This is a genomic window from Enterobacter cloacae complex sp. SYL003 (assembly GCF_049236925.1).
GTDB lineage: Bacteria > Pseudomonadota > Gammaproteobacteria > Enterobacterales > Enterobacteriaceae > Enterobacter > Enterobacter intestinihominis.
The window spans coordinates 1-57671 of record NZ_JBMKJK010000019.1; the positions used below are offsets into that span (position 1 = coordinate 1).

General features: G+C 55.9%; 46 protein-coding genes (1 of these 46 running past the window's edge). 25 read left to right on the top strand and 21 right to left on the bottom strand.

What is annotated here, in order from left to right; all coding sequences use genetic code 11:
- Positions 1-131: 131 nt before the first annotated feature.
- The 4 genes from hemG to pepQ are packed head-to-tail and all read right to left on the bottom strand — an operon-like array spanning position 132 to position 4126.
- Positions 132-677, bottom strand: a complete 546-nt coding sequence (gene hemG, locus ACOT1A_RS20045) for a menaquinone-dependent protoporphyrinogen IX dehydrogenase (RefSeq protein ID WP_022649736.1) — start codon at positions 675-677, stop codon at positions 132-134.
- A 10-nt stretch (positions 678-687) separates the two neighbouring features.
- A complete protein-coding gene (gene trkH, locus ACOT1A_RS20050; RefSeq protein WP_022649737.1) occupies positions 688-2139 on the bottom strand; it encodes a Trk system potassium transporter TrkH in 1452 nt (483 codons plus the stop codon).
- A gap of 41 nt (positions 2140-2180) precedes the next feature.
- A complete protein-coding gene (locus ACOT1A_RS20055; RefSeq protein WP_015572737.1) occupies positions 2181-2795 on the bottom strand; it encodes an IMPACT family protein in 615 nt (204 codons plus the stop codon).
- Positions 2795-4126, bottom strand: a complete 1332-nt coding sequence (pepQ, locus tag ACOT1A_RS20060; protein ID WP_017382602.1) for a Xaa-Pro dipeptidase — start codon at positions 4124-4126, stop codon at positions 2795-2797. The genes ACOT1A_RS20055 and pepQ overlap by 1 nt, the downstream gene beginning before the upstream one ends.
- Before the next feature lie 190 nt (positions 4127-4316).
- Between pepQ and fadB the strand changes: the two genes are divergently transcribed.
- Both fadB and fadA read left to right on the top strand, forming a co-directional pair.
- A complete protein-coding gene (fadB, locus tag ACOT1A_RS20065; RefSeq protein WP_276170286.1) occupies positions 4317-6506 on the top strand; it encodes a fatty acid oxidation complex subunit alpha FadB in 2190 nt (729 codons plus the stop codon).
- 9 nt (positions 6507-6515) lie between these two features.
- The gene (gene fadA, locus ACOT1A_RS20070; protein ID WP_000416981.1) at positions 6516-7679 is read left to right on the top strand and encodes an acetyl-CoA C-acyltransferase FadA; all 1164 of its coding nucleotides are present in this window, start codon (positions 6516-6518) and stop codon (positions 7677-7679) included.
- 189 nt (positions 7680-7868) lie between these two features.
- Here fadA and glyS read toward each other — a convergent pair whose 3' ends face one another.
- The 3 genes from glyS to ACOT1A_RS20085 all read right to left on the bottom strand — a co-directional run bounded on the left by glyS (position 7869) and on the right by ACOT1A_RS20085 (position 11325).
- Positions 7869-9938 carry a glycine--tRNA ligase subunit beta gene (gene glyS / locus ACOT1A_RS20075; protein WP_276170287.1) on the bottom strand — a complete coding sequence of 690 codons (2070 nt, stop codon included), beginning with the start codon at positions 9936-9938 and terminating at the stop codon, positions 7869-7871.
- 9 nt (positions 9939-9947) lie between these two features.
- Positions 9948-10859, bottom strand: coding sequence for a glycine--tRNA ligase subunit alpha (gene glyQ, locus ACOT1A_RS20080; protein ID WP_003860141.1), 912 nt, complete (start codon positions 10857-10859; stop codon positions 9948-9950).
- 160 nt (positions 10860-11019) lie between these two features.
- Positions 11020-11325: a YsaB family lipoprotein gene (locus ACOT1A_RS20085; RefSeq protein WP_022649742.1), complete on the bottom strand. Its 306-nt coding sequence runs from the start codon at positions 11323-11325 to the stop codon at positions 11020-11022.
- A 184-nt stretch (positions 11326-11509) separates the two neighbouring features.
- Between ACOT1A_RS20085 and ACOT1A_RS20090 the strand changes: the two genes are divergently transcribed.
- Entirely contained in the window at positions 11510-12505 is a 996-nt protein-coding gene (locus tag ACOT1A_RS20090; protein ID WP_276170288.1) for an acyltransferase, read from the top strand.
- A gap of 52 nt (positions 12506-12557) precedes the next feature.
- On the opposite strand, the gene xylB is transcribed toward ACOT1A_RS20090, so the two are convergent.
- Both xylB and xylA read right to left on the bottom strand, forming a co-directional pair.
- Positions 12558-14012: a xylulokinase gene (xylB, locus tag ACOT1A_RS20095; RefSeq protein WP_276170289.1), complete on the bottom strand. Its 1455-nt coding sequence runs from the start codon at positions 14010-14012 to the stop codon at positions 12558-12560.
- Between the two features lie 59 nt (positions 14013-14071).
- Positions 14072-15394, bottom strand: a complete 1323-nt coding sequence (gene xylA, locus ACOT1A_RS20100) for a xylose isomerase (RefSeq protein ID WP_026080557.1) — start codon at positions 15392-15394, stop codon at positions 14072-14074.
- Positions 15395-15765: 371 nt separating this feature from the next.
- Between xylA and xylF the strand changes: the two genes are divergently transcribed.
- From xylF to xylR, 4 genes are all read left to right on the top strand, one after another.
- Positions 15766-16758, top strand: coding sequence for a D-xylose ABC transporter substrate-binding protein (gene xylF, locus ACOT1A_RS20105; RefSeq protein WP_022649746.1), 993 nt, complete (start codon positions 15766-15768; stop codon positions 16756-16758).
- Between the two features lie 72 nt (positions 16759-16830).
- Positions 16831-18372, top strand: a complete 1542-nt coding sequence (locus tag ACOT1A_RS20110) for a xylose ABC transporter ATP-binding protein (RefSeq protein ID WP_015572746.1) — start codon at positions 16831-16833, stop codon at positions 18370-18372.
- Positions 18350-19531 (top strand): xylose ABC transporter permease XylH, encoded by a 1182-nt coding sequence (gene xylH / locus ACOT1A_RS20115; RefSeq protein ID WP_046620369.1) that lies wholly within the window; start codon positions 18350-18352, stop codon positions 19529-19531. Before ACOT1A_RS20110 ends, xylH begins: the two co-directional genes overlap by 23 nt.
- 34 nt (positions 19532-19565) lie before the next feature.
- Positions 19566-20744 carry a D-xylose utilization transcriptional activator XylR gene (gene xylR, locus ACOT1A_RS20120; protein ID WP_038416899.1) on the top strand — a complete coding sequence of 393 codons (1179 nt, stop codon included), beginning with the start codon at positions 19566-19568 and terminating at the stop codon, positions 20742-20744.
- Positions 20745-20779: 35 nt separating this feature from the next.
- On the opposite strand, the gene ACOT1A_RS20125 is transcribed toward xylR, so the two are convergent.
- Positions 20780-21604, bottom strand: coding sequence for a protein bax (locus ACOT1A_RS20125; RefSeq protein ID WP_022649749.1), 825 nt, complete (start codon positions 21602-21604; stop codon positions 20780-20782).
- A 313-nt stretch (positions 21605-21917) separates the two neighbouring features.
- On the opposite strand from ACOT1A_RS20125, the gene ACOT1A_RS20130 reads away from it, so the two are divergent.
- The gene (locus ACOT1A_RS20130) at positions 21918-23948 is read left to right on the top strand and encodes an alpha-amylase (protein WP_063152811.1); all 2031 of its coding nucleotides are present in this window, start codon (positions 21918-21920) and stop codon (positions 23946-23948) included.
- 237 nt (positions 23949-24185) lie between these two features.
- Positions 24186-25439 (top strand): valine--pyruvate transaminase, encoded by a 1254-nt coding sequence (gene avtA / locus ACOT1A_RS20135; protein WP_022649751.1) that lies wholly within the window; start codon positions 24186-24188, stop codon positions 25437-25439.
- 7 nt (positions 25440-25446) lie between these two features.
- On the opposite strand, the gene ACOT1A_RS20140 is transcribed toward avtA, so the two are convergent.
- Both ACOT1A_RS20140 and yiaJ read right to left on the bottom strand, forming a co-directional pair.
- Complete coding sequence (locus ACOT1A_RS20140) at positions 25447-25902, bottom strand: 4Fe-4S dicluster domain-containing protein (protein ID WP_193543124.1); 456 nt, start codon at positions 25900-25902, stop codon at positions 25447-25449.
- Positions 25903-25905: 3 nt separating this feature from the next.
- Positions 25906-26724 carry an IclR family transcriptional regulator YiaJ gene (gene yiaJ / locus ACOT1A_RS20145; RefSeq protein ID WP_015572751.1) on the bottom strand — a complete coding sequence of 273 codons (819 nt, stop codon included), beginning with the start codon at positions 26722-26724 and terminating at the stop codon, positions 25906-25908.
- Between the two features lie 224 nt (positions 26725-26948).
- Here yiaJ and yiaK point away from each other — a divergent pair, with 224 nt between their 5' ends.
- The 8 genes from yiaK to araD all read left to right on the top strand — a co-directional run bounded on the left by yiaK (position 26949) and on the right by araD (position 34527).
- Positions 26949-27947, top strand: a complete 999-nt coding sequence (gene yiaK, locus ACOT1A_RS20150; protein ID WP_048966138.1) for a 3-dehydro-L-gulonate 2-dehydrogenase — start codon at positions 26949-26951, stop codon at positions 27945-27947.
- A 10-nt stretch (positions 27948-27957) separates the two neighbouring features.
- Complete coding sequence (locus ACOT1A_RS20155) at positions 27958-28425, top strand: YhcH/YjgK/YiaL family protein (protein ID WP_045308999.1); 468 nt, start codon at positions 27958-27960, stop codon at positions 28423-28425.
- A 26-nt stretch (positions 28426-28451) separates the two neighbouring features.
- Positions 28452-29378: a DUF4862 family protein gene (locus ACOT1A_RS20160; RefSeq protein ID WP_276170290.1), complete on the top strand. Its 927-nt coding sequence runs from the start codon at positions 28452-28454 to the stop codon at positions 29376-29378.
- A gap of 45 nt (positions 29379-29423) precedes the next feature.
- Positions 29424-30743, top strand: coding sequence for an MFS transporter (locus ACOT1A_RS20165; RefSeq protein WP_038416906.1), 1320 nt, complete (start codon positions 29424-29426; stop codon positions 30741-30743).
- 76 nt (positions 30744-30819) lie between these two features.
- A complete protein-coding gene (locus tag ACOT1A_RS20170; protein ID WP_275061945.1) occupies positions 30820-32325 on the top strand; it encodes an FGGY-family carbohydrate kinase in 1506 nt (501 codons plus the stop codon).
- Positions 32322-32975, top strand: a complete 654-nt coding sequence (ulaD, locus tag ACOT1A_RS20175; RefSeq protein ID WP_276170291.1) for a 3-keto-L-gulonate-6-phosphate decarboxylase UlaD — start codon at positions 32322-32324, stop codon at positions 32973-32975. The genes ACOT1A_RS20170 and ulaD overlap by 4 nt, the downstream gene beginning before the upstream one ends.
- A 2-nt stretch (positions 32976-32977) precedes the next feature.
- Positions 32978-33838: an L-ribulose-5-phosphate 3-epimerase gene (locus ACOT1A_RS20180; protein ID WP_276170292.1), complete on the top strand. Its 861-nt coding sequence runs from the start codon at positions 32978-32980 to the stop codon at positions 33836-33838.
- Positions 33832-34527: an L-ribulose-5-phosphate 4-epimerase gene (araD, locus tag ACOT1A_RS20185; RefSeq protein ID WP_276170294.1), complete on the top strand. Its 696-nt coding sequence runs from the start codon at positions 33832-33834 to the stop codon at positions 34525-34527. The genes ACOT1A_RS20180 and araD overlap by 7 nt, the downstream gene beginning before the upstream one ends.
- Here the strand turns inward: araD and ACOT1A_RS20190 are convergent, their stop codons facing one another.
- The gene (locus ACOT1A_RS20190) at positions 34528-35346 is read right to left on the bottom strand and encodes an AraC family transcriptional regulator (RefSeq protein WP_193131664.1); all 819 of its coding nucleotides are present in this window, start codon (positions 35344-35346) and stop codon (positions 34528-34530) included.
- 225 nt (positions 35347-35571) lie between these two features.
- Here ACOT1A_RS20190 and ACOT1A_RS20195 point away from each other — a divergent pair, with 225 nt between their 5' ends.
- Together ACOT1A_RS20195 and ACOT1A_RS20200 are read left to right on the top strand one after the other, a co-directional pair.
- Positions 35572-36972: an MFS transporter gene (locus tag ACOT1A_RS20195; protein ID WP_022649754.1), complete on the top strand. Its 1401-nt coding sequence runs from the start codon at positions 35572-35574 to the stop codon at positions 36970-36972.
- Positions 36973-36982: 10 nt separating this feature from the next.
- Positions 36983-38932 carry a glycoside hydrolase family 127 protein gene (locus tag ACOT1A_RS20200; protein ID WP_276170295.1) on the top strand — a complete coding sequence of 650 codons (1950 nt, stop codon included), beginning with the start codon at positions 36983-36985 and terminating at the stop codon, positions 38930-38932.
- Positions 38933-39064: 132 nt separating this feature from the next.
- Here the strand turns inward: ACOT1A_RS20200 and aldB are convergent, their stop codons facing one another.
- Positions 39065-40603 carry an aldehyde dehydrogenase AldB gene (gene aldB / locus ACOT1A_RS20205; RefSeq protein WP_023307168.1) on the bottom strand — a complete coding sequence of 513 codons (1539 nt, stop codon included), beginning with the start codon at positions 40601-40603 and terminating at the stop codon, positions 39065-39067.
- A 166-nt stretch (positions 40604-40769) separates the two neighbouring features.
- On the opposite strand from aldB, the gene ACOT1A_RS20210 reads away from it, so the two are divergent.
- Positions 40770-41654 (top strand): ROK family protein, encoded by an 885-nt coding sequence (locus tag ACOT1A_RS20210; protein ID WP_023298868.1) that lies wholly within the window; start codon positions 40770-40772, stop codon positions 41652-41654.
- A gap of 3 nt (positions 41655-41657) precedes the next feature.
- On the opposite strand, the gene selB is transcribed toward ACOT1A_RS20210, so the two are convergent.
- From selB to ACOT1A_RS20225, 3 genes are all read right to left on the bottom strand, one after another.
- Positions 41658-43496 carry a selenocysteine-specific translation elongation factor gene (gene selB, locus ACOT1A_RS20215; RefSeq protein ID WP_276170296.1) on the bottom strand — a complete coding sequence of 613 codons (1839 nt, stop codon included), beginning with the start codon at positions 43494-43496 and terminating at the stop codon, positions 41658-41660.
- Positions 43493-44878: an L-seryl-tRNA(Sec) selenium transferase gene (gene selA, locus ACOT1A_RS20220; protein ID WP_276170297.1), complete on the bottom strand. Its 1386-nt coding sequence runs from the start codon at positions 44876-44878 to the stop codon at positions 43493-43495. The genes selB and selA overlap by 4 nt, the downstream gene beginning before the upstream one ends.
- Positions 44879-44981: 103 nt before the next feature.
- Entirely contained in the window at positions 44982-45590 is a 609-nt protein-coding gene (locus ACOT1A_RS20225) for a glutathione S-transferase (protein WP_015572763.1), read from the bottom strand.
- A gap of 436 nt (positions 45591-46026) precedes the next feature.
- On the opposite strand from ACOT1A_RS20225, the gene ACOT1A_RS20230 reads away from it, so the two are divergent.
- The 4 genes from ACOT1A_RS20230 (at position 46027) to ACOT1A_RS20245 (ending at position 50192) form a co-directional block, all read left to right on the top strand.
- Positions 46027-47934, top strand: a complete 1908-nt coding sequence (locus ACOT1A_RS20230; protein ID WP_022649761.1) for a PTS mannitol transporter subunit IICBA — start codon at positions 46027-46029, stop codon at positions 47932-47934.
- A gap of 86 nt (positions 47935-48020) precedes the next feature.
- Complete coding sequence (gene mtlD, locus ACOT1A_RS20235) at positions 48021-49184, top strand: mannitol-1-phosphate 5-dehydrogenase (RefSeq protein ID WP_368958422.1); 1164 nt, start codon at positions 48021-48023, stop codon at positions 49182-49184.
- The gene (gene mtlR / locus ACOT1A_RS20240; protein WP_023298873.1) at positions 49181-49771 is read left to right on the top strand and encodes a mannitol operon repressor MtlR; all 591 of its coding nucleotides are present in this window, start codon (positions 49181-49183) and stop codon (positions 49769-49771) included. The genes mtlD and mtlR overlap by 4 nt, the downstream gene beginning before the upstream one ends.
- Positions 49772-49829: 58 nt before the next feature.
- Positions 49830-50192, top strand: coding sequence for a YibL family ribosome-associated protein (locus tag ACOT1A_RS20245; protein ID WP_022649764.1), 363 nt, complete (start codon positions 49830-49832; stop codon positions 50190-50192).
- Positions 50193-50225: 33 nt separating this feature from the next.
- Here the strand turns inward: ACOT1A_RS20245 and ACOT1A_RS20250 are convergent, their stop codons facing one another.
- The 4 genes from ACOT1A_RS20250 to ACOT1A_RS20265 are packed head-to-tail and all read right to left on the bottom strand — an operon-like array spanning position 50226 to position 55101.
- Positions 50226-51320: a fimbrial protein gene (locus ACOT1A_RS20250; RefSeq protein ID WP_276170298.1), complete on the bottom strand. Its 1095-nt coding sequence runs from the start codon at positions 51318-51320 to the stop codon at positions 50226-50228.
- A 9-nt stretch (positions 51321-51329) separates the two neighbouring features.
- Positions 51330-53810 carry a fimbria/pilus outer membrane usher protein gene (locus tag ACOT1A_RS20255; protein ID WP_053087815.1) on the bottom strand — a complete coding sequence of 827 codons (2481 nt, stop codon included), beginning with the start codon at positions 53808-53810 and terminating at the stop codon, positions 51330-51332.
- A gap of 4 nt (positions 53811-53814) precedes the next feature.
- Positions 53815-54489, bottom strand: a complete 675-nt coding sequence (locus tag ACOT1A_RS20260; protein ID WP_022649767.1) for a fimbrial biogenesis chaperone — start codon at positions 54487-54489, stop codon at positions 53815-53817.
- Between the two features lie 30 nt (positions 54490-54519).
- Complete coding sequence (locus ACOT1A_RS20265; RefSeq protein WP_032621994.1) at positions 54520-55101, bottom strand: fimbrial protein; 582 nt, start codon at positions 55099-55101, stop codon at positions 54520-54522.
- A gap of 1098 nt (positions 55102-56199) precedes the next feature.
- Here ACOT1A_RS20265 and lldP point away from each other — a divergent pair.
- On the top strand, positions 56200-57671 hold the 5' portion of the coding sequence (gene lldP, locus ACOT1A_RS20270) for an L-lactate permease (RefSeq protein ID WP_276170299.1). Its footprint extends 184 nt past the window's final position; the window shows 1472 of its 1656 coding nt (coding positions 1-1472); the start codon lies at positions 56200-56202; the stop codon falls past the right edge of the window.

A 57671-nucleotide genomic window follows, 5' to 3' on the forward strand; every position in this document is an offset into this window, starting at 1 on the left:
TTTCTCTGCTGACCCGGCGGCTTGCGTGCCGTTGTTCCGTGTCAGTGGAGGCGCATTATAGGGAGTTCTTCTGAAGTGACAAGCACTAAATACAAAAAACTTTTCGTTCGCTCACTTTTCAAACTCAACGCTTATTTAACCCGCGAATCGTCCGTTAAACGTGCAATTTCACGGGCAAAACTGGCCACTTGATCCCAGTCGGTATAAACCACTTCTTTACGCGTATCCGTTTCCCCGCCCGTCATCTTCATGATCAGGCGGATCATAAAGCGGTCATACCAGCGGTAACGCGGGTAACGCAGCGCGCCCGCAAAGACAGAACAGATATCGGGCTGCCATGGCGAGCTCAGCAAAAACTTACGCGTATAGCTGTTAGTCTGCGGTGTACGCTTCTCTGCTTTACGGGCAACCAGGTTGACCGAGTAAAACGCGCCGGGCAGCTTAGCGAGCTCCGCCGTATGCTTTTTCACAAAGCGATCCAGCGCCGGATGGAAATGACCGTAACGAATTGATGCGCCAATGACCACACGGTCGTAATCCTGCCAGGCAATCTGTTCAGTGCGATTCAGGTTCACCACATCAGAATAAATGCCCAGCTCTTTGAGTTCAGAAGCCAGATATGAAGCAATCTCACGCGTTTGCCCATCACGCGTTGAGAATAGAATTAACGTTTTCACCAATGTCTCCTTACTCACGCCAGAATGTTGGGGTAAACAGCACCAGCAGCGTAAAGACCTCAAGACGACCAAACAGCATATTGGCGATTAAGATCCACTTTGCCACCGGGTTCATACTGGCGAAATTATCCGCCACGACACCCAGCCCCGGCCCCAGGTTGTTTAACGTTGCCACCACAGAGGCGAAGGCAGAGAAATCATCCACGCCCGTGGCGATAATCGCCAGCATACTGACAATAAAGACCAGCGCATAAGCGGAGAAGAATCCCCACACCGCTTCGAGGATACGCTCCGGCAGTGCACGATTGCCCAGCTTGATGCTGTAAACCGCATTCGGGTGGACGAGACGTTTAAGTTCACGGTTCCCCTGCTTGAACAGCAGCAGAATACGGATCACCTTCAGGCCGCCGCCCGTCGACCCGGCACAGCCGCCGATAAACGCAGAGCACAACAGCAGCACCGGCAGGAACAGCGGCCAACGCGCAATACTGTCCGTGGTGAAACCGGCGGTTGTCGCCATCGATACCACCTGGAAGAAGGCCTGGTTCAGGGTCGTGACCGCCGAGTTATAGACATCGTGGAACCACAGTACCAGGGTACAGATGATCACCAGGGTCAACTGGACGCCAATAAACATCCGGAATTCCGGGTCGCGCCAGTACACCTTCAGGCTCCGGCCGCTAAGCAACGAGAAGTGTAGACCGTAGTTACAGCCTGAGATCAGCAAAAAGATGGCAATGATGGTATTGATCGTCGGGCTGTCGAAGTACCCAACGCTGGCATCGTGGGTGGAGAACCCGCCGATAGCGATAGTGGCAAAGCTGTGCCCGATGGCATCAAACGCAGGCATCCCGGCAAACCACAGCGCCAGCGCGCAGGCCACCGTCAGCAGGACATAAATAAGCCAAAGGGTTTTCGCCGTCTCCGCAATACGCGGGCGCATCTTGTTATCTTTCAACGGGCCAGGCATTTCAGCCCGGTAAAGCTGCATCCCCCCGACGCCCAGAATCGGCAGGATAGCCACCGCCAGCACGATGATCCCCATACCGCCGAACCACTGGAGCATCTGCCGGTAAAAGAGAATTGCATGCGGGAGTGAATCCAGCCCCACAAGCGTGGTGGCCCCGGTGGTCGTTAATCCGGAGAACGATTCAAAAAACGCATCCGTGACGGTGAGATTCGGTTGTTCAGAGAAGATAAACGGCAGCGCACCCACGCTTCCCAGTACCGTCCAGAACAGGACCACGATCAGAAAACCCTCCCGGGATTTCAGTTCACCTTTCTCACGGCGGTTTGGCCACCACAGCAGGGAGCCAATCGTCAGCGCGACAAAAAAGGTTTGCGTAAATGCACGCCCCGCGCCGTCCCGGTAGATGAGCGCCACCAGTCCGGGAATGATCATTGTCCCGGAGAAAAGTATGACCAGCAATCCAACGATTCGGGTAATGGCACGAAAATGCATCTCTGCCGCTTCCTTAGGTATTCAAAATTGTGAGGTGGGGATTATTCTTCAATCGGCAGTAATTGCAATGAACCGCGACTAAAATCAGCGAGTTTTGCTGAAAAAGCAGCCAGTTCCGCCTGAGGAAGCGCCACGCGTAATTGCACCATTGCCTGATAATCACTGTGTGCGATGACGCCGTTAAACTGTTTAAGCAGTGCTTCGATACCCGATAGCTGGGCGTAATCGCATAACAAAGTATATTCCGTAAGTGGCGTTTTGCGGGTTGTTATCAGCAGATTAAGCGCCTGCTGGACACCCCCTCCGTAGGCTTTAACCAGCCCTCCGGTGCCTAACAAAATGCCCCCGTAGTAGCGGACCACGACGGCGGTGATTTCACCCACGCCGCTGCCCATCAACTGGGATAGCATCGGTTTTCCGGCCGTACCCGCCGGTTCACCGTCGTCAGAAAACCCGAGCTGCTGTGAGTCGTCTGGCGGCCCTGCGACCCACGCCACACAGTGATGGCGGGCATCGGGGTGCTGCGCGCGGACGGACTCGACGAACGCCTTCGCCGCCTCCACGCCGTCAGTATGCGCCAACAGCGTGATAAAGCGGCTTTTCTTGATTTCCTCAACAAAGGTGACCGGCTCGGCCGGTATCAGCCAGCTTTCCATCAGGCCAGCTTCAGATCTCGCGTCATGTTCTCGATGCTGTTCTCGTGAATAACCACGTTATCTTCGATACGAATGCCGCCATACGGCTTCAGCGCTTCAATTTTCTCCCAGTTGAAGTGCTTGCTGAACTGCCCTTCGCGCCACGGCGCCAGCAGGGATTCAATAAAGTAGATACCCGGCTCGATGGTCAATACCATACGCGGCGCCAGAACGCGGGTGCAGCGCAGATAAGGATATTTAGACGGTGCCGCCAGGTGCGTACCGGTATCATCCTGCATAAAGCCCGCGACGTCATGAACCTGTAAACCCAGCGGGTGGCCGATACCGTGCGGCATAAATGGCCCGGTCAAATCGTTCTCAACCATCGCCTCTTCGCTCATGTCTTTGACAATCTGATGCTTACGCAGCAGTTTAGCGATGCGCTGATGGAACTGGATGTGATAATCCACATAGCTGGTTCCGGCCTTCATGGTGCCAATCAGCGCCAGCTGTTCATCGTTCACGTCTTTGATCAATTGCGCAAAATCAGTATCCGCATTCGCCGCCCAGGTACGGGTCAGGTCTGCCGCATAGCCATTGTACTCAGCCCCCGCGTCCAACAGGAAGCTGCGCATCTCAGCCGGAACCTGATGATCCAGTTTGGTGTAGTGCAGAACCGAGGCATGTTCATTCAGCGCCACGATGTTGCTGTACGGCACGTCGGTATCGCGGTGGCCGGTCGCCGTCAGGTAGGCCTGATTGATATCGAACTCGCTCATACCGGACTGGAACGCTTCGTGCGCCGCACGGTGGCCATTCACCGCCGTTTTTTGCGCTTCACGCATGCAGTAAAGTTCGTAGTCGGTCTTGTAGGCGCGATAGTAGTGCAGATAATCCAGCACGCCTTTCGGGTTGAGTTTATCTGCCGGAATATCCAGACCCAGCGCACGCTCAGGAACCGGACCAATGTAGCCGATGTTCCCACGCGCCGCTGGCAACTGGCTGCCAATGCCGTCTGCTTTTGGCAGCGCAATCACGTCAATTTCTTCGGTCCAGAATGAGGTCGGCAGCGGCTCCACGTTGTGCCAGTAATCGACCGGCAGGTAGAACCACAGTTTCGGCTTGTTCACGCCATCCACCAGCAGCCAGCAATTTGGAACCTGCGTGACAGGCACCCAGGCTTTAAACTGCGGGTTAACCTTGAAGGGATAAGCGTGGTCATCAAGAAAAGTATTCATCAGCTCGCCGGAGTGGATCAGCAGGGCATCCAGCTTGAAGCGGGCCAGTACATCGCGGGTACGTTCCTGTAGGGTAACGATATGATTTTTATAAAGCGAAGCCAGTGAGTCCATCATTCTTCCTTTCGTTTTTTTGACCTCAAGTCATCGCATCTTAGCACACCTCACTCCGGCTGCGTGATTTCCACCGACCGTGATCAGTGCAGCAATTTCTTAATGACTAATTTGCATTTTATTAACATAAATTCCACACTCCGTTTCATCTGGTATGACCAGATCCAATTGCTGGATTCAGGAGACCGACATGCTCTACAAAGGCGACACCCTGTACGTAGACTGGCTGGAAGATGGCATTGCCGAACTGGTGTTCGATGCCCCCGGCTCAGTGAACAAGCTTGATACCGCGACGGTGGCCAGTCTTGGCCAGGCGCTGGATGTACTTGAAAAGCAATCAGATTTGAAAGGGCTGCTGCTGCGCTCCAACAAAGCGGCCTTTATCGTTGGCGCGGATATCACCGAATTCCTGTCGCTGTTCCTGATGCCCGAAGAACAGCTGAGCCAGTGGCTGCACTTTGCGAACAGCGTCTTTAATCGTCTGGAAGATCTGCCTGTCCCGACCCTTTCTGCCGTTAACGGTTACGCGCTGGGCGGCGGCTGCGAATGCGTGTTAGCCACTGATTACCGTCTGGCGACCCCAGACCTGCGCATCGGCCTGCCGGAAACCAAACTGGGCATTATGCCGGGCTTTGGTGGCTCGGTGCGTATGCCGCGCATGTTGGGTGCCGACAGCGCGCTGGAAATCATTGCCGCAGGTAAAGATGTCGGCGCGGAACAGGCGCAGAAAATCGGTCTGGTGGACGGCGTGGTTAAGCCTGAAAAACTGATTGAAGGCGCTGTCGCCATACTGCGTCAGGCGATTAACGGCGATCTCGACTGGAAAGCCAAACGTCAGCCAAAGCTGGAGCCGTTGAAGCTCAGCAAAATTGAAGCCACCATGAGCTTCACCATCGCCAAGGGCATGGTGATGCAGACGGCGGGTAAACACTACCCGGCGCCGATCACGGCGGTGAAAACCATTGAAGCGGCAGCCCGTCTGGGCCGTGATGAAGCCCTGAAGCTGGAAAACCAGAGCTTTGTCCCGCTGGCGCACACCAACGAAGCCCGCGCGCTGGTTGGTATCTTCCTTAACGATCAGTTCGTGAAGGGCAAAGCCAAACAACTCACCAAAAACGTTGAAACGCCAAAACACGCGGCGGTACTTGGCGCGGGCATTATGGGTGGCGGCATCGCCTACCAGTCTGCCTGGAAAGGCGTGCCGGTAGTGATGAAAGACATCAACGAGAAATCCCTGACGCTGGGCATGACCGAAGCGGCCAAGCTGCTGAATAAACAGCTTGAGCGCGGCAAAATTGACGGTCTGAAGCTTGCAGGCGTGATCTCCACCATCCAGCCAGTACTGGAATACAGCGGTTTCGACCGTGTGGACGTGGTGGTTGAAGCGGTCGTCGAGAACCCGAAAGTGAAAAAAGCGGTGCTGGCCGAAACCGAAGACAAGGTGCGTCCTGAGACCGTACTGGCCTCCAACACCTCCACTATTCCTATCAGCGAGCTGGCAAGCGTGCTGAAGCGTCCGGAAAACTTCTGCGGAATGCACTTCTTTAACCCGGTGCATCGCATGCCGCTGGTCGAAGTGATCCGCGGGGAAAAAACCTCCGACGAAACCATCGCCAAAGTGGTGGCGTGGGCGAGCAAGATGGGCAAAACGCCAATCGTCGTTAACGACTGCCCGGGCTTCTTCGTTAACCGCGTGCTGTTCCCGTACTTCGCCGGTTTCAGCCAGCTGCTGCGCGACGGCGCAGACTTCCGCAAAATCGACAAAGTGATGGAAAAACAGTTCGGCTGGCCGATGGGCCCGGCGTATCTGCTGGACGTTGTCGGCATCGACACTGCCCATCACGCGCAGGCGGTGATGGCGGCGGGCTTCCCGCAGCGCATGCAGAAAGATTATCGCGACGCCATTGACGCCCTGTTCGACGCCAACCGCTTTGGGCAGAAAAACGGTCTGGGCTTCTGGCGCTATAAAGAAGACAGCAAAGGCAAACCGAAGAAAGAAGAAGATCCGGCGGTGTATGGCCTGCTGGCCGACGTCAGTCAGCCAAAACGCGACTTCACTGACGATGAGATCATCACCCGGATGATGATCCCGATGATCAACGAAGTAGTGCGTTGCCTCGAAGAAGGCATTATCGCCAGCCCGGCAGAAGCGGATATGGCGCTGGTGTACGGCCTCGGCTTCCCTCCGTTCCACGGCGGCGCGTTCCGTTGGCTGGATACGCTCGGCAGCGCTCGCTATCTCGATATGGCTCAGCAATATCAGCACCTCGGTCCGCTTTATGAGGTGCCGGAAGGTCTGCGTAACAAAGCGCGCCATAACGAACCCTACTATCCAGCAGTTGAGCCAGCCCGTCCGGTTGGCACGCTGAAAACGGCTTAAGGAGTCACAATGGAAAAGGTTGTCATTGTTGATGCAATTCGCACCCCGATGGGCCGTTCAAAAGGCGGTGCATTCCGTAACGTGCGTGCGGAAGATCTCTCGGCGCACCTGATGCGTAGCCTGCTGGCGCGTAACCCGGCGCTGGACCCTGCTGCGCTGGACGATATTTACTGGGGCTGCGTCCAGCAGACGCTGGAGCAGGGTTTCAACATCGCCCGTAACGCGTCTCTGCTGGCGGAGATCCCGCATTCGGTTCCGGCGGTCACCGTCAACCGTCTTTGCGGTTCGTCGATGCAGGCGCTGCACGACGCGGCACGGATGATCATGACCGGCGATGCGCAGGCCTGTCTGGTGGGCGGCGTGGAGCACATGGGCCACGTGCCGATGAGCCACGGGGTCGATTTCCATCCGGGCATGAGCCGCAACGTGGCGAAAGCCGCCGGTATGATGGGCCTGACCGCCGAGATGCTCTCCCGTCTGCACGGCATCAGCCGTGAAATGCAGGATGCCTTTGCCGCGCGCTCACATGCCCGCGCCTGGGCCGCCACGCAGTCTGGTGCCTTTAAGAATGAGATCATCCCAACCGGCGGTCACGACGCAGACGGCGTACTGAAGCAGTTCAGCTACGACGAAGTTATCCGTCCTGAAACCACTGTTGAAGCGCTTTCTACCCTGCGTCCGGCGTTTGATCCGGTCACCGGCACGGTAACGGCGGGCACCTCGTCTGCCCTGTCCGACGGTGCCGCCGCCATGTTAGTGATGAGCGAAAGCCGCGCCCGCGAATTAGGCCTGACGCCACGCGCCCGCGTGCGTTCGATGGCAGTCGTGGGCTGCGATCCTTCCATCATGGGTTACGGTCCGGTCCCGGCGTCAAAACTGGCGCTGAAAAAAGCGGGGCTGAGCGCAAGTGATATCGACCTCTTTGAGATGAACGAAGCGTTCGCCGCGCAGATCCTGCCGTGCATTAAAGATCTGGGGCTGATGGATCAGATCGACGAGAAGATTAACCTCAATGGCGGCGCGATCGCCCTCGGTCACCCGCTGGGCTGCTCCGGGGCGCGTATCAGCACCACGCTGATCAACCTGATGGAACGCAAAGATGCCCAGTTCGGACTGGCGACGATGTGTATCGGGTTGGGTCAGGGGATCGCGACGGTGTTTGAGAGAGTGTAAATGTAAATAAGGAAAAGTATCTTAAAGCCAATGACGTCAGAACAAGGCGGCAAGCGAGCGAATCCCGATGAGCTTACATTAGTAAGTGATTCGGGTGAACGAGCGCAGCCAACGCAGTTATGGCGCCATTGGCGAAGAGAGACAGTTTAGTTGCCGTTCTTCCCGCCTGTCAGGGGCGGGTTTTTTACATTATTGCAGCAGCGAAATATCCGCCACGCGCAGGAACAGCTCACGCAGTTTCTCAAGCATCGAGAGACGGTTAATACGCAGCTCTTTATCTTCCACATTCACCATCACCTTCTCGAAGAAGGCATCGATGACGTCACGTAGCTCCGCCAGCTCCACCAGTGCTTCCTGGTAGCGACCTTCCGCGAAATACGGCTCCAGCTTGTCGCGTAGCACCACAACCTGCATCGCCAGAGAAATCTCTTCCGGCTCTTTCAGGGTTGCAGCGTTTACGCGTTCGTTCAGCGTCTCGTCGGATTTCGCGAGGATGTTGGATACACGCTTGTTGGCCGCGGCCAGCGCAGACGCCGCTTCCAGCGTACGGAAGTGGGATACCGCCTTCATACGCGCATCGAAATCTGCCGGACGGGTCGGACGACGCGCCAGCACCGCCTGAATGGTATCAACGGAGTAACCTTCGTCCTGATACCACGCGCGGAAACGACCGAGCATAAAGTCGATAACATCATCCACAACCTTCGCGTTGGTCAGCTTATCGCCGTACAGACGGACCGCTTCTTCGGTCAGCGTTTGCAGATCGAGATTGAGGTTCTTCTCTACGATGATGCGCAGCACGCCCAGCGCAGCACGACGCAGCGCAAACGGGTCTTTGTCGCCTTTCGGATGCTGACCGATACCGAAGATACCCGCCAGGGTGTCCATCTTATCGGCAATCGCCACGGCGCAGGCAACCGGGTTAGACGGCAGATCGTCACCGGCAAAGCGCGGCTGATACTGCTCGTTCAGGGCCACAGCCACGTCTTCCGCTTCGCCGTCATGACGCGCGTAGTGCATGCCCATCACGCCCTGGGTGTCGGTAAATTCGAACACCATATTGGTCATCAGGTCGCACTTGGAGAGCAGGCCCGCGCGGGTTGCGTGGTTAACGTCGGCGCCAATTTCACGGGCAATCCAGCCGGACAGCTCCGCGATACGGTCAGTCTTGTCGCGCAGCGTACCCAGCTGCTGCTGGAAGAGTACGGTTTGCAGACGCGGCAGGTTATCTTCCAGACGTTTTTTACGGTCGGTGTTGAAGAAGAACTCGGCGTCCGCCAGACGTGGACGCACCACTTTCTCGTTACCGGAGATAATCTGGCTCGGATCTTTCGATTCGATGTTCGCGACGAAGATGAAGTTTGGCAGCAGCTGGCCGTCGTTGGCGTAAACCGGGAAGTACTTTTGGTCACCCTTCATGGTGTACACCAGCGCTTCAGCCGGAACGGCCAGGAATTTCTCTTCGAATTTCGCGGTCAGCACAACCGGCCATTCGACCAGAGAGGTCACCTCTTCCAGCAGGCTATCGCTCAGATCGGCATTACCGCCAATTTTGCGCGCCGCTTCTTCGGCGTCAGCTTTGATTTTGGCTTTACGCTGTTCGTAGTCAGCAATGACCTTACCGCGCTCCAGCAGGATCTGCGGGTACTGATCAGCATTGTCGATGGTGAACTCCGGCTCGCCCATAAAGCGATGGCCGCGGATCACGCGATCGGACGCCACGCCCAGAATGGTCGCCGGAATAACGGTATCGCCCAGCAGCAGGGTCACGGTGTGAACCGGACGCACAAAGTGTACGTCAGACGCGCCCCAGCGCATCAGCTTAGGAATCGGCAGCTTAGCCAGCGAGGTCGCAATCATATCTGGCAGCAGCGCTTCCGCGCTTTCGCCTTTCACATGGGCACGATACAGCAGCCATTCACCTTTGTCGGTGGTCAGACGTTCGGCCTGATCGACGGTGATACCGCAGCCGCGCGCCCAGCCTTCAGCCGCTTTGCTCGGCTTGCCTTCCGCGTCGAACGCCTGGGCAATGGCCGGGCCACGTTTTTCAACTTCGCGATCCAGCTGAGACGCCGCCAGATTTGCCACTTTCAGCGCCAGACGACGCGGTGCAGCAAACCACTCAATTTTACCGTGCGCCAGGCCAGCGTTATCCAGCTCAGCAGTGACGTTCGCAGCGAAAGATTCAGCCAGGCTGCGCAGGGCTTTTGGTGGCAGCTCTTCAGTGCCGATTTCCACCAGGAAAGTTTTCTCAGACATGGCCGCCTCTTATTTGTTTCGGTTGCACATCGGGAAGCCAAGGGCTTCACGGGACGCGTAGTAAGCTTCAGCAACGGCTTTGGTCAGGGTACGAATACGCAGAATGTAGCGCTGACGTTCAGTCACGGAGATCGCTTTGCGGGCATCCAGCAGGTTGAAGCTGTGGGCAGCCTTCAGAATACGCTCGTAGGCAGGCAGAGGCAGCGGAGTCTCCAGCGCCAGCAGCTGCTGGGCTTCTTTCTCGTACTGCTCAAAGCAGGTGAACAGGAAGTCCACGTCCGCGTATTCGAAGTTATAGGTGGATTGCTCCACTTCGTTCTGATGGAACACGTCGCCGTAGGTGGTTTTACCCAGCGGGCCGTCACTCCAGACCAGGTCGTAAACGCTGTCTACGCCCTGAATGTACATGGCCAGACGTTCCAGACCATAGGTGATTTCGCCGGTGATCGGTTTACATTCCAGACCGCCAACCTGCTGGAAGTAGGTGAACTGGGTCACTTCCATGCCGTTCAGCCACACTTCCCAACCCAGACCCCAGGCACCCAGCGTTGGGTTTTCCCAGTTATCTTCCACGAAACGAATGTCGTGAATGGTCGGATCCATACCCAGCTCTTTCAGTGACCCGAGGTACAGTTCCTGAATGTTGTCGGGTGATGGCTTAATCACCACCTGGAACTGATAGTAGTGCTGCAAACGGTTCGGGTTTTCGCCGTAACGGCCATCGGTCGGACGACGGGATGGCTGCACATAGGCGGTCGCCATTGGCTCTGGCCCTAACGCGCGCAGGCTGGTCATCGGGTGTGAGGTGCCTGCGCCAACTTCCATGTCCAAAGGTTGAACAATGGTGCAGCCCTGACGAGCCCAGTAATCCTGTAAGGTCAGGATCAGGCCCTGGAAGGTCTTGGTATCAAACTTTTGCATAGTATTTCGTGCTGGATACGTGTGGTTTTAAATGGAAGGGATCAGTATACCCGCTGGCTGCAAGATATACAGTACGAAACGGGGTTGTTTAGGGAAAATTGGGGAATAAGCCCTACAGCCAGAACCTGCGAAGGCTCTGGTTGCTGCTTATACGAGCAATTTAGCGCATTGAGAGATGTAAAAACTGGCCGTCTGCATCAAAAGAGCAGACAAAGCCCTCTTTACGCGCCGTATAGCCTTTCAGTTCATAGCTGCCCTGAAAGCGCTCGAAGCCGTTAATATGAATTTTCTGTGCTTCGGAATTATAGCGGTGAGCCGCCTGATCCCTGCACAGCTGTTCCATATTCAGGGAACGCTCCGGGCTCATTTTCCCCTGCTGCGCTTTTTGGACTGGAGCCTCCTGAGAAGCACTGCACCCTGCTAATAAAAGCAGCAGAAAGAGTGACGCCCCACGCTTCATCATCATTTTTATTACCGCCCTGGTCAGTGGCTGTTATTTTTAGTAGCAACACGTTTATAGATTAATGTTCAACATTCTGCGAATCTCGCCAGCTCCCGACAAGACAGCCTGGTTAAACTCAGAATTTTCCAAGGGAAAAGTTTTACGCAATCGCAGTCACACTTTCTTTATCAGGAATACAGAGGAACTGATGCAGTCAAAAATTAACTGGATTGATAACCTGCGGGGAATAGCCTGTCTGATGGTGGTGATGATCCACACTACGACCTGGTATGTCACGAACGCGCACAGTATCAGCCCTGTTAACTGGGATGTCGCCAATATTCTGAACTCAGCCTCACGCGTGAGCGTCCCGCTGTTCTTTATGATTTCCGGTTTTCTCTTTTTTGGCGAGCGTAGCGCGCAGCCGAGACATTTCATCCGTATTGTCTCCTGTTTGCTGTTTTACAGCGCCATTTCGCTGCTCTATATCATCCTGTTCACTTCAATTAACGCTGAACGTTCCCTGCTCAATTTGTTGCAAAAACCGGTGTTCTATCATCTGTGGTTTTTCTTCGCGATAATGGTTATCTATCTGGTTTCGCCGTTAATTCAGGTAAAAAACGTTAGCGGTAAAATGCTGCTGGCCTTGATGGTAATAATCGGGATCGTGGCAAACCCGAATACCGTCTCACAGAAAATTGATGGCTTTGAATGGCTGCCCGTTAACCTCTATATCAACGGCGATACGTTTTATTACGTGCTGTACGGCATGCTGGGGCGCGCCATCGGCATGATGGAGACGCAAAAGAGAGGAATAAACTGGCTTTGCGCGGCAGCATTTATCGCCGGTGTGTTTATTATCTCTCGAGGGACGCTGCACGAGCTGCAATGGCGCGGAAACTTTGCCGATACCTGGTATCTCTACTGCGGGCCGATAGTCTTTATCTGCGCGGTTTCGCTGCTGACCCTGTTTAAAAACACCCTGAATGCCCGCCCGCTTCCGGTGCTGGGGTTTATCTCTCGCCACTCGCTGGGCATTTACGGTTTTCACGCGCTGGTGATCCACGCCCTGCGCACCCGCGGCGTTGAGCTTAAAAGCTGGCCGGTGCTGGATATTGTCTGGATATTTACCGTTACGCTGGTTGTCAGCCTGCTGCTCTCAATGCTGCTGCAACGCATCGATACACGCAGGTTTGTGAGCTAACCCGGTTGAAGGCTGGCAGGCCGGGTAAGCGTTAGCGCCACCCGGCTCCTGTTTATGACATTAGCGGTAAAAGCTGCTGATAGATTTTGCGGAAAACGTCTCGTCTTTCAGCGTAGCGAGCATGATTTTTCGCATCAGGACGATGCTGCTGTTCAAGCGGCAGCTGGGGCAAAAGCTGGGGCAGTGGTTTATCCCGGTTCAGCGCAATTTGCGCAAGCCGTGCCGCACCGAGCGCCGGACCAACATCTCCCCCAGTACGATAGTCCAACTGCAACCCGCTGATATCGGAAAGCATTTGCCGCCAGTAGCTGCTTCGTGCCCCGCCGCCAATTAACGTAATGCTGGATGGCGTCAGGCCACAGTCATGCACGACATCCATGCCGTCCGCCAGCGCATAACCGACCCCTTCAAGCACCGCGCGCGCCAGCTCTGCCGGGCCGTGCTGATGGGTAAGGCCGAAGAAGACCCCTTTCGCTTCCGGGTTGTTATGCGGCGTCCGCTCGCCTGAAAGGTACGGTAAAAACCAGACCGCACCGGCAGTATCATCCGCCTGCTGTGCCGCTGCGATAAGCGCCGGGACGTCCGCCATTCCGGTCAGCTTTGCCGCCCAGTCGAGGCAGGATGCCGCGCTCAGCATCACCGACATCAAATGCCATTTACCCGGCAACGCGTGGCAGAAGCTGTGTACGGCGCTTTCAGGGTTACTACGATAGCCGTCACTGACGGCAAAATAGACGCCGGAAGTGCCGAGCGAGAGCATGGCCTGTCCTGTCTCCACCATCCCCACGCCGACCGCACCCGCCGCATTATCGCCACCGCCGGCAACGACAGGTACGGCTGGCATATTCCAGCGTTCAGCAACAGAAGGCTGCAAAGCGCCCGTGATATCACTGCCTTCAAACAGCGCAGGCATATGATCGCGCGTCAGCTGGCAGGCATCCAGCATCGCTTCGCTCCAGTCCCGTTTCGCCACGTCGAGCCACATCGTGCCCGCGGCGTCAGACATGTCGCTGGCAAAATCCCCCGTCATGCGAAAACGAAGGTAGTCTTTCGGCAACAGAACTTTCGCCACCTGGCGAAAAATCTCAGGCTCATGGCGCTGCACCCACAGGAGTTTTGGCGCGGTAAAACCGGGCATCATCAGATTGCCCGTAATCTCGCGGGACGCAGGCACACGCTCCTCAAGGATCGCGCACTCTTCCGCACAGCGGCCATCGTTCCAGAGAATAGCCGGGCGCAGAACGCGATGCTGGCTATCCAGCAGCGTGGCGCCATGCATTTGCCCGGCAATGCCCAGCGCTTTCACGTCGTGCAGGCTGTGCTGCTCACCTAAGGCTTTCATCGCGCGGTCCGTCGCTTGCCACCACTGCTCCGGATCTTGTTCCGACCAAAGTGGCTGCGGGCGTGAAACCTGCAACTTTTCAGTCTGCGTGGCTAACACATCGCCCTGCTCGCTTAACAGGATGGCTTTCACCCCCGACGTGCCAAGATCGATCCCGATATACATGTGGTGACTCCTTTGACAGAAATGCCCGGTGGCGCTGCGCTTACCGGGCATGAATGCTGTTATTTATCGAACAGGTAGTGATTGACCAGGTTTTCCAGCAGTTCCTGATGGCCGCTCTGATGCTGCGGTGCCAACTGATGCTGTTCAGCGTACTTCGCGATCTCCGCAAGCGATAACTGACCTTTCAAAATTTGCTGGCCCAGCTCACTGTTCCAGCCGCTGTAGCGCTTCGCCACGCGCTTATCCAGCTCACCGTCTTCAATCATACGGGCCGCCACCTTCAGCGCCAGCGCCATGGTGTCCATCGCGCCAATATGCCCGTAGAACAGATCGTATTTGTCGGTGCTCTGGCGACGCACTTTGGCGTCGAAGTTCAGGCCGCCGGTGGTGAAACCGCCCGCTTTGATGATTTCGTACATCACCAGCGCATTCTCTTCGACGCTGTTCGGGAACTGGTCGGTATCCCAGCCCAGCTGCGGATCGCCGCGGTTCGCATCCACCGATCCGAAGATGCCCAGCGCAATCGCAGAGGCGATTTCGTGATGGAACGAGTGGCCCGCCAGCGTGGCGTGGTTAGCCTCAATGTTCACTTTGATCTCTTTTTCCAGACCAAACTGCTTCAGGAAGCCATACACGGTGGCGACATCGTAGTCGTACTGATGCTTGGTTGGCTCCTGTGGTTTTGGCTCAATCAGCAGCGTACCGCGGAAGCCGATTTTGTGCTTGTGGTCCACAACCATCTGCATAAAGCGGCCAATCTGCTCACGCTCCTGGCGCAGGTCAGTATTCAGCAGCGTTTCATAGCCTTCACGACCGCCCCAGAGAACGTAGTTCTCACCGCCCAGTTGATGCGTGGCGTTCATCGCAGTCACCACCTGGGTTGCCGCCCAGCTGAAGACTTCCGGGTCCGGGTTGGTTGCCGCGCCCGCGCCATAGCGAGGGTTGGTAAAGCAGTTAGCCGTACCCCAGAGCAGCTTCACGCCGCTTTGCTGCTGTTTTTCAGCCAGCACGTCGACCATCTGCGCAAAATTGTTCAGATACTCTTTCAGGGATGCCCCTTCCGGCGACACGTCCACATCGTGGAAACAGTAGTACGGTACGTTCAGCTTATGGAAGAACTCGAACGCGACGTCGGCTTTACGCTTCGCCAGCTCAATGGCCTCGCCCGGCTGTTGCCATGGGCGGTCAAAAGAGCCCACGCCGAACATATCGGCACCGTTCCAGCAGAAGGTGTGCCAGTAGCAGGCGGCAAAGCGCAAGTGATCTTCCATGCGCTTACCCAGCACCAGCTCATCCGGGTTGTAGTGACGAAATGCTAAAGGATTGGTCGTTTTCGTGCCTTCGAAACGAACGCGATCGAGTTGGTCGAAATAAGCTTGCATATTGAGCTCCATAATCAGGGTATGCGGCGTGGTCTTGCTTCTGGAGTAATAGTGAATAGACATTGGAGGTTGCTCAATTACGTTATTTCACACTGCTATTGAGAGAATGCGCAATTGTGCGCTGGCTCGCAAAATAATGTGCAGACAAACTATTTTTCGGCGCGCATTCCAGAATCAAATGTAATTAATAGGTTACGCTTTTTAAAATCCGATCGCGGTCATAAATTCAGAAATAAACCAAATATCGTAATGAGAAGATAAAAATCTGTAATTGCCAGCAGGCCTTTCCACGTTAAAAATTTGCTGCGTCTCAGCAGTGAATGTTTCTTTTATCTCAGCTACACATACCCCTACAAAAAGGCCTAATAATTATGAAGATAAAGAACCTGACCCTAACGCTCTGCACTACTCTCCTGCTTGCAAGCTTTGCCGGCCACGCCAAAGAGGTCAAAATCGGCATGGCGATTGATGACTTACGCCTGGAGCGCTGGCAAAAAGATCGCGATATCTTTGTTAAAAAAGCGGAATCTCTCGGTGCGGAGGTGTTCGTTCAGTCCGCTAACGGCAACGAAGAGACGCAAATGTCGCAAATTGAGAATATGATCAACCGTGGCGTCGATGTGCTGGTCATTATCCCGTATAACGGCCAGGTATTAAGCAACGTGGTGAAAGAAGCAAAACAGGAAGGCATAAAAGTCCTGGCTTATGACCGCATGATTAATAATGCGGATATTGATTATTATATTTCGTTCGACAATGAAAAGGTGGGTGAATTACAGGCTAAAAGCTTGATCGCAAAAGTGCCTCAAGGGAATTATTTCCTGATGGGCGGCTCGCCTGTGGATAACAACGCCAAACTGTTCCGTCAGGGACAAATGAAAGTGCTGAAGCCGTATATCGACGAGGGCAAAATTAAAGTCGTCGGCGATCAGTGGGCTGACGGCTGGTTACCGGAAAACGCGCTGAAAATTATGGAAAACGCGTTGACCGCAAATAACAACAAAATCGATGCAGTGGTGGCCTCTAACGACGCCACTGCGGGGGGCGCCATTCAGGCGCTGAGCGCGCAGGGTCTGGCCGGGAAAGTCGCTATTTCCGGACAGGACGCCGACCTTGCGGGTGTAAAACGCATTATCGCGGGTACCCAGACTATGACGGTCTATAAGCCCATTACCGAGCTTGCCAATACCGCCGCCGAAATTGCCGTTGAGCTGGGAAATGGCCAGCAACCTAAAGCAGACGCGACGTTAAATAACGGCCTGAAAGACGTGCCAGCTCGCCTGCTTACCCCTATCGAAGTCAACAAAGAGAATATTGACGCCACGGTGGTGAAAGACGGTTTCCATAAGAAGAGTGAACTGTAATCCAGCGCAGCCCCTGCCCGGCGGGGGCGCATCGACCTGCCCTGTTCATCTGTCGGGCTATGCGGAGCAGTTATGTCTTATTTACTTGAAATGAAAAGCATCACCAAAGCCTTCGGGGCGGTGAAAGCGGTCGACAACGTAAGCCTGCGGCTGAACCCCGGCGAAGTGATGTCGCTGTGCGGCGAAAACGGCTCGGGGAAATCCACGCTGATGAAGGTGCTGTGCGGGATCTATCCGCACGGCAGCTACGAGGGCGAAATCGTCTTTGCCGGTGAGGTGCTTCAGGCCACGCACATTCGTGATACCGAACGTAAAGGCATCGCTATCATTCACCAGGAGCTGGCACTGGTGAAGCACCTTACCGTGCTGGAAAATATCTTTCTTGGGGCCGAACTCTCGCGCCACGGCGTACTGGATTACGACACCATGACGCTGCGCTGCGAAAAACTGCTGGCCCAGGTGAGTCTCGCTATCTCACCGGATACGCGCGTGGGCGACTTAGGTTTGGGCCAGCAGCAGCTGGTGGAGATCGCCAAGGCGCTAAATAAACAGGTACGCCTGCTGATCCTCGACGAGCCAACCGCCTCGCTCACCGAACAGGAAACCGCCGTTCTGCTCAATATCATCCGCGACCTGCAAAACCACGGTATCGCCTGCATCTATATTTCGCACAAGCTCAATGAGGTGAAAGCTATTTCCGACACCATCTGCGTCATCCGCGACGGGCAGCACATTGGCACGCGTGAAGCAGAAGGCATGAGCGAAGATGACATCATTACCATGATGGTGGGTCGCGAACTCACCGCACTGTATCCCAACGAACCACACACCATAGGCGAAGAACTCCTGCGCGTGGAAAACCTGACGGCGTGGCATCCCGTTAACCGCCACATCAAGCGCGTGGATAACCTCTCCTTCTCGCTGCACCGCGGCGAAATTCTCGGTATTGCGGGTTTAGTGGGTGCCGGAAGAACCGAGGCCGTGCAGTGTCTGTTTGGCGTCTGGCCGGGGCGCTGGGAAGGCAAAATTTATATCGACGGTCAGCCGGTAAAAATCGACAACTGCCAGCAGGCCATTGCCAAAGGCATTGCCATGGTGCCCGAAGACCGCAAAAAAGACGGCATCGTGCCGGTCATGGCGGTGGGAAAAAATATCACGCTGGCGGCGCTCAGCCAGTTTTCCGGCGCGCTGAGCAGCCTGGATGATGCCGCAGAACAGCAGTGTATTCTTCAGTCACTTGCCAGGCTCAAGGTGAAAACCTCCTCGCCGGAACTGGCGATAGGTCGCCTGAGCGGCGGCAACCAGCAGAAAGCGATTCTGGCGCGCTGCCTGTTGCTTAATCCGCGCATTTTAATTCTGGACGAACCCACGCGCGGGATCGATATCGGCGCGAAGTATGAAATCTACAAGCTGATCAACCAGCTTGTGCAGCAAGGGATTGCCGTCATTGTTATCTCGTCCGAATTGCCTGAAGTGCTGGGGCTGAGCGACCGCGTGCTGGTCATGCATGAAGGGAAACTCAAAGCCAACCTGAACAACCAGAACCTGACGCAAGAGCAGGTGATGGAAGCTGCCTTAAGGAGCGAACGCCATGTCGAAAAGCAACCCGTCTGATATCAAAGTCGCTGTTCCGACGCCCGGTGCGTTCGCAGGACTTAAATCGCTGAATCTGCAAGTTTTTGTAATGATTGCCGCCATTATCGTCATCATGTTGTTCTTTACCTGGATGACCGATGGCTCCTATTTAAGCGCACGTAACGTCTCTAACCTGCTGCGTCAGACCGCCATCACCGGGATCCTGGCGGTGGGGATGGTCTTTGTGATTATCTCAGCGGAAATTGACCTGTCGGTAGGGTCGATGATGGGTCTGCTCGGCGGCGTGGCGGCAATTTTTGACGTCTGGCTCGGCTGGCCGCTGCCGCTGACGATTGCGGTCACGCTGGTACTGGGTCTGCTGCTGGGTGCGTGGAACGGCTGGTGGGTGGCCTACCGTAAAGTCCCGTCGTTTATTGTCACCTTAGCAGGGATGCTGGCCTTCCGCGGTATTCTGATTGGGATCACCAACGGCACTACCGTATCCCCGACCAGCGCCTCGATGTCCCAGATTGGCCAAAGCTACCTCTCTGATGGCGTCGGTTTTACGATCGGCGTGGTTGGGCTGATGGCGTTTGTCGCGTGGCAATGGCGAGGACGCATGCGTCGCCAGGCGCTGGGGCTGGCCTCGCCTGCCTCAACCTCGGTTATCGGCCGTCAGGCGCTTACTGCGGTGATTGTGCTGGGGGCCATCTGGCTGCTAAACGATTATCGCGGCGTCCCAACGCCCGTTCTTCTGCTGGCGCTGTTGCTGTTAGGTGGGATGTTTATGGCCACACGTACCGCATTCGGTCGCCGTATTTATGCTATCGGCGGCAATCTTGAAGCCGCGCGTTTATCTGGTATCAACGTCGAGCGCACCAAACTCGCCGTCTTTGCCATCAACGGCCTGATGGTAGCCATCGCGGGGCTGATCCTCAGCTCACGTCTGGGTGCGGGTTCCCCGTCTGCCGGTAATATTGCCGAGCTGGACGCCATCGCCGCCTGCGTTATTGGCGGGACCAGCCTCGCCGGAGGCATTGGCAGCGTGGCGGGTGCGGTGATGGGCGCATTTATTATGGCTTCGCTGGATAACGGGATGAGTATGATGGACGTGCCGACGTTTTGGCAGTATATCGTCAAAGGGGCCATTCTTTTGCTGGCAGTCTGGATGGACTCTGCCACCAAGCGGCGCGCCTGAGAACCGTATCGTGACTAATTTGGGAAAGTGAGCCATGTTTGAAAAGCGTCACCGCATTACGTTGTTATTCAATGCCAACAAAGCCTATGACCGTCAGGTGGTTGAGGGGGTTGGTGAATATTTGCAGGCGTCGCAATCCGAATGGGATATTTTCATCGAAGAAGATTTCCGTACCCGTCTGGAGAACATCAAAGACTGGCTGGGAGACGGGGTTATCGCTGACTTTGACGACCCCGTGATTGAACAGTTGCTGAGTGGCGTCGACGTACCTATCGTGGGCGTTGGCGGCTCTTACCATTCAGCGGAACATTACCCCCCCGTTCACTACATCGCCACGGATAACCATGCCCTGGTTGAGACCGCCTTCCTCCATTTAAAGGAGAAAGGCGTCCATCGTTTTGCGTTTTACGGATTGCCCGCCACCAGCGGAAAGCGCTGGGCGATGGAGCGTGAGTATGCCTTCTGCCAGCTGGTTGCCCAGGAGAAGTATCGCGGCGTCGTTTATCAGGGGCTGGAAACCGCGCCAGAAAACTGGCAGCACGCACAGAATCGCCTGGCTGACTGGCTGCAAACGCTGCCGCCCCAGACAGGGATTATCGCCGTGACGGACGCCCGCGCCCGCCACGTATTACAGGTGTGCGAACATTTGCATATTCCTGTGCCTGAAAAGCTGTGCGTGATTGGTATTGATAACGAAGAGCTTACACGCTATCTGTCGCGCGTGGCGCTCTCATCCGTGGCGCAGGGTACCCGTCAGATGGGCTATCAGGCCGCGAAGCTGCTGCACCGACTGTTAGACAACGAATCCCTGCCGCTCCAGCGTCTGCTGGTTCCGCCAGTTCGCGTGGTCGAGCGTCGCTCAACTGACTACCGTTCCTTAAACGATCCGGCCGTGATTCAGGCGATGCACTACATTCGCAATCATGCCTGCAAAGGGATTAAGGTCGATCAGGTGCTGGATTCGGTCGGCATTTCACGTTCGAATCTGGAGAAGCGGTTTAAAGAGGAAGTCGGTGAGACGATCCACGCCGTGATCCATGCGGAAAAGCTGGAGAAAGCGCGAAGTCTGCTGATCTCCACCTCGCTGTCGATCAACGAGATTTCACAGATGTGCGGCTATCCGTCGCTTCAGTATTTCTATTCGGTGTTCAGGAAAGAGTATGACACCACGCCGAAGGAGTACCGGGAACGGTACAGTGAAGTCCTGCTCTAGAAAAAAGAACGCCTTCCAGTGGAAGGCGTTTTTTATTACATATGTGCGGCAATCAGACGCTGGTTATCCTGGTACATGGAGAACAGGTAGTTGTTGTAGCGCTGTCCCTGGGTGGAATAACCTTTCAGCTTGTGGATCATCGCCGTGGCCGTCACTTCCTGATCCGCCTTACGCAGCTGCGCGCGTGACTTACGGAACGAAGAGTAGGCCGGGTGGGTGTTCAGATTCACCACATAGGCATTCACGGAATCTTTCACCGATTCAAACTGTGAATAGCCCTTCACCTTGCCGGGTGCATTAGTACAACGACCTTTTGCGCATTTCATGCCAAACAGATTGTTGTTGTTGCGCGCCAGCTTCGAGGTGCCCCAACCGCTTTCGGCGGCGGCCATTGTCGCGACCATACTGCCTGGAATAATGTCCACACGCTCTAACAGAGTGTTCCACGGCACACGACGCGTGTTCCCGCTCCACTTCACTTTATAGCGTTTGGCGATGTCTTTCAGGCGAGTGCGCTCAGACGGCGACCAGCGGCTATCGTACTGTTTGGCGATCAGCCAGTTACGATCCGCAGTAATCGCGGCATTTTGACTTTTAATGTAAGGCATTACCGTCCGGAGAAACGCTTTTTTCCTTGGTGTCCCGGAAGGGTATTTTCGCAAATCAGGAAGTGAACTACTCTTTGCACTATTGCGAGAATACTCTTGTTTACTGCTAACCTTACTGCTTGTCGTCTTTATTACGTGGGCTTTCTTACTCGTTGTATCCGTGTGCGTCTTTGCAAGCACCTCACCTGAAAATGCCATGGTGAGTAACATGAGTATCGCGGCCCCATATCGTCGAATGGGAGTCGATATCATTAGGTCTCCTGGTCGGATATAAGCATTCCAACACCTTATTTTCTTCAAAATTTGAGAGCGGAATCTCAAATCGTACCAAAAATAGTCTTCAAGAGCACGTCTATAAATAGTCCAATTCCGAAACTATGTCATCCGGAACATGCTCATTAAAGCACCAACACTGGAAAAATGTGCGCGATATCGCAGATAACTGCCTAATTTTGCGCGGGATCACTCATCCCTACGCGTCCTCCTGGCAGAAAGCCTCAGAGGAGGAGTTTTTCCCCTGAGCCGAATGGCACACTGGTCAAAAATGCCGCGACAGGAAAATGGAATGAAACGCACTGCATTAGCTGTTCTGATGTTACCCGCATTCGCGCATGCCGACTGGTCATCGCCGGGATTTGACGCATTCAACGCTGAAGGTACCGGCGTCTTTACCAGCCAGGCAACGCTTGCGAAGGGTACCCGTCCACTGACGTTGAGTCTTGACAACGCGTGCTGGCAGCCGACAAAGGCCATTAAGCTCAACGAGATGCTGTCGCTCAAACCGTGCGAAGGCACGCCACCGCAGTGGCGATTATTCCGTGACGGCGTTTATCAGATGCGTATTGATACGCGCTCGGGAACACCGACGCTGATGCTGACGGTACAAAGTGCGGCGCCACAGCCTGTCGCAAACGTTACCCGCCAGTGCCCGAAGTGGGACGGCAAACCGCTCACGATCGACGTCGTTAACACGTTCCCGGAAGGCACGGTGGTGCGTGATTTTTACAGCAAACAGACCGCGACCGTTCAAAATGGCAAAGTGACTCTTCAGCCAGCCGCCAACAGCAATGGCCTGCTGCTGCTTGAGCGCGCCGAAACGGACAAACCCGCGCCGTTCAGCTGGCAAAACGCCACCGTCTATTTCGTGCTGACCGATCGCTTCGTGAATGGCGACCCCACCAACGACAACAGCTATGGCCGCCATAAAGATGGTATGCAGGAGATAGGTACTTTCCACGGCGGCGATCTGAAAGGGCTTACCAGCAAACTGGATTACCTTCAGCAACTGGGCGTGAATGCGCTCTGGATAAGCTCCCCGCTGGAGCAGATCCACGGCTGGGTTGGCGGCGGCACCAAAGGGGATTTCCCCCACTACGCGTATCACGGTTATTACACCCAGGACTGGACGAAACTCGACGCCAACATGGGCAACGAAGATGATTTACGCCAGCTTGTCGACGACGCGCACAGGCGCGGTATCCGCGTCCTGTTTGACGTTGTCATGAACCACGCGGGCTATGCGACGCTTGCAGATATGCAGGAATATCAGTTTGGCGCACTCTATTTACAGGGAGATGAGCTGAAAAAAACGCTCGGCGAACGCTGGACTGACTGGAAGCCAGGCGCGGGTCAAAGCTGGCACAGCTTCAACGATTACATCAACTTCAGTGACAAAGCCGCATGGGAAAAATGGTGGGGTAAAAAATGGATCCGTACCGATATCGGTGATTACGACAACCCGGGCTTTGACGACTTGACCATGTCCCTGGCCTTCCTGCCGGATCTGAAAACGGAATCAAAAACCCCGTCAGGTTTGCCGAACTTTTATCAACACAAGCCCGACACCAACGCGAAAGTGATGACGAATTTCACGCCGCGAGATTACCTGACCCACTGGCTTAGCCAGTGGGTACGTGACTACGGCATCGACGGTTTCCGGGTCGATACCGCCAAACACGTTGAGCATGAAGCCTGGCAGCAACTGAAAGACCAGGCCAGCCAGGCGCTGGCCGCGTGGAAGGCCGCCAACCCGGACAAAAAACTCGACGATGCGCCGTTCTGGATGACCGGTGAGTCCTGGGGCCACGGCGTGATGCAGAGCGATTATTACCGCCACGGTTTCGATGCGATGATCAACTTTGACTATCAGGAGCAGGCGGCGAAAGCGGTGGACTGTCTGGCCGATATGGATTTGACCTGGCAGCAAATGGCAGAAAAGCTGCAAAGTTTTAATGTGCTGAGCTATCTCTCCTCCCATGATACGCGTCTGTTCCGTGAAGGGGGCCAGCGCGCCGCTGAGTTACTGCTGCTGGCACCGGGAAGCGTCCAGATCTATTACGGCGATGAATCAGAGCGTCCATTCGGCCCGACGGGCTCCGATCCGCTACAGGGAACCCGTTCGGATATGAACTGGCAGGACGTCACGGGTAAACAGGCGTTAACTGTCGCCCACTGGCAGCTTCTGGGGCAGTTCCGCGCCCGTCATCCGGCGGTGGGTGAAGGCAAGCAAACAACGCTGTCAATGAAAGAGGGCTACGGCTTTGTGCGCGAGCACAAGGGCGATAAGGTGATGGTGGTGTGGGCGGGTAATCAATAGACCCCCTCACCCTAACCCTCTCCCCTAAGGGGCAAGGGGATTGCACGGTGCGGTCTTTCACCCTCGCCCCTTTGGGGAGAGGGCCGGGGTGAGGAGACATTCATCAGAACGATTCACTGCAATAATCCCTCTCCACCATACAAAACAACAAATCCGACCACATCCGCCGATTTGCACCAACACGGTGCTGGCGTTATGGTTACTGCCTTTCATATTAAGCCCGACAGATCACCTGCTATGACGTTTTCACAATTCGGCGACAAATTTACCCGCCATTCAGGCATTACCCGCCTGATGGAGGACCTCAACGACGGGCTGCGCACCCCAGGCGCTATCATGCTTGGCGGCGGAAACCCGGCTCAAATTCCGGAGATGAACACCTACTTCCAGACGCTGCTGGCAGACATGCTGGAAAACGGTAAAGCAACCGATGCGCTATGTAATTACGACGGCCCTCAGGGTAAAACAGAACTACTGACGCTTCTGGCGACAATGCTGCGGGAAGCGCTGGGTTGGGATATCGAACCACAGAACATTGCGCTGACAAACGGCAGTCAGAGCGCGTTTTTCTACTTATTCAATCTGTTCGCCGGACGCCGCGCCGACGGCACCACGAAAAAAGTGCTGTTCCCGCTGGCTCCGGAGTATATCGGCTATGCCGATGCCGGCCTCGAAGAAGACCTGTTTGTTTCCGCACGTCCGAATATCGAGTTGTTGCCAGAGGGCCAGTTCAAATATCACGTCGATTTTGAACATCTGCATATCGGTGAAGAGACGGGCATGATCTGCGTATCTCGTCCCACCAACCCGACGGGGAACGTGATCACCGACGACGAGCTGATGAAGCTGGATGCGCTGGCGAATCAGCACGGCATCCCGCTGGTGATCGATAACGCCTATGGCGTACCGTTCCCGGGTATCATCTTCAGCGAAGCGCGTCCGCTGTGGAACCCGAACATCATCCTCTGCATGAGCCTCTCCAAGCTGGGCCTGCCGGGCAGCCGCTGCGGCATTATCATTGCTAACGAGAAAATCATCACCGCCATTACCAACATGAACGGCATTATCAGCCTTTCCCCTGGCGGCATCGGCCCGGCGATGATGTGCGAGATGATCAGGCGTAACGACCTGCTGCGCCTGTCAAATGAGGTGATCAAGCCGTTTTACTCTCAGCGCGTTCAGGAAACTATCGCCATCCTTCGCCGCTACTTACCGGAGGAACGCTGCCTGATCCATAAACCGGAAGGGGCAATTTTCCTGTGGCTGTGGTTTAAGGATCTGCCCATTACGACAGAGCTGCTTTATCAGCGTCTGAAAAAGCGTGGCGTGCTGATGGTGCCGGGGGATTACTTCTTCCCGGGACTGGATAAACCGTGGCCGCATACGCACCAGTGCATGCGCATGAACTACGTCCCGGACCCGGAAAAAATCGAAGCGGGTGTGAAAATTCTCGCCGAAGAGATTGAGAACGCCTGGCGCGAGGCCGGTTAATAAAACCTCAGGCCAGATTACGCAGCCGTTCCGCGCGTAGTCTGGCGGGTTCTATGCAGCGCAGCGCGTGGGTGGGACAGGCTTCGACGCAGGCGGGACCGCCCTCGCGATGCATGCACAAATCACATTTCAGCGCCTGAACGCGATCTCCCACAACCCGAACCTGCATTGCCCCGAACGGGCACGCCACCATACAGCTTTTGCAGCCGATACAGCGAGCCTGCTCAACGAGCCAGGCTCCCGCAGCACGGTGAATGGCCCCCGTCGGGCAGACATTCGCGCAGGGCGCATCTTCACACTGGTGGCAGCCCACGGCCGTGGTGAAGGTTCCCCCCTTAACCACGCGGATACGTGACGTAAACGCTTCTGGCGTGGCGCTGCTTTGATGCGACATCATGCACGCCACCTCACAGGTGCGGCACCCGATACATTTTTCAGGATCCGTCAGAATAAATCGGTTCATCAGTTACGCCTCGCGCACGTTAAACCCCAGTTCTTTCGAGATAGCTTCCGCCGTGTCACGCAGCGGTTTTAACAAGTTTTTCTCGCCCACCTGCTTCATGCGCGACGTCGACAGCGAAATGGAGATGGCATAGGGCACGCGCCCGTGAATATCAAAGACCGGCACGGCGATACATGACACACCCAGCTCGTTCTCTTCTTTATCCATCGCCATACTGTGATCGCGAATTTCCGCCAGCTCATCATACATCGCGCTCAGTTCGGTGATGGTGTTGCGGGTCAAAGGTTGGATCTGTTCCTGGTGGCTTTCCCAGTAGCTCGCCACGTAATCCTGATGACCAAACGCCATATAGATTTTGCCCATCGCAGAACAATAGAGCGGCATGTGCTGGCCGATATATGCGCGCGTGCGCAGCATACCGGTTGTTGGCTCAAGCTTATAAATCAGGATCGCGTGATCATCTTCACGGCTGGAGAAGTTGACCGTTTCGCCGGTGGCAATGTTCAGCGCCTCGAGGTGCGGCGCCGCCACGTGAATAATATTGAGCGATGAAAGCGCCTTTTGCCCGACGGCGATAAATTTGGTGGTCAGACGATAGCTCCCTGCCGCCGGCGCCGGCGTCACGTACCCGCACGACTGCAACCCCTGCAATAACCGGTGCACGGTGCTTTTATTCAGCCCCGCCAGTTCTGATAAATGCGCAAGCGGACACCCGTTTGGATAGTTACTGAGGATTTCAATCAGCATCAGGCCGCGAAACAAGCTCTGGCTACCTGCTGGCCTCTCTTTTTCTTGCGTCATTTCGCTCTCTTTTATGCTCATCAAATGGCTCCTGTTTATCGCGCCCTGATGGTAGCGCAAAGTGTGGTTTAGTTCACGATCTCAACAGAAAAAACACAACCATTTGATTTTAATCGGTTTTGAAAAACGTGAATGTCGTTGATCTGACAAAATTTGATCGCTATATTTGAAATCTGATTTCGCATAGTGAAATTTAGCGATAAAAAAGCACTCGCACTTGCCCCTAAAAAAACAGGAGAACAGGGATGAAAGTGACCTTCGAAGAGTTGAAAGCGGCGTTCAATCGGGTTCTGCTCGATCGCGGTGTAAAAGCGGATACCGCAGACGCCTGCGCCGAGATGTTCGCCCGCACCACGGAGTCCGGTGTTTATTCACACGGCGTCAACCGCTTCCCGCGATTTATTCAGCAGCTTGACGCAGGCGACATCCTCCCTGACGCCCAGCCGAAACGCGTAACGACATTAGGCGCCATCGAACAGTGGGATGCGCAGCGTTCCATCGGCAACCTGACGGCGAAGAAGATGATGGACCGTGCTACCGAGCTGGCGTCCGATCACGGGATCGGCCTGGTGGCGCTGCGTAATGCTAACCACTGGATGCGCGGCGGCAGCTACGGCTGGCAGGCGGCGGAGAAAGGCTATATCGGCATCTGCTGGACCAACTCTATTGCCGTGATGCCCGCGTGGGGATCAAAAGAATGCTGCATCGGCACAAACCCGCTGATCGTTGCCATTCCGTCGAATCCAATCACCATGGTCGATATGTCGATGTCGATGTTCTCCTACGGCATGCTGGAGGTGAATCGCCTGGCCGGACGCGAATTACCGGTCGACGGCGGCTTTGACGATGAGGGCAATCTAACCAGAGAGCCGGGCGTGATTGAGAAAAACCGCCGCATACTGCCCATGGGCTACTGGAAAGGTTCTGGCTTATCGATTGTGCTCGACATGATCGCCACCTTGCTCTCTGACGGCGCATCCGTTGCGGAAGTGACCCAGGACAACAGCGACGAATACGGCGTATCGCAGATCTTTATCGCCATCGAAGTGAATCGCCTGATCGACGGCCCAACCCGCGATGCCAAACTACAGCGCATCATGGACTTCATCACCACCGCAGAACGCGCTGATGAAAACGTCGCCGTCCGTCTGCCAGGCCATGAGTTCACACGCCTGCTGGAGGAGAACCGCCGCAACGGCATCACGATTGACGACAGCGTGTGGGCTAAAATCCAGTCTCTGTAAGGAGTGGGTCATGATATTCGGACATATTACACAGCCAAATCCATGTCGCCTGCCGCTGGCGATTGAAAAGGCGCTTAATTTTCTGCGTACCACGGATTTCACCACCCTGGCGCCGGGCGTGATCGAAATTGAAGGCCGCAACATTTTTGCCCAGGTTCTCGACCTCACCACAAAGGAACAGCACGAGAACCGCCCTGAAGTCCATCGCCGCTATCTGGATATCCAGTTTTTGGCCTGGGGCGAAGAAAAAATCGGTATTGCTATTGATACCGGGAATAACAAAATCAGCGAATCATTGCTGGAGCAACGGGATATTATTTTTTATCACGACAGCGAACACGAGTCGTTTATCGAAATGATACCTGGCAGTTACGCCATATTTTTCCCGCAGGATGTTCACCGTCCTGCCTGTATTAAAAACAAGGGATCCGCAATTCGTAAAATTGTGGTGAAAGTGGCCATCAGTGAATTAGATTAATTTTCTGATAAATACAGGAATGCGAAATGACCAACACCGGTTTTATTATTGGTGCGTACCCCTGCGCACCCTCGTTTCACCAGAAAGGGGAGCAGGAAGAACACGCCTTCTGGCGGGAAATTTCCGACACGCCAAATATTCGCGGGCTGGAACAACCTTGCCTTGAAAATCTCCATCCGTTTGGTGATGAATGGCTGTTTCGTCATACGCCGGGCAACTGGCAGATCGTTGTCACAGCCGTTATGGAAACCATGCGCCGCCGCGGCAGCAACGGCGCGTTTGGCCTGGCGTCCGCGGACGAAGAACAACGTAAAGCGTGCATTGAATATTACCGCCATCTGCATCAAAAGATTGATGCCGTTAACACCCGCTTTCCCGGGAAAGTGGTCGCTCTGGAAATGCAGGCCGCACCACAGGCGGGTAATGATTCTGTCGAGCAAGCGACAGAAGCATTCTCCCGCTCGGTAAGGGAAATCGCGAGCTGGGACTGGGGCTGCGATCTGGTGCTGGAACACTGTGATGCGATGAATAGCCCGGCGCCGCGTAAAGGGTTCTTGCCCTTAGAGCAGGTGCTGGAGGTAGTGAGAGAGACCGATATCAGCGTCTGTATCAACTGGGCACGTTCGGCCATCGAAGGTCGCAACACCGCCCTTCCGCTGGAACATGTTCAGGCGGCACTCGCTGCCGGGAAACTGGGGGCGCTGATGTTTTCGGGCACGACCCCTCGCGGTGAGTACGGAGAATGGCAGGATCTGCACGCGCCGTTTTCTTCGTTCTGCGCCGACAGTCTCATGTCCACTGAACATGTAAAAACGCTGTTTACTGCGGCGAGCGCCGCAACATTGAAATTCTCCGGTATTAAATTACTGGAAATAAATGCTAATGCTGACGTCAGCCATCGCATCGCTATTTTGCGCGACGGCATTAGCGCTATGAATAAAGCATCACAATAAAAATAAAGAATACATTTTCCGGTTACCTTCACTGAGATATTAACTATGAATATTTCTTCTAATGCTCTACACGCGGACATTCCGCGCCAGCGCTGGCTAAGGATCATTCCCCCTATTCTTATCGCCTGCATTATTTCCTATATGGACCGCGTAAATATAGCTTTTGCGATGCCCGGCGGTATGGACGAAGAGCTGGGCATTTCCGCCACGATGGCGGGCCTGGCGGGGGGGATCTTTTTTATTGGCTATTTGTTCCTGCAAGTTCCCGGCGGCAAAATTGCCGTGCACGGCAGCGGTAAGAAGTTTATCGGCTGGTCGCTGGTTGCCTGGGCGGTGATCTCGGTTCTGACCGGGCTTGTAACCAACCAGTATCAGCTGCTGGTGCTGCGCTTCTTACTCGGCGTGGCGGAAGGCGGGATGCTGCCCGTTGTGCTCACGATGATCAGTAACTGGTTTCCGGATGCCGAGCGCGGCCGCGCCAACGCGATTGTGATCATGTTCGTGCCCATCGCCGGGATCATCACCGCCCCACTGTCGGGCTGGATTATCACCGCTCTCGACTGGCGCTGGCTGTTCATTATTGAAGGTCTGATGTCCGTTGTTGTGCTGGTGCTGTGGGCGTTCACCGTCTACGACCGGCCGCAGGAAGCGCGCTGGATCTCTGAGGCCGAGAAAAACTACCTGGTACAAACACTGGCGGCAGAGCAGCAGGCCATTGCGGGTAAAGAGGTGAAAAACGCCTCGCTCAGCGCAGTGCTGTCTGACAAAACCATGTGGCAGCTGATCGCCCTCAACTTCTTCTACCAGACCGGCATTTACGGTTACACCCTCTGGCTGCCCACCATTCTGAAAGAACTGACGCACACCAGCATCGGCCAGGTGGGAATGCTCGCCATTCTGCCTTACATCGGCGCCATTGCCGGCATGTTCCTGTTCTCTACGCTCTCTGACCGCACCGGCAAGCGCAAGCTGTTTGTTTCCCTGCCATTGATTGGCTTTGCGCTCTGCATGTTCCTCTCCGTGGCGCTGAAAGAGCACACCTGGCTGGCCTATGCCGCTCTGGTGGGCTGTGGCTTCTTCCTGCAATCCGCAGCGGGCGTGTTCTGGACCATCCCGGCGCGTCTGTTCAGCGCTGAGATGGCGGGTGGCGCTCGCGGCGTGATTAATGCCCTGGGCAACCTCGGCGGGTTCTGCGGTCCTTATGCGGTAGGCGTACTGATCACCCTGTACAGCAAAGACGCAGGCGTTTACTGCCTGGCGGTTTCGCTGGCGCTGGCATCGCTGCTGGCCCTGATGTTACCGGCGAAATGCGATGCCGGAGCAGAGCCCAACCCCACGGTGAACTCGCATAAGCGTGCGGCCTGAGGCCCTCACCTGATTCACTAAACCAAACCGTAGGCCGGGTAAGCGAAGCGCCACCCGGCAATTAAGCGAGAAGAAGATGAGTGAAAAAGAGCCCTTCTGGCTGGGTATCGATTGTGGCGGTACTTATCTGAAAGCCGGTTTATACAACAGCCAGGGCAAAGAAGTCTGTATTGAACGCCGCTCAGTGGCCACGCTCAGCCCACGCGCTGGCTACGCCGAGCGGGATATGCACCAGCTCTGGCAGCACTGCCACAAAACCGTCGCGCTGCTGCTTAAAAATTCAGGCGCTGACGGCGGTCAGATTAAAGGCGTTGGCATTTCAGCCCAGGGCAAGGGGCTATTTTTGCTCGATAAACAGGATCGCCCCCTGGGTAACGCCATACTCTCCTCCGATCGCCGTGCGCTGGAGATCGTGCAACGCTGGCAGCAGGACGGTATACCCGAAAAGCTCTATCCGCATACTCGCCAGACGCTGTGGACGGGGCATCCGGCCTCACTCCTGCGCTGGGTTAAAGAGAACGAGCCGCAGCGGTATCAGCAAATCGGCAGCGTGATGATGGCGCACGATTACCTGCGCTGGTGTCTGACCGGGGTCAAAGGCTGCGAAGAGAGCAACATCTCGGAATCCAATCTCTACAACATGAATATCGGGCAGTACGATCCGCAGCTCACGCGCTGGCTCGGCATCAGCGACATTGACGGTGCCCTGCCGCCTATTATCGGTTCAGCAGAAATTTGCGGGGAAATCACTGCTCAGGCAGCCGCACTGACCGGTCTCACGGCGGGTACTCCCGTCGTTGGTGGACTGTTTGATGTGGTTTCCACCGCGATCTGCGCCGGGCTGCATGACGAAAATACGCTGAATGCCGTAATGGGGACCTGGGCCGTGACCAGTGGGATTGCCCACGGCATCCGCGACAACGAGCCGTTCCCCTACGTCTATGGCCGCTATGTCCATCCGCAGCAGTTCATCGTTCACGAAGCCAGCCCCACCTCGTCCGGCAACCTGGAATGGCTGACGGCCCAATGGGGCGAAATGTCATTCGATGAGATTAACCACGCCGTGGCCAGCCTGCCAAAAGCTGAAAGCGATGTGTTCTTCCTGCCTTTCCTCTACGGCAGCAACGCCGGACTGGAGATGACCAGCGGCTTCTATGGTTTGCAGGCGCTGCATACCCGCGCGCACCTCCTCCAGGCGGTTTATGAAGGGGTGGTATTCAGCCACATGACCCACCTCAACCGTATGCTCGAACGCTTTCCCCACGTGCAGACCCTGCGCGTGACGGGCGGCCCCACCCATTCGGACGTGTGGATGCAGATGCTCGCGGACGTCAGCGGCCTGGCGATTGAACTCCCGCAGGTGGAGGAGACCGGCTGTTCCGGTGCGGCGCTGGCCGCGCTCGTCGGTACAGGTCTCTATCCCGATTTTTACGCCGCTCAGCGCGCCCTCAGGCATGACATCCGGATAATTGAACCTGGCATGCGTGCCCATGCCGCCTACCAGCGCAAATATCACCGTTACCAGCTACTGATTTCAGCATTACAGGGCTATCACGCCCGTGTTAAGGAGTACGACCTATGAGCCGACCATTATTGCAGCTGGCGCTCGACCACACCTCACTTCAGGCCGCGCAGCGGGATGTCGCGACGCTTTCCGATCACGTCGACATCGTCGAAGCCGGCACCATTCTGTGCCTGACCGAAGGGCTAAACGCCGTTCGCGCCCTGCGCGCGCAGTGTCCGGATAAAATTATCGTGGCGGACTGGAAAGTCGTCGATGCCGGAGAAACGCTGGCTGAGCAGGCGTTTGGCGCAGGCGCAAACTGGATGACCATCATCTGTGCCGCCCCGCTGGCCACCGTTGAACGTGGCCACGAGGTCGCACTGCGCGGCGGCGGCGAGATCCAGATGGAGCTGTTTGGCAACTGGACGCTGGACGACGCGCGCGCGTGGCACCGCATCGGGGTGAAGCAGGCGATATACCACCGTGGACGCGACGCACAGGCCAGCGGCCAGCAGTGGGGCGAGGCGGATCTCAGCAAAATGAAGGCGTTGTCCGATATCGGGCTACAGCTTTCCATCACTGGCGGTATCACCCCCGCTGACCTGCCGCTGTTTAAGCAGATCAACGTCAAAGCCTTCATTGCCGGGCGCGCGCTGGCAGGCGCCGCAAATCCGCCGCAGGTGGCACAAGCATTCCATTCGCAAATTCGCGACATCTGGGGAGAGTAACCATGCGTCAGCATCCGTTAGGCATTTACGAAAAAGCGCTGCCAAAAGATCTCTCCTGGCCGGAGCGCCTGGTTCTGGCAAAAAGCTGCGGCTTCGATTTTGTGGAGATGTCGGTGGATGAGACCGACGAGCGTTTATCGCGCCTTGAATGGAGTACCACGCAGCGCGCCTCTCTGGTGGAAGCGATGCTGGAGACCGGCGTGGCCATCCCGTCGATGTGCTTGTCTGCCCATCGTCGCTTCCCGTTTGGCAGCCGCGATGACACCGTGCGCGAACGCGCCCGCGAGATCATGACCAAAGCCATCCGGCTGGCCCGTGATTTGGGTATTCGCACCATCCAGCTTGCGGGTTATGACGTGTACTACGAGGAGCATGACGAGGGCACGCAACAGCGCTTTGCCGAAGGGCTGGCGTGGGCCGTAGAGCAGGCCACTGCCGCGCAGGTAATGCTGGCGGTAGAGATCATGGACACCGCGTTTATGAACTCCATCAGCAAGTGGAAAAAGTGGGACGACATGCTCGCCTCGCCGTGGTTCAGCGTTTACCCGGACGTCGGCAACCTGAGCGCGTGGGGCAACGACGTCACCGCCGAGCTGACGCTGGGCATTGACCGCATCGCCGCTATCCATCTGAAAGATACCCGGCCCGTAACCGAAAAAAGCCCCGGCCAGTTCCGCGATGTGCCGTTTGGCGAGGGCTGCGTCGATTTCGTTGGCGTGTTTAACACGCTAAATCAACTTAACTATCGCGGCGCATTTCTGATTGAAATGTGGACCGAGAAAGCCAAAGAGCCGGTACTGGAGATCATCCAGGCGCGCCGCTGGATTGAAGCCCGAATGCAGGAAGGAGGCATGACATGTTAGAACAACTCAAAGCCGAGGTGCTGGCGGCAAATCTCGCCCTGCCCGCCCACCAGCTGGTGACGTTCACCTGGGGCAACGTCAGCGCGGTTGACCGTGACAGCGGCATGATGGTGATCAAACCATCCGGCGTGGAGTACGACGTGATGACCGCAGAAGATATGGTGGTGGTAAATATCGCCACGGGTAAAGTGGTCGAGGGGAGTAAAAAACCCTCCTCCGACACCCCGACCCATCTCGCGCTGTATCGTCGTTACCCGGAAATTGGTGGCATCGTGCATACCCATTCCCGCCACGCCACCATCTGGTCGCAGGCGGGGCAGGATTTACCCGCATGGGGCACGACGCACGCGGACTATTTCTACGGTGCGATCCCCTGCACGCGGCTGATGACCACGGCTGAAATCGCGGGTGAATATGAATACCAGACGGGGGAAGTCATTATCAAAACCTTCGAGGAGCGCGACATAAGCCCGATGCAGGTCCCGGCGGTGCTGGTACACTCTCACGGCCCGTTTGCCTGGGGCAAAGACGCTGCCGATGCGGTACACAATGCCGTGGTGCTGGAAGAGTGCGCCTATATGGGGCTTTTCTCGCGCCAGCTTACACCACAGCTTCCGGTTATGCAGCAGGAATTGCTGGATAAGCATTACCTGCGCAAGCATGGCGCAAATGCCTATTACGGCCAGTAATCATCCGGAATTAATATGCTCTTTACAGTACCGCCGTTTCCAGACGGCGGGCGTTAACCCGGTATATTTCGAGAATATCTGCCGGAAATAACCCACGTCATTAAAACCGCACCGGGTGGCCACTTCAGTTAATGAGGCCGCATCGTTCAGCAACAATTTTTCAGCGGCCCTGACGCGCTGGCGGTGTATTGCCTCCGTCAGGGTTAAATGAAACGTCCGGCGAAATACTCGCCCCAGGTAATCTGCGTTGCAGTGCAGCTCTTTCGCCAGCTGTGAAGTGGATATGGGCAAATGAAAGTGAGTGCGGATAAGCTGTTTGGCCTTCCACGCCATTGCTGCGCCCGCATCATCCGCTTTATCTTCATATCCCGGCGAGAGCGATATCTGCTGCAAAATTAACAGCAAAATTATCTCCAGCGCCTGGCTACGCTGTAATTTTTCCTGCTCGCTTAAAAACTGACGGAATAACGCAATAACATATTGCGGATCCCGCACGCTACAGTGTTGCTCAATCGACAGTGGCGTCGCACCTGGCAACACAGGCAAGCCTTCATCCACCTCAAAATGCAGCCAGTAAAATTTGAGATCGCCCGGAAAATCTTCCACACCGACATGCCGCCGCTTCGGCCAAAGTAATAAACTCTCGCCGGCGTTTACCTCAAACAGCGTATTTTCCTCCTGGATCGTTAATGTCCCTTTTTCGACAAAGATTATCTCCCACGAAGATAATTTTCGTGCGGGATGACGACCCACGCCCCGGGAGATAAATAACCCGCCATTTTGAACCTTAATCGGAAGTGCTATGGATAATTCAAGCATGGATATTCAATTTCCCGCTTTTATGGTGGCTAATATTGCGTTTATTGTTTGATTATTAATAAATATCAGCAGAACAGCTCGATCAAACTCACAGTTTTACCATCAGGTCGGAATCGTCACCTTTTTATACTTTTCCCTTCCCTTGTTGGTCTGCCCGTTGAATGCAGAATAAATGGGGTACCTTGCACAAATACGATAATAAATCGTTTATCGAGGAGTTACCTCATGACTTCCACACCGATTACAGACGCAGAAGTTGCAAAACAGGCAGCCGATGACCGACTGTCAGTCCGCGAGAAAATTGGCTACGGCCTGGGCGACGCGGGCGGCACGGTAATTACCTGCCTGATCATGAACTTCCTGACCTTTTTTTATACCGATGTATTTGGCCTGACGCCCGCGCTGGTGGGCACGCTGTTTATTGCTCTTCGGGTATTTGACGCGATTTCCGATCCGGTGATGGGCGTGATTGCCGACCGCACGCAGAGCCGCTGGGGGCGTTTTCGTCCGTGGCAGCTGTGGGTCGCGCTTCCTATCGGGATCGTCGGCGTGCTGACCTTCACCGTCCCGGACGCCAGCATGGGCGTGAAAATCGCCTGGGCGTTCGGCACCTATTTGCTGTTGTCCGTAGGCTATACCGCCATCAACGTGCCGTATTGCGCGCTGATCAACACCATGACCACCCGCCACAACGAGGTAATATCCTGCCAGTCCTGGCGCTTCGTACTGTGCGGCGTGGCGGGCTTTCTGGTCTCCGTTGGCCTGCCGTGGCTGGTGTCAGAGCTGGGACAGGGCAATACCGCCCGGGGTTATCAGCTGGGCGTCGGCGTACTGTGCGCCATCGCTGTGGTGATGTTCTTGTGCTGCTTCTTCTGGGTGCGCGAGCGCGTCCCGCTTGCGCTGATGGGGAAATTCACCCTGCGCGAGCACCTGGCGGGCCTGCGTAAAAACGATCAGCTGCTGCTGATGCTGGTGATGTCGTTTCTGCTGATCAACGTCTTCAACATTCGCGGCGGCGGGTACATGTACTTCATCACCTACGTGCTTCAGGGCAGCACGGCGTACACCTCGTTGTTTTTCACCATGGTGACCTTTGCCGCCATTCTGGGCGCGGTGATCGTCAACCCGCTGTCGCGGCGGATTGATACCGTCAAACTCTACTACTACACCAACCTGGTACTCGCTGCGCTTGCTATGGGAATGTGGTTCCTGCCAGGTGGCCCGGCGCACCAGACGCTCTGGCTTATCGTGATTTTAAGTAACGGCGTGATCCTGGGCTTCACCCTGCCGCTTCACTTCTCGCTAATGGCCTTTGCCGATGACTACGGCGAATGGAAAACCGGCGTGCGCTCCTCGGGGATGAATTTCGCCTTCAATCTATTTTTCATCAAGCTCGCGTGGGCATCCAGCGCCGGGATCATCAGCCTGGTGTTTATTGCCGTGGCCTATCAGCCAGGCGCGGGCAACCAGACACCCGCCTCATTGCAGGGCATCACCGCCATGGAGACGCTGCTCCCTGCCCTTTTCCACCTGCTGCTGGCGGTCGCTATCCGCTGGTGCAGGCTTAACAATCCCGTGATGTCGCGCATTGCCACCGATTTGCGCCAGCGTCATGTACAGTCCTGAGGAGAACGATATGACCATAATGGAAGCCGACCTGCATCAGCTGAAAATCAACGACCCGTTTCTTGGTCAGTACCAACGGCTGGTCCGCGATGTGGTAATCCCCTACCAGTGGGATGCGCTTAACGATCGCGTGGCGGAGGCTGAACCCAGCCACGCCATCGCCAACTTCCGCATCGCGGCCGGTCTGGAACAGGGGGCGTTTTACGGGATGGTCTTTCAGGACAGCGACGTGGCGAAATGGCTCGAAGCCGTGGCGTGGTCGCTGTGCCAGAAGCCGGATGCCGAACTGGAAAAAACCGCCGACGAGGTGATCGAGCTGGTCGCAGCGGCGCAGTGTGAAGATGGCTATCTCAATACCTATTTCACGGTGAAAGCACCGGCCGAGCGCTGGACCAATCTGGCCGAGTGCCACGAACTGTACTGCGCCGGGCATATGATTGAAGCGGGTGTGGCGTATTTCCAGGGAACCGGAAAGCGCCGCCTGCTGGACGTGGTGTGCAGGCTGGCGGATCATATCGACAGCGTGTTTGGCCCGGGCGAAAACCAGCTGCACGGCTATCCGGGCCACCCGGAAATCGAGCTGGCGCTGATGCGGCTGTACGACGTCACGCAGGAGCCACGCTATCTCAATCTGGTGAAATACTTTATTGAGGAACGCGGCACACAGCCTCACTTCTACGATATCGAATATGAGAAGCGCGGCAGAACGTCATACTGGAACACCTATGGCCCGGCGTGGATGGTCAAGGACAAAGCCTACAGTCAGGCGCATCAGCCCCTTGCCGAACAACAAACGGCCATCGGCCATGCCGTGCGTTTCGTCTACCTGATGGCGGGCATGGCGCATCTGGCGCGCCTGAGCAACGACGAAGGGAAACGTCAGGATTGCCTGCGGCTGTGGAACAACATGGCACAGCGCCAGCTGTACATCACCGGCGGGATTGGCTCACAAAGCAGCGGCGAGGCATTCAGCAGCGATTACGATCTGCCCAACGATACGGTCTATGCCGAAAGCTGCGCCTCCATCGGCCTGATGATGTTTGCCCGCCGGATGCTGGAGATGGAGGCGGACGGCCACTACGCCGACGTGATGGAGCGCGCACTATACAACACGGTGCTGGGTGGCATGGCGCTGGACGGTAAGCATTTCTTTTATGTGAATCCGCTGGAAGTGCACCCGAAAACACTGGCCTTTAACCATATCTATGACCACGTGAAACCGGTGCGCCAGCGCTGGTTCGGCTGCGCCTGTTGCCCGCCGAATATTGCGCGCGTGCTGACCTCGCTGGGGCACTATATTTATACCGTTCGCCCGGACGCGCTGTTGATCAACCTGTACGTGGGAAACGATGTCGCCATTCCGGTGGGGGAACACACCTTCCAGCTGCGTATTAGCGGAAACTATCCGTGGCATGAGCAGGTGAAAATCGAGATAACCTCACCAGTTCCGGTGACTCACACGCTGGCCCTGAGGCTGCCGGACTGGTGTGCGGAACCGGCTGTTTCGCTCAATGGTCAAGCCATTACAGGCGAGGTCTCCCGTGGATACTTATACCTCAACCGCAGCTGGCAGGAAGGCGACACGCTGACGCTGACGTTACCGATGCCGGTCCGCCGCGTGTACGGCAACCCGCAGGTGCGCCAGCAGGCGGGGAAAGTAGCATTGCAGCGTGGGCCGCTGGTTTACTGCCTGGAAGAAGCCGATAACGGCGCAAATCTGCATAACCTTTCTTTGCCGCAAGACAGCGCGTTTCGGGTATTTGAAGGCAAAGGCATTTTCGCGCACAAGATGCTGATACAGGCGGAAGGGATTGGGTGTCAGGCGAAGGACACTGATGCCCTGTGGCAGTACGACCACTCGCCGGTAGAACGTCAGCCCCAGACGCTGACCTTTATTCCGTGGTTCAGCTGGGCAAACCGGGGAGAAGGGGAAATGCGGATATGGGTGGATGAAGGCTGAATAACTGCGGCCTGTTGCCCTCACCCCAGCCCTCTCCCACGGGAGAGGGAGTAAAAAGTAGGCCGGGTAAGGCGAAGCCGCCACCCGGCTTTAACCCGGCTCAGGCCGCCCAGGACGGCCTGAGCCGGGAGATTAAAACAGCCCCAGCGGTTTATCGGAGTAGCTGACTAACAGACATTTCGTTTGCTGGTAGTGCTCCAGCATCATTTTATGGGTTTCGCGCCCGATGCCCGACTGTTTGTAGCCGCCAAACGCCGCATGAGCCGGATAGGCGTGATAGCAGTTTGTCCATACGCGTCCGGCCTGAATGCCGCGGCCCATTTTATAGGCCAGATTACCGTTACGGCTCCAGACGCCCGCCCCCAGGCCATACTGCGTGTCGTTCGCGAGCTCCAGCGCCTCGTCCATGGTTTTAAACGTGGTGACGGCCAGCACCGGTCCAAAAATTTCCTCCTGAAAAACGCGCATGTTGTTCTTACCGAACAGGATAGTCGGCTCAAGGTAGTAGCCCTCCTGCAAATCGCCTCCCAGCACCTTACGACGACCGCCGGTCAACACATCGGCCCCCTCTTTTTTACCGATATCAATATAGTTGAGGATGGTTTCCAGCTGGCCATGCGATACCTGCGCCCCCATCTGGGTAACGTTATCCAGCGGATTACCGCTGCGAATCGACTCCACGCGCCGGATCGCCCGCTCCATAAAGCGCTCATAAATGGATTCCTGCACCAGCGCGCGGCTCGGACAGGTGCAGACTTCGCCCTGGTTAAACGCGAACAGCGCAAACCCTTCCAGCGCTTTGTCGAAGAAGGCGTCCTCTTCATCCATCACGTCGGCAAAGAAGATGTTCGGCGATTTCCCGCCCAGCTCCAGGGTGACCGGAATGATGTTCTGGGTCGCGTACTGCATAATCTGCTGACCCACTTCCGTTGAGCCGGTAAACGCCACTTTGGCGATACGCTTTGAAGTAGCCAGATATTCGCCGATCTCTCCCCCGGCCCCGTTGACCACGTTAATGACCCCCGGCGGCAACAGGTCGCCAATTACCTCCATCAGCAGCAGTACCGAAAGCGGCGTTAAGCGTGCAGGTTTCAGCACAACGCAGTTACCCGCCGCCAGCGCGGGCGCCATTTTCCAGCTCGCCATCAGCAGCGGGAAGTTCCACGGAATAATTTGCCCCACCACGCCGAGCGGCTCGTGGAAGTGATACGCCACGGTATCTTTGTCAACTTCACTTATTCCCCCCTCCTGGGCACGGATGCAGGACGCAAAATAGCGGAAATGGTCGATCGCCAGCGGCACGTCCGCCGCCATGGTTTCGCGGATCGGCTTGCCGTTGTCCCACGTTTCTGCGGTCGCCAGCAGCTCCAGATTCTGCTCCATCCGATCGGCGATTTTGAACAAAATGGCCGCTCTGTCCTGAACGGACATTTGCCCCCACTTATCTTTCGCCTTATGCGCCGCATCCAGCGCTAAATCGATATCCCGCTTGCCCGAACTGGCAATTTCACACAGCGGCTGGCCGGTAACGGGCGTCAGGTTGGAATAGTATTCACCGTCGACGGGCGCCACCCAGTCGCCGCCGATAAAGTTGTCATAGCGGGGCTTCAGCTTAAGGGGAAAACCATACTCGCCAGGCTGGATACGCGATGAGGGAGGATTGTTTGTCATGACCGTCTCCTTGCTGTTGTTGTACAACAAGGGTAGTTCCGGCTGGTGATTTTCTCGCCAGCGGGTAGCGGGTTTACGAGCCGCATCACGGATTACCGTACTTTACGTTTCGTTTCTGCCGCCGCAGCCATACTTAATAGCTCAAGGGCTCATGAGGAATGATGCAATGCAGCTATTTATCGGCTTTGACGTGGGTGGAACCCACATCAAACACGGCGTAATTAATGAAAACGGCGAAGAACTGACATCCGATGAATATGATACGCCGGACGATGAAAGCACCTTCAAAGAGAAGTGGAAAGCGGTAGTGGATAAGTACTGCCAGGAGCACGAGATCGCCAGTATTGGCGTGAGTTTTCCAGGACATATCAATCACCATACCGGCGAAGCGGCCAAAGCCGGAGCGCTGGACTATCTTGACGGCGAAAACCTGTGCGAACTGTTCGCACAGCTGACCGATCTCCCCGTGACAATCGAAAACGATGCCAATTGCGCGGCGCTGGGCGAGCGCTGGCAGGGCGCGGGCAAGGACTATGAGCATTTCGTCTGCATCACCATCGGCACCGGCATCGGCGGCGGTATCGTCATGGAGGGCGATCTCTACCGCGGGTCGCACTACCGGGCGGGTGAGTTTGGCGTGCTGCCCGTAGGCAATGAGGGCGAGCCGATGCATGAAGTGGCGTCCGCCAGTGGCCTGATGAAAGCCTGCCGCCGCGCGCTGGCCGTGTCGGAAGATGAGATGCCTGATGGTGAGGAGCTGTTTAAACGCATGGACAGCGACGTGCATCTGCGCGAAGCCATTGAAGCGTGGGCGCATTGTCTGTCGCGCGGTATTTACAGCGTGATCTCTATGTTTGATCCGCAGGCGGTGCTGATTGGCGGCGGCATTAGTGAGCAGGAGAAAATCTATCTCCTGCTGGATAAATATTTACAGCGATTCGAGGAGTGGGAAGCGCTCCGGGTGCCCATCCTTCCCTGCGAGCTGGGTAACCAGGCGGGAAGGCTGGGCGCGGTCTGGCTGGCTAAGCAGAAGCAGGCGCGCAGCGCTTAACGCTTACGGAAATAACTGCGCGTCGCGTAGCACATGGTCATTGCCACGACGACGCGTAAACCCGATGCGGTTGAAATACTCCAGGATCTGAATCGCCAGTTTGCGTCCTACGTTCAGCCGATCGCGGAAGTCTGCAGCGCAGGTTGATCCGCGCGCCTGATCCAGCTCCCGGATCAGGTTCGCAAACGCCACGATCCGATCGTTGCGGTAATAACGATCTTTCACGATCGCCACAATCATACCCTGCTGCGCCGCATGCCGCAGTACCTGACGCATCAGCTGCTCATCGGTATTGGTTTCACGCGCCAGATCGCGCACCCACCAGGGTTCATCGCCAAACAGCGCCGCCACTTTTTGCCAGACCGCGTCCTGCTCAGCGGTAAAACCGGCCTTGTGTTCCGGCAGGTGCAGCCAGCCGTGATGACTTGCAATCACGCCGCTTTCACGCATGTTTTCAATCAGCAACAGCACCAGCGCGTCGTCTTCCATGGGCAACGCCATGCGCCGCAGACGTTCACGGCCCGGGCCTGGCTCATCCTGATGCTGTTCATGGTAGGTCGCCAGCGTGCTCAACACTTTACGCTGCCAGCGCGCCGCCACCGGCGCGTTCAGCAGGCTGTTGCCAGCCTGAATAAAACCCGGCTCCTGCGTCAGAAGACGCAATCCTTCACCGCTGAGCTGGCGCGCCCAGGCGAACGCAGCCAGATCCACCGCACCACGCTCAAGGTGGATATCTAACGCAGACTTGTCGTCACGGGCCTGGGCCAGCGAGGCCAGCCACGCTAAATACTCGGGCTTACGCTTGCCGCGACGGGGCGGATTCAGCATCACCACGCGGGCGCCCGCCAGGGTTTCGCGCGCGGAGATGTCGCGCAGAACCAGGCGGTCGTTATCCGCCAGCCAGAGCGGGGAGTCGAACACCAGTTCGGCGAGATCGTTTTCCAGCAGCGACACGCGTCCGGTGATGTGGCTGGCCGCGTGATGGATATGCAGCGGCTGCCACTGGGTCAGCGGCGTGTGGGTCTGGAGAGAAACGATAATCCGTTCAGAAGGCTCCGGCGGCGCGTCGGCCAGCAGCCAGTCGCCGCGGTTAAGCTGGTCTTTTTCGGCATCACCAGCAATATTCAGGGCGATACGCTGCCCGGCGAGGGCCTGTTCCACCGGCTGGTTTTGCGCGTGAAGCCCGCGCACGCGCATGGGTTTGTTCACGCCCGTCAGCCACAGGGTATCGCCCACGTTAACTTCGCCGCTCAACGCGGTACCGGTCACCACCAGCCCAGCCCCTTTCACGGTAAACGCCCTGTCGATCGCCAGACGGAAGCGGTGATGGCTGGCATGTTCACGAGACGGGATCTGCTGCAAATGGTCGCGAAGGGCGTCGATACCGCGGCCTTCTGTCGCCACGGTGACAAACAGAGCGGCATCCTTAAAACCGTATTCACTCAGCGCCGCCAGTACCTCTTCACGCACCTCGTTGATACGCGCCTCATCCACACGGTCCGCTTTGGTAAGGGCGACGGTCAACTGCGGGTTTCCCGTCAGTTGCAGGATCGCCAGATGCTCGCGCGTTTGCGCCATCACCCCGTCATCGCACGCGACAACCAGCAGAGCGTGATCGATCCCGCCCACGCCCGCGAGCATATTGGAAAGAAACTTCTCGTGGCCGGGCACATCGATAAAGCCCAGCACGCGACCGTCGGGCTGTGGCCAGTAGGCGTAACCCAGGTCAATGGTCATGCCGCGCTTTTTCTCTTCCGGCAGGCGATCGGCATTCACGCCCGTAATGGCCTGCAATAACGTGGTTTTGCCGTGGTCAACGTGACCGGCGGTGGCAATAATCATTTCAACATCATCTCCAGAAACCGCCCTTCATCTTCCAGGCAGCGTAAATCCAGCCACATACGACCATCACCGATCCGGCCAATCACTGGCGTCGGTAATGCACGCCAGCGCGCCGACAGCGCCTCAAGCTGGCTTCCGCGTCCGTCGCGCGGGGTGAACGTCAGCGCTTCGCTCGGTAACCTGTCCACGGGCAGCGAGCCGCTGCCAATTTGCGACAGGCAAGGCTCGATACGAACTTCAAACTCAGGGTAATGGGGAGCAACCTGCGGCAGTAGTGCTTCCGCCCGCGCGCGAACAGAGGCTTCATCACGGCTCAGCAAACGCAACGTGGGCAGGCGGTCAGCCAGTTTCTCCGGGTGGAGATAGAGCCGCAGCGTGGCTTCCAGCGCGGCCAGCGTCATTTTATCGGCACGCAGGGCACGCTTCAGTGGGTGCTGCTGTAGCTGCGCAATCAGCTCGCGCTTGCCGACGATAATCCCCGCCTGCGGCCCGCCCAGCAGTTTGTCGCCGGAGAAACTGACCAGGCTTACGCCCGCAGCAACCATTTCCTGCACCATTGGCTCTTTCGGCAGACCGTACTGGCGCATATCCACCAGCGACCCGCTGCCGAGATCGGCAATCACCGGCACGTTTAGCTCGCGCCCGATGGCGGCCAGTTCGGCCTCTTCCACCGTTTTGGTGAACCCCTCAATGTGGTAATTACTGGTATGCACTTTCATCAGCAGGGCGGTGTTTTCATTTACCGCAGCGCGATAATCTTTTGCATGGGTACGGTTGGTTGTGCCCACTTCATGCAGCGTGCAGCCCGCCTGGCGCATGACGTCCGGAATACGAAACGCCCCGCCGATCTCCACCAGCTCGCCGCGAGAGACGACAACCTCTTTTCCGCTCGCGGTGGCCGCCAGCATTAACAGCACCGCCGCCGCGTTATTATTCACAATGCAGGCATCTTCCGCGCCGGTGATCTGGCAGAGAAGATCCGCCAGCGCGCGATCGCGATGCCCGCGCCCGGCGCCGTCCAGATCGTACTCCAGCGTCACCGGCGAGCGCATGGCCCGGGTGACGGCCTCTATCGCTTCTTCTGCCTGCTGTGCCCGGCCCAGATTGGTGTGCAGAACCGTGCCCGTCAGGTTAATAACCGGGCGCAACGCGCTTTGCGCGTGCTTGCTCAGCCTGCGTTCAACTTCCTGCGCCCATGCCTCGCACCAGCCGGGTAGCGCGTTTTCAGCCTGGATATGGCGACGCGCATCGTCCTGAAGCTGGCGTAGCATGTCGACCGTTGCAGTATGGCCAGACTGCTCCAGCACCGCAGTGATGCGCGGATCACGAAGCAGACGATCGGTAGCGGGGATCTGGCTGTAGAGGGAATGATGAGTAGTCATGAATGCGCCTGGCGAGTAAATATCTTCCCCCCTCCCGACGGGAGAGGGAGTTAACATGTGGGGGGATTGTACCGCCTCCCGCCAGGAAGTGTTATAACCCGCATCAAGCCTTTGGTGGTTCAGTCCGGGCGAAACTTTCGCGCTGGAAGAGCGTCTCCGCCAGTTTGACCAGCAGCGGACGATCCACGCACCAGCCCGGCGAGACGCGGCGGAAATTAAGGTAGCCAATGGCGCAGGCGATGGCGATCGTCGCCAGATTCAGGCTATCGCTCTGAATTTTCCCGTCGCGGATCAGCTGTTCGCACATATCCAGGCTGCGGCTGATTTTTTCGCGCTGGCGCAGCAGCTCATTTTCTGACTGCTGGGCGGCGGGCCTTGCCTGCTCGCGTACGGACGTTAATGCCGCATCCATAATGCCATCCGCCAGGGCTTCAATTTGCTTCATCGCCAGCGCTGCTTTTGGATCCGCCGGCAGCATGGCTGGCGCAACGCCAAGCAGCTCGATGTACTCCGCAATGATCGGGGAATCAAACCAGTAGTCGCCCTCGTCCGTTACCAGCGCCGGGACTTTCCCCAGCGGGTTGTACTGCGCAACGCCGTTCTCTGCGTTGTACGGTTGTTCATTTACGAATTCAAATTCAATCCCTTTCTCCAGCAGGAGAATCGAAATCTTACGCACGAAAGGACTGGTATAACTGCCGATGAGTTTCATTGCTTATCCTTAATGCCCATAAAGAGGTCAGTATGGATCAAGCCGTGAAAAAAGGCAGGTGTACGTATCGCATTCCTGCCGTGAGGGGATACGGGAGAAATCTGCATAAAAATATTTTGTGAATCAAATCACAATCTGGAAACAAACAGCCAACTTAACATTGTGATATTAATCACAAAATAGCCCTCATTTTGGCGTAATTCTGAGCAATGTATTTTTTTTACACACCCATTATGTGATCGCGATCACTTCATTAATATCCTCACCCCCTACATTCATGTGATTCAGATCACACAAAATTCCGCTGTCTGGACAGTTGAACGATTCAGTGCCAGATTTCACAGCATCAGAACAGGGCCCGGCTACCTCTGCCGCCGCACATTAACGATAAACCTCGGGCCACAAGCCTAAGCGTAAACATAAGAAGGGGTGTTTTATGTCATCCGATTTCAAGATCAAAGTGCAAAGCTTTGGTCGTTTCCTCAGCAACATGGTGATGCCAAATATCGGCGCGTTTATCGCGTGGGGTATTATCACCGCATTATTTATTCCGACAGGGTGGTTGCCTAACGAAACGCTGGCGAAACTTGTTGGCCCAATGATTACGTACCTGCTGCCGCTGCTCATCGGTTATACCGGTGGTCGTCTGGTGGGCGGTGACCGTGGTGGTGTCGTGGGTGCCATCACAACCATGGGGGTGATTGTCGGTGCGGATATGCCGATGTTCCTCGGTGCGATGATTGCCGGTCCTCTGGGCGGCTGGGCTATTAAGAAATTTGACGTCTGGGTTGATGGCAAGATCAAATCCGGCTTCGAAATGCTGGTGAACAACTTCTCCGCGGGCATCATCGGGATGATCCTCGCGATTCTGGCGTTCCTCGGCATTGGCCCTGCGGTTGAAGTGCTCTCCAAGCTGCTGGCGGCGGGCGTTAACTTCATGGTGGCGCACGACATGCTGCCGCTGGCGTCTATCTTCGTTGAACCGGCGAAAATCCTGTTCCTGAACAACGCCATCAACCACGGTATCTTCTCACCGCTGGGTATCCAGCAGTCACACGATCTCGGCAAGTCCATCTTCTTCCTGATTGAAGCGAACCCGGGTCCGGGTATGGGCGTTCTGCTGGCGTACATGTTCTTTGGTCGCGGCAGCGCGAAACAGTCTGCTGGCGGCGCGGCTATCATTCACTTCCTGGGCGGTATTCACGAAATTTACTTCCCGTATGTGCTGATGAACCCACGTCTGATCCTGGCCGTTATCCTTGGCGGTATGACCGGCGTGTTCACCCTGAGCGTACTGGGCGGTGGTCTGGTGTCTCCTGCTTCTCCAGGCTCTATTCTGGCGGTGCTGGCGATGACCCCGAAAGGCGCCTACTTCGCGAACATCGCGGCGATCTGTGCGGCCATGGCCGTCTCCTTCGTGGTCTCCGCTATCCTGCTGAAAACCAGCAAGGTGAAAGAAGATGACGATATCGAAGCGGCAACCCGTCGTATGCATGACATGAAAGCCGAATCCAAAGGCGCAACGCCGCTGGCGGCGGGTGATGTCTCTAACGACCTGAGCCACGTGCGTAAAATTATCGTGGCCTGTGATGCCGGTATGGGTTCCAGCGCAATGGGTGCGGGCGTGCTGCGTAAGAAAGTGCAGGATGCGGGTCTGACCAACATCTCCGTGACCAACAGCGCGATTAACAACCTGCCGCCGGACGTTGACCTGGTGATCACGCACCGCGATCTGACCGAGCGCGCCATGCGTCAGGTGCCGCAGGCGCAGCACATTTCCCTGACCAACTTCCTCGACAGCGGCTTGTACACCAGCCTGACAGAACGTCTGGTTGCGGCCCAGCGCCATGAAGATAACGAAGTGAAGGTGCGCACCAGCCTGCAAGACAGCTTCGACGAGAGCAACGCGCATCTGTTCAAACTGGGCGCAGAAAACATCTTCCTTGGCCGCACGGCGACCAATAAAGAAGAGGCCATTCGCTTCGCCGGTGAGCAGCTGGTGAAAGGCGGCTACGTTCAGCCTGAGTACGTTGAGGCGATGCTGGAGCGTGAAAAGCTGACCCCAACCTACCTGGGTGAATCCATCGCGGTTCCGCACGGTACGGTTGAAGCGAAAGACCGCGTGCTGAAAACCGGCGTGGTGTTCTGTCAGTATCCTGATGGCGTGCGCTTCGGTGAAGAAGAGGACGACATCGCCCGTCTGGTGATTGGTATCGCCGCTCGCAATAACGAGCATATCCAGGTGATTACCAGCCTGACCAACGCGCTGGATGACGAAACGGTTATTGAGCGTCTGGCCAACACCACCAGCGTTGAAGAAGTTCTGGCTCTGCTTAACAAGTAACAGCGCCTCTTCCCTCTCCCCCCGGGGAGAGGGCTAGGGTGAGGGGGAAACGTTCCTCACCCCAGCCCTCTCGGGTAAAAACATTGATGAAGGTTAACACTATGAAAGCATTACATTTTGGCGCAGGTAATATCGGACGTGGCTTTATCGGTAAACTGCTGGCAGACGCGGGCATTACCCTGACATTCGCCGATGTGAATCAGGTGGTTCTGGATGCCCTGAATGCCCGTCATAGCTATCAGGTTCACGTGGTGGGTGAAAACGAACAGGTTGAAACGGTCTCTGGCGTCAACGCGGTAAGCAGCATTGGCGACGACGTGATTGACCTCATCGCGAGCGTTGATCTGGTCACCACAGCCGTGGGTCCGGTGGTGCTTGAGTGTATCGCCCCGGCGGTCGCGAAAGGCCTGGCGAAGCGTAAAGCACAAGGCGTTGAAACGCCGCTGAACATCATCGCCTGTGAAAATATGGTGCGCGGCACCACGCAGCTGAAAGGCCACGTTCTGGCCGCTGTGGCTGAGGAAGATAAAGCCTGGGTTGAAGCGCACGTTGGTTTTGTGGATTCCGCCGTTGACCGCATCGTTCCGCCATCAGAATCCGCCACCAACGACCCGCTGGAAGTAACCGTGGAAACCTTCAGCGAGTGGATCGTTGATAAAACTCAGTTTAAGGGCGCGCTGCCGACCATTCCGGGAATGGAATTAACCGATAACCTGATGGCATTTGTCGAACGTAAACTCTTCACGCTGAACACCGGGCATGCTATAACCGCGTACCTCGGGAAATTGGCCGGTCATCAGACGATTCGTGACGCGATCCTCGATGAGAACATCCGTGCGGTGGTCAAAGGGGCAATGGAAGAGAGCGGCGCGGTGCTGATCAAACGCTACGGTTTTGATGCTGATAAACACGCAGCATACATCCAGAAAATCCTCGGTCGTTTTGAAAACCCGTATCTGAAAGATGACGTTGAGCGCGTGGGTCGTCAGCCGCTGCGTAAACTGAGCGCGGGCGACCGCCTGATTAAACCGCTGCTGGGCACGCTGGAATACGGTCTGCCGCACGCTAACCTGGTGAAAGGGATAGCTGCCGCGATGCACTACCGCAGCGAGCAGGACCCGCAGGCGATTGAGCTGGCTCAGCTGATTGATGACAAAGGCGCACAGGCTGCGCTGGCGCAGATTTCCGGTCTGGATGCCAACAGTGACGTGGTTGCGGAGGCGGTCAGCGCATACAACGCAACCAAATGATGCAGAGTCCGGCGCAGGTTAGCCTGCGCCCGAATAACAGATTGTCAGATATGCAGGCAATAATGGAACAAACCCAGGCCTTTGAAAATCGTGTGCTTGAGCGTCTGAATGCTGGCAAAACCGTACGAAGTTTCCTGATCGCCGCCGTCGAGCTGTTAACCGAGGCGGTGAACATTCTGGTGCTTCAGGTGTTTCGCAAAGACGACTACGCGGTAAAGTATGCTGTAGAACCGTTACTGGACGGAGACGGACCGCTGGGCGATTTATCGGTACGGCTGAAGCTGATCTACGGTCTTGGCGTGCTCAACCGTCAGGAGTATGAAGACGCCGAGCTGTTAATGGCGCTGCGCGAAGAGCTCAATCATGACGGCAATGAGTACACCTTCACCGATGATGAGATCCTGGGGCCCTTCGGCGAACTGCACTGCGTAGCCGCGCTCCCTCCCGCACCTCAGTTTGATGACAGCGACCCTGAGCTGTACATGATGCAAAAGCTGCGTTATCAACAAGTTGTCCGCTCCACCATGGTGCTTTCCCTGACTGAGCTGATTTCTAAAATCAGCTTAAAAAAAGCGTTTCAGAAGTAAGCCCGCACACATTGGTGTATCCTTCCCTGTAAATTCCCCGTTTTCAGAGTTATTTGTCATGAAAGAAGTCGAAAAGAACGAAATTAAACGCCTGAGCGACCGTCTGGATCTGATCCGCCATCAGATGGCTGGCCTCTCCCTTGTTGATTCCGCCGAGAAATATGCCGAGCTGGAAAAAGAGTCCGTGAAGCTGGAGGCGGAAATTGAGCGCCTGCGCGATGTGAAAGGCCAGAAGCTGAGTAAAGAGGCGCAGAAGCTGATGAACATGCCGCATCGCCGCGCGATCACAAAAAAAGAGCAGGCCGACATGGGCAAGCTGAAGAAAAGCGTCCGTGGCCTGGTGGTGGTGCACCCGATGACTGAGCTTGGCCGCGAAATGGGCCTGAAAGAGATGACGGGTTTTAGTAAGACCGCGTTCTGATCCCGCTTCCCCTGCCGGAGCGGCAGGGGAAACTCAGTTGTAAATCAGGTTAAACGTGGCCATCGCATCCGCTTTTCCCGCCGTTACGTTCTCTTCCGTCTGAATGTAATGCGCATCAAACCAGAAGGTCTGCGTCTGGTTATCCCCCACCTGGCCAAGCGCTGACACCTGAGGGGTGTTCCACGATACCACCTGCCCCTGAACCGAACCGGTATTGTCACCGTAAAGCAGTTCGATCCCGACACCGCTGGCGCTATCCTCCTGCTTCGTCAACGCCAGCGCCCGATCGTTGCCCGGCGTGGTATCGCCAAAGAAACCCATCTTAACCGCCGTGTTATTTTCACAGGTCACCGGAATGCTGAAGCGTCCGCCTCCGGCGCGGGAGCCGATGCCGTGAAATTCACGCTGGCTCACGCTCCCCATGGGAACAAGAATGCTGCGAGAGCCCACTGAACAGCTGGTACGCCTGACGGTGAAGCTGGCGAGATGGATCTGTACCGGTGTCGCCACGTTGGTGGCGCTGGCTTGATTTTCTCCCGCCTGCAATATCAGCGAGCCGACATTTTGCTCCTGGGAATTGGCGTTATCGTCAGGCATGGCGCTGGTCGTCGGGATTTTGTAAAACACCACCCAGAACTGCATTTTGTACGTTGAGGCGCTGGCAAAGGCGGGGTTTTGCGATGCGTCGCAAATGCGCCGGGACTCATTGCCATTCACCTGACTTGTGCCGTCAATATAGCGTATCGCATCGGCGCCGCAGTACTGCTGCTCGCGAAACCCGAGCGCGTAGCCGATGCCGTCAATCTGGGTTTTGTAGACGTGCCGCGACGCACCGTCTTCACCCACCACGGTGCCGACGGGGTTATCCACGTCGACAAAGCCGATACTACGCCAGGCATCATTCCCGCCATCACAGCTGTAGAAATCTGCCCCGGTAGACTGTATCGGCGCAGATATCGGCGTCCAGTCAGCCGTGCCGGGAGCATATCCAATGGCGTAGGGTACCTGGACAACCCACTGATCGCGCGTGGTGCGGCAGGGCGAGGCCTGAGCGTGCGCATGAAAACTCAGCATGCCAAAAAGCGAAAGAAGGCTCAGATAGAAAAACCAGTGAATAAAGTGACGCATGATATTCCTCTAGTGGCACTCAAGAGACAGCGTAGCGATGCCGGGGGCCATATGAGCTTTCCCCAGTCTGAAAGGTGTCTGGCATTGCTGCTGCTCCCCGTTTTCATACCAGGTGACGCGCAGGGTGCCGCGCTCGGGTACTCCGCTCAGGTAGGCCTGACCGCCGTCAGCGACCATGCTTCGGTTTGCAGAATGGCGGTTCTGCTCCACCACTTCAGCCTGCGCGCCAAACGGCAACGGTTCGCCGTGGTAGCGCAGGGAAAACAGAACGCGATAACCAATGTGGGTTGTGTAATTGGCCAGCACCACCGCGCCGCTGGTGGGAATGAGCGTCAGACCGCTTTGCTCAATGTCGACGTTCTCACCCAGCGTCGCCGTATCAAGGCTGACGGTATTTTTGCGATACGCCGAGAGCGTTGGCATGACCGCATAGCCGCGGCTGTCGGTATGGATCCCGTTGTAGCCCTCCGGCTCAACGTTCGCCGCGCCGGGCACGCGCAGCAGGGCGACGGTATCGCCCAGCGGCTGGCTAAGCGTGACGCCATACTGCGTGGCGATAACGCCTCCGGCGAGTCCAAGACTCGCGTTGCTACCGTTTCGGCTGTGGTCATAACCGAGGCTGACGTTGCCGTAGCCACCGTTGTATTGCAGCGCCAGGCTGGTGCTGTCGGCCTCTCCCTCACTGGTCTTACTCTGCTGAACGCTGTAATTCAGGTTGCGGTTCGCCAGCGCGCTGCCGTTGAGTGACACCTGCTGCGTGGTCATCCCACGATTGTTGTGGTTGGCGTAGTAACTGACCGAACTGCCCGGCAGCCAGTTGCCAAGCGGAACATTGACGTTAAACGACACGGTGCGATCGGGATGCTGCTCAAGCGCTGAGTCGGTGTAGTCATACCCCGCGCCCCAGGAAATACCCCGCCAGCTGGTGTACCAGCCAATGTGGATGGTTTTATCCTGCCCGGACGTATGCCAGTAATCCTGCATCCATGCCGAGACGCTGAGGCTGCCGAACTGACCCAGCGTCTGTGAAAAAGTGACCTGCGAGCGGCTACGGCGATTATTGAGTTGCAGCTGTTGGCTGTCAGACTGATTCAGTTCACTAAATTCGTAGTAATTGCGCGAGGCATAGCGATAGCTCGCCAGGTTGAAGGCGGTGCCGGTAGCGCTGAAATCTTTCTGGTACTGAATGCGCCACGCCTGCCCCATCGCGCTTTTGCCGTCGGGTAAACGGCTTTTTGCCAGCGTATCATCAATACCCAGCGAGCCAAATGCGCCAAACCCTCTGCCTACGCCAATTGCACCGGCCTGATAGTTGCTCGCCGTACGAAAGCCGCCATACACCGTCATCCTGGAGAGCAGACCGTAGAAGAAAGCGCCTTCAACAAATTCGGGCGAACGCGCATCACCGGAGCCGGAGTGAAATCGTCCTGCATTGAGACTGTATTTCAGGCTGCCCTGGCGTCGCATAAACGGCACCGCAGAATAGGGCTGGGTAAAGACGCGCGTTGAGCCGTCACTTTCCGTGACCGTAACCTGTAGATCGCCACTTTGTGCGCCCGGGAACAGATCGTTAATGATAAATGGCCCGGCGGCCACCCAGGTTTCATAGATCACATAGCCATTTTGCGAAACGGAGACTTTAGCGAAGCTGTGTGCGACGCCGCGGATGGTTGGTGCGAAGCCGCGCTGGCTGTCGGGCAACATGCTTTCGCTTGATGAGAGCTGTACCCCGCGAAACGCCACGCTATCGAAGACGTCGCCTGCGGTCCAGGCATCGCCGATCCGTAGCTGGCTGTTAAGACGGCGAATATCCCGGGTCAGCCAGCTACTTTGCGACTGAAAATGGTCGCCGCCCGCGTCGCTGTAGCTCCAGGCCGAGGTGTTACGCAGCCGCCACGCCCCCAGATTGATGCCGTTACGCAGGCTCAGATAGCTGGATGTCGTGACCCCGCTCTGATGACGGGCCTGACCGCCCGACAGACTGTAATCAGTAAATGCCGCCGGGATACCATCGTCCCACTGCGACTGCGGCACGTAGCCACGGCTGCGGTGTTTCATTGCCGCCTGCGGCAGGCTGAGAAAGAGACGCTGCTGGTTGAAATCATAAGAAGTTCGCGCTGCCGGAATAAAATCCTCGAGGTGCGTGAACGTTTCTCCCTCCTGCAACCGGGAGAATGCAGGAATGGCCCCTACATTTACGCCAAGCGCTTCCAGCAGCGATACGCTAAAAACGGGTTGCAGGCTGCCTTTCTCATTGACGAAGGTGATCTCCTGATGCCGCTCCTCGCGTCCGTTAATCTCCAGCGTCACGAGCCAGGTGCCTGGCATCTGCCCGCCCTTTTCAGAGAAATAGTGCAGATCCGCCGTTTTCTGTTCAGTAGAGGAAAGCTCCAGCGCGGCGGGATCAAAGTAATCCTCGGCCATCCCCGTGCGGCTGAAGCTAAGCAGCAACACCGAAAGCGGCGCGTAACGAAACAGGCGAAAAGGCATGGTCTTAAAGAGGCTGGGTGTGGGTGGCGGTGATGGCACCAAAATCATTAATAGCCGACCAGCTTACGCCCCCGGAGGCGGACACAGGCCATTCCCGGGTTTCCCCTGGACCGATCATGCCCGGCTGCTCAATTTTATGCCCGCCAACGGTCAGACGATAAAAAGAGACGTAGTATGGCGTCGGGTTAGCGGCCTTAAGCCCTTTTCCCGTTCGCGAAAACGTTATTTTCTGCCAGGCCGTGGCGGCGTCCCCTTTCAGGTTGTCCGGGCGGTAGAAGATTTTAAATTTCGATTTGACGTTTACCTGTAATTCGTTGCTGCTCTCTTTTGGCTTTGGCGCTATCGCTTTAATATCGAGCCAGAATACAGATTCACGATCTGTGGGCAGCGGAGCGCCGGTATATTGAATACGCAGCGTGTTGGTCTGCTCCGGATCAAGTCTGAACAGAGGTGGTGTGACAATAAATGGCGCAGCGTTATTTTTATCCGGCCCATCGCCTTCAACCCACGACTGAATAAGATAGGGAACCGCACTTTCCATATTAGAAACAGAAAATGCCACCTCCTTGCTGTTTTGCGGGTATACGATCCGTGTTCCCCCCATTACAACGCCAGCGGAAACTGACGCAGAACTAACCATTAATGCAGTGAGCATAATATACGATAAACGTTTCATCATTATTATCTCTGGAGGTGGCTGACAGTGAAATCAGTTATAAACCATCAGGAAGTTGGATACGGCGTTAACATCGCCAGCGTTGATTTCCGTGCCATCTTTGTCAAGTGCGGCATAGAAAGTTAATTCAGCATTGCCTTGATCATCCGGTGCGGTTGTTTCAGATACCGTACCCGGTTTAATCGCGGTGCTGCGATCGCTGTTATAAAGCTTCACGCCGACACCCGTCGCCATACCTTCACCCGGCGTAACCTGAAGCAGTGTGTCATTCACCGTATCTTTGGTTCCGTCAAACAGTACCGCAACCGATTCAACCGTCTCCGGGCAGTTTTCCACGTTGATTTTGAACTCGCGCGGCGTCGTTTCGTTGTGATCGTCAAAGTAGCTTTTTGCCCACGCCCCAAGGTCTACCGTTTTGTTTTTAGAGGCCGGAGTAATATCACAGGAAATAAGGGTAATCTTCCCGGTAAAATTGATCACCCCGCCCGTACTTTGCGAACCCGCACCGGTATCCAGAGAAGCATTAACGCCAGAATCACTGCTTGCCAGTACTGATTGAGAAGATAACAGCAGCCCCGCCGCGGCAATCGCCAGCGCCACATTTTTGATTTTCATTTGGAACACTTTCCCCTCTGTAAATTAAACAGATATAGACTTGTTGTACCAGGTACAATAACCGCTATAAGGATTTAAAAACGCCACCGAAAGGTTTTTAGCAGAATGGGTGACGCGACCTTATAGAATAAAGCAGGGTCCATCCCATGGTGATAATCCGTATATTTTCAGAAGGCCATACACAGATATCCTTCAACTGAGGAATGACTTCTGGCCGAAAATAACACTGAATACGTTGTGGTTAGTAATAAATTTAAAATCTTCTGTTACGTTGCTTCTGAATAAATAGTAAATCAAATGCCTTTTAACGTCTATGCATTGAAAAGCAATATGCCGCGTCTGTAAACACTCAGAAATTAACACTCAACTAACAAATTTAACCCCTTTCGATTGCCCTAATAATTATTAATCTGCTTTTAATACCGCAACTAAATTACAAGAGAGTCAACTGATCATTGTTTGATCAATTTATTTCAGAATATTATTAGCCAAAAAATGTCTGTTCAGCGCAAAATTCTTACCCTTTATCCTGAAAAACCGCAATTGAACAGGATATTTCCTTATCGATCATCAATTGATCGTTTGTAATACACTGTTAAAATCTATATGTGAAATTTACCTTAATTAAAATTTTTTGCTACAGCTTAGATTTCGCATTTTTAACCAAAAAAAATTTTTATTTATAGGAAATATATCACTATGCTCACACATATACAGCTTCTCAAAAACACAAATAAAACAAACAAACCTCATTCAATTCACGCAATATTATCACCTCTCCTTTTTATATAACCTCTTTTACGCGCCGTATCTGCTTAAAAGGCGAATGTAAGGCTCTCCACCTGACCACCGCTCCCAATGCACACGGTGATTTGATTTTGCGGGTTTGGTCCTACCAATCACGTACAAAGCTATCCATCGTTCACAATTTCGATGCTCCACTTCACAAAACAATTGCTGAATAGCAACACTTGGTTAACCATTTGTTGTCATTAACCCTACATCACAATATTGGAAGGACCACTTTTACACTAAGTGTGACGCAGAGATGAGCAGAGACTCACCCGACGAACACTGTGTGGTCCTCAGGAGACCTGCATGAGCCTCTGGCAACAAAACTACGATTCGGCCGGAAATATCTGGCTGTCGAGCCTGATCGCATCGCTACCGATCCTGTTTTTCTTCTTTGCGCTGATTAAGCTCAAGCTGAAGGGCTACCTCGCCGCGACGTATACCGTTGCCATCGCCCTGATGGTGGCGTTGTTCTTCTACAAAATGCCGGTCGATCGCGCGCTGGCCTCCGTCGTCTATGGCTTCTTCTACGGACTGTGGCCGATTGCGTGGATCATCATCGCCGCCGTCTTTGTCTACAAAATCTCGGTCAAAACCGGGCAGTTCGACATTATTCGCTCGTCGATTCTCTCCATCACGCCGGACCAGCGTTTGCAGATGCTGATCGTCGGCTTCTCCTTCGGAGCATTTCTGGAAGGGGCGGCAGGATTCGGCGCACCGGTGGCCATCACCGCCGCCCTGCTGGTCGGTCTGGGCTTTAACCCGCTGTATGCCGCTGGCCTGTGCCTGATTGTGAATACCGCCCCGGTGGCGTTTGGCGCGATGGGCATTCCTATTCTGGTGGCGGGCCAGGTGACCGGGCTGGACAGCTTCGAGATCGGCCAGATGGTGGGCCGCCAGCTGCCGTTCCTGACCATTATCGTGCTGTTCTGGATCATGGCGATTATGGACGGCTGGCGCGGCGTGAAGGAGACCTGGCCTGCGGTGATGGTAGCGGGCGGTTCGTTCGCCATTGCCCAGTATCTCAGCTCCAACTTCCTCGGCCCGGAACTGCCGGACATCATCTCTTCCCTGGTGTCGCTGGTCTGTCTGACGCTGTTCCTGAAACGCTGGCAGCCGGTACGTATCTTCCGCTTTGCTGACATGGGCGCATCACACGTGGATCAGACGCTGGCGCGCACCGGCTATACCGCCGGACAGATTGTACGCGCATGGTCACCGTTCCTGTTCCTGACCGCCACCGTGACGCTGTGGAGCATTCCGCCGTTTAAGGCCCTGTTCGCCCCGGGCGGCGCGCTGTACGACATGGTGATTAATATCTCCGTGCCGTTCCTCGACAAGATGGTCGCTCGTATGCCGCCGGTGGTACACGACGCCACGCCGTATGCGGCAGTGTTTAAGTTCGACTGGTTCTCAGCCACCGGCACGGCGATCCTGTTTGCCGCTATCCTTTCCGTAGTGTGGCTGCGCATGAAGCCTGCCGCCGCGGTGCAGACCTTTGCGGCGACGATTAAAGAGCTGATGCTGCCGATTTACTCCATCGGCATGGTGCTGGCGTTCGCGTTTATTTCGAACTACTCCGGCCTGTCGTCGACGCTGGCGTTAGCGCTGGCGCATACCGGCCACGCGTTTACCTTCTTCTCGCCGTTCCTCGGCTGGCTGGGGGTGTTCCTGACCGGTTCAGATACGTCATCTAACGCCCTGTTTGCCGCCCTACAGGCCACAGCCGCGCAGCAGATTGGCGTCTCGGACGTGCTGCTGGTCGCCGCGAACACCAC

Excerpts from the sequence above, each read along its gene's own strand:
- araD (WP_276170294.1), top strand. The coding sequence starts at position 33,832 with ATGTTAGAACAACTCAAAGCCGAGGTGCTGGCGGCAAATCTCGCCCTG.
- aldB (WP_023307168.1), bottom strand. The coding sequence starts at position 40,603 with ATGACAAACAATCCTCCCTCATCGCGTATCCAGCCTGGCGAGTATGGT.
- ACOT1A_RS20155 (WP_045308999.1), top strand. The coding sequence starts at position 27,958 with ATGATATTCGGACATATTACACAGCCAAATCCATGTCGCCTGCCGCTG.
- ACOT1A_RS20165 (WP_038416906.1), top strand. The coding sequence starts at position 29,424 with ATGAATATTTCTTCTAATGCTCTACACGCGGACATTCCGCGCCAGCGC.
- fadB (WP_276170286.1), top strand. The coding sequence starts at position 4,317 with ATGCTCTACAAAGGCGACACCCTGTACGTAGACTGGCTGGAAGATGGC.
- xylB (WP_276170289.1), bottom strand. The coding sequence starts at position 14,012 with ATGTATATCGGGATCGATCTTGGCACGTCGGGGGTGAAAGCCATCCTG.
- ACOT1A_RS20255 (WP_053087815.1), bottom strand. The coding sequence starts at position 53,810 with ATGCCTTTTCGCCTGTTTCGTTACGCGCCGCTTTCGGTGTTGCTGCTT.
- ACOT1A_RS20225 (WP_015572763.1), bottom strand. The coding sequence starts at position 45,590 with ATGAAACTCATCGGCAGTTATACCAGTCCTTTCGTGCGTAAGATTTCG.
- ACOT1A_RS20125 (WP_022649749.1), bottom strand. The coding sequence starts at position 21,604 with ATGATATCGACTCCCATTCGACGATATGGGGCCGCGATACTCATGTTA.
- ACOT1A_RS20170 (WP_275061945.1), top strand. The coding sequence starts at position 30,820 with ATGAGTGAAAAAGAGCCCTTCTGGCTGGGTATCGATTGTGGCGGTACT.
- ACOT1A_RS20180 (WP_276170292.1), top strand. The coding sequence starts at position 32,978 with ATGCGTCAGCATCCGTTAGGCATTTACGAAAAAGCGCTGCCAAAAGAT.
- ACOT1A_RS20265 (WP_032621994.1), bottom strand. The coding sequence starts at position 55,101 with ATGAAAATCAAAAATGTGGCGCTGGCGATTGCCGCGGCGGGGCTGCTG.
- selA (WP_276170297.1), bottom strand. The coding sequence starts at position 44,878 with ATGACTACTCATCATTCCCTCTACAGCCAGATCCCCGCTACCGATCGT.
- glyQ (WP_003860141.1), bottom strand. The coding sequence starts at position 10,859 with ATGCAAAAGTTTGATACCAAGACCTTCCAGGGCCTGATCCTGACCTTA.
- ACOT1A_RS20190 (WP_193131664.1), bottom strand. The coding sequence starts at position 35,346 with ATGCTTGAATTATCCATAGCACTTCCGATTAAGGTTCAAAATGGCGGG.
- ACOT1A_RS20110 (WP_015572746.1), top strand. The coding sequence starts at position 16,831 with ATGTCTTATTTACTTGAAATGAAAAGCATCACCAAAGCCTTCGGGGCG.
- xylH (WP_046620369.1), top strand. The coding sequence starts at position 18,350 with ATGTCGAAAAGCAACCCGTCTGATATCAAAGTCGCTGTTCCGACGCCC.
- ACOT1A_RS20230 (WP_022649761.1), top strand. The coding sequence starts at position 46,027 with ATGTCATCCGATTTCAAGATCAAAGTGCAAAGCTTTGGTCGTTTCCTC.
- ACOT1A_RS20245 (WP_022649764.1), top strand. The coding sequence starts at position 49,830 with ATGAAAGAAGTCGAAAAGAACGAAATTAAACGCCTGAGCGACCGTCTG.
- trkH (WP_022649737.1), bottom strand. The coding sequence starts at position 2,139 with ATGCATTTTCGTGCCATTACCCGAATCGTTGGATTGCTGGTCATACTT.
- yiaK (WP_048966138.1), top strand. The coding sequence starts at position 26,949 with ATGAAAGTGACCTTCGAAGAGTTGAAAGCGGCGTTCAATCGGGTTCTG.
- ACOT1A_RS20200 (WP_276170295.1), top strand. The coding sequence starts at position 36,983 with ATGACCATAATGGAAGCCGACCTGCATCAGCTGAAAATCAACGACCCG.
- ACOT1A_RS20140 (WP_193543124.1), bottom strand. The coding sequence starts at position 25,902 with ATGAACCGATTTATTCTGACGGATCCTGAAAAATGTATCGGGTGCCGC.
- fadA (WP_000416981.1), top strand. The coding sequence starts at position 6,516 with ATGGAAAAGGTTGTCATTGTTGATGCAATTCGCACCCCGATGGGCCGT.
- ulaD (WP_276170291.1), top strand. The coding sequence starts at position 32,322 with ATGAGCCGACCATTATTGCAGCTGGCGCTCGACCACACCTCACTTCAG.
- mtlR (WP_023298873.1), top strand. The coding sequence starts at position 49,181 with ATGATGCAGAGTCCGGCGCAGGTTAGCCTGCGCCCGAATAACAGATTG.
- ACOT1A_RS20210 (WP_023298868.1), top strand. The coding sequence starts at position 40,770 with ATGCAGCTATTTATCGGCTTTGACGTGGGTGGAACCCACATCAAACAC.
- xylA (WP_026080557.1), bottom strand. The coding sequence starts at position 15,394 with ATGCAAGCTTATTTCGACCAACTCGATCGCGTTCGTTTCGAAGGCACG.
- ACOT1A_RS20130 (WP_063152811.1), top strand. The coding sequence starts at position 21,918 with ATGAAACGCACTGCATTAGCTGTTCTGATGTTACCCGCATTCGCGCAT.
- ACOT1A_RS20160 (WP_276170290.1), top strand. The coding sequence starts at position 28,452 with ATGACCAACACCGGTTTTATTATTGGTGCGTACCCCTGCGCACCCTCG.
- selB (WP_276170296.1), bottom strand. The coding sequence starts at position 43,496 with ATGATTATTGCCACCGCCGGTCACGTTGACCACGGCAAAACCACGTTA.
- ACOT1A_RS20090 (WP_276170288.1), top strand. The coding sequence starts at position 11,510 with ATGCAGTCAAAAATTAACTGGATTGATAACCTGCGGGGAATAGCCTGT.
- ACOT1A_RS20260 (WP_022649767.1), bottom strand. The coding sequence starts at position 54,489 with ATGATGAAACGTTTATCGTATATTATGCTCACTGCATTAATGGTTAGT.
- pepQ (WP_017382602.1), bottom strand. The coding sequence starts at position 4,126 with ATGGACTCACTGGCTTCGCTTTATAAAAATCATATCGTTACCCTACAG.
- ACOT1A_RS20250 (WP_276170298.1), bottom strand. The coding sequence starts at position 51,320 with ATGCGTCACTTTATTCACTGGTTTTTCTATCTGAGCCTTCTTTCGCTT.
- xylF (WP_022649746.1), top strand. The coding sequence starts at position 15,766 with ATGAAGATAAAGAACCTGACCCTAACGCTCTGCACTACTCTCCTGCTT.
- avtA (WP_022649751.1), top strand. The coding sequence starts at position 24,186 with ATGACGTTTTCACAATTCGGCGACAAATTTACCCGCCATTCAGGCATT.
- ACOT1A_RS20195 (WP_022649754.1), top strand. The coding sequence starts at position 35,572 with ATGACTTCCACACCGATTACAGACGCAGAAGTTGCAAAACAGGCAGCC.
- ACOT1A_RS20055 (WP_015572737.1), bottom strand. The coding sequence starts at position 2,795 with ATGGAAAGCTGGCTGATACCGGCCGAGCCGGTCACCTTTGTTGAGGAA.
- glyS (WP_276170287.1), bottom strand. The coding sequence starts at position 9,938 with ATGTCTGAGAAAACTTTCCTGGTGGAAATCGGCACTGAAGAGCTGCCA.
- mtlD (WP_368958422.1), top strand. The coding sequence starts at position 48,021 with ATGAAGGTTAACACTATGAAAGCATTACATTTTGGCGCAGGTAATATC.
- yiaJ (WP_015572751.1), bottom strand. The coding sequence starts at position 26,724 with ATGAGCATAAAAGAGAGCGAAATGACGCAAGAAAAAGAGAGGCCAGCA.
- ACOT1A_RS20085 (WP_022649742.1), bottom strand. The coding sequence starts at position 11,325 with ATGATGATGAAGCGTGGGGCGTCACTCTTTCTGCTGCTTTTATTAGCA.
- xylR (WP_038416899.1), top strand. The coding sequence starts at position 19,566 with ATGTTTGAAAAGCGTCACCGCATTACGTTGTTATTCAATGCCAACAAA.